This is a genomic window from Deinococcus aquatilis DSM 23025 (assembly GCF_000378445.1).
Classification (GTDB): Bacteria; Deinococcota; Deinococci; order Deinococcales; family Deinococcaceae; genus Deinococcus; species Deinococcus aquatilis.
Window position 1 is genome coordinate 1 of sequence record NZ_KB899733.1, and the last position, 47,409, is coordinate 47,409.

36 protein-coding genes and 2 pseudogenes are annotated in these 47,409 nt (G+C 58.2%); 13 read left to right on the top strand and 25 right to left on the bottom strand.

The window, feature by feature from the left end; all coding sequences use genetic code 11:
* Positions 1-331, top strand: a pseudogene (locus F561_RS0117855) (IS4 family transposase); the annotation flags it as partial.
* 285 nt (positions 332-616) lie between these two features.
* Here the strand turns inward: F561_RS0117855 and F561_RS25900 are convergent.
* Together F561_RS25900 and F561_RS0117865 are read right to left on the bottom strand one after the other, a co-directional pair.
* Positions 617-2,242, bottom strand: coding sequence for a polysaccharide biosynthesis tyrosine autokinase (locus F561_RS25900; protein WP_019011329.1), 1,626 nt, complete (start codon positions 2,240-2,242; stop codon positions 617-619).
* A gap of 81 nt (positions 2,243-2,323) precedes the next feature.
* Positions 2,324-3,802, bottom strand: coding sequence for an exopolysaccharide biosynthesis polyprenyl glycosylphosphotransferase (locus F561_RS0117865; RefSeq protein ID WP_019011330.1), 1,479 nt, complete (start codon positions 3,800-3,802; stop codon positions 2,324-2,326).
* A gap of 66 nt (positions 3,803-3,868) precedes the next feature.
* Between F561_RS0117865 and F561_RS25905 the strand changes: the two genes are divergently transcribed.
* Positions 3,869-5,389: an O-antigen ligase family protein gene (locus tag F561_RS25905; protein WP_019011331.1), complete on the top strand. Its 1,521-nt coding sequence runs from the start codon at positions 3,869-3,871 to the stop codon at positions 5,387-5,389.
* Positions 5,390-5,531: 142 nt separating this feature from the next.
* Positions 5,532-5,861: a hypothetical protein gene (locus tag F561_RS0117875; protein ID WP_019011332.1), complete on the top strand. Its 330-nt coding sequence runs from the start codon at positions 5,532-5,534 to the stop codon at positions 5,859-5,861.
* Between the two features lie 60 nt (positions 5,862-5,921).
* On the opposite strand, the gene F561_RS0117880 is transcribed toward F561_RS0117875, so the two are convergent.
* From F561_RS0117880 to F561_RS27335, 14 genes are all read right to left on the bottom strand, one after another.
* A complete protein-coding gene (locus F561_RS0117880) occupies positions 5,922-6,881 on the bottom strand; it encodes a GDP-L-fucose synthase family protein (protein WP_019011333.1) in 960 nt (319 codons plus the stop codon).
* Positions 6,881-7,927, bottom strand: a complete 1,047-nt coding sequence (gmd, locus tag F561_RS0117885) for a GDP-mannose 4,6-dehydratase (RefSeq protein WP_019011334.1) — start codon at positions 7,925-7,927, stop codon at positions 6,881-6,883. Before gmd ends, F561_RS0117880 begins: the two co-directional genes overlap by 1 nt.
* Positions 7,924-8,610: a WecB/TagA/CpsF family glycosyltransferase gene (locus F561_RS0117890; protein WP_019011335.1), complete on the bottom strand. Its 687-nt coding sequence runs from the start codon at positions 8,608-8,610 to the stop codon at positions 7,924-7,926. The genes gmd and F561_RS0117890 overlap by 4 nt, the downstream gene beginning before the upstream one ends.
* Before the next feature lie 79 nt (positions 8,611-8,689).
* The gene (locus F561_RS27995; protein WP_040381143.1) at positions 8,690-9,877 is read right to left on the bottom strand and encodes a glycosyltransferase; all 1,188 of its coding nucleotides are present in this window, start codon (positions 9,875-9,877) and stop codon (positions 8,690-8,692) included.
* A gap of 106 nt (positions 9,878-9,983) precedes the next feature.
* Entirely contained in the window at positions 9,984-11,030 is a 1,047-nt protein-coding gene (locus F561_RS28000; protein WP_083922528.1) for a glycosyltransferase, read from the bottom strand.
* Between the two features lies 1 nt (position 11,031).
* Positions 11,032-12,324, bottom strand: a complete 1,293-nt coding sequence (locus F561_RS28005; RefSeq protein WP_083922529.1) for an O-antigen ligase family protein — start codon at positions 12,322-12,324, stop codon at positions 11,032-11,034.
* 210 nt (positions 12,325-12,534) lie between these two features.
* Positions 12,535-13,485: a glycosyltransferase family 2 protein gene (locus tag F561_RS28010; protein WP_083922530.1), complete on the bottom strand. Its 951-nt coding sequence runs from the start codon at positions 13,483-13,485 to the stop codon at positions 12,535-12,537.
* Positions 13,478-14,860 (bottom strand): oligosaccharide flippase family protein, encoded by a 1,383-nt coding sequence (locus F561_RS0117910; protein WP_026299033.1) that lies wholly within the window; start codon positions 14,858-14,860, stop codon positions 13,478-13,480. The genes F561_RS28010 and F561_RS0117910 overlap by 8 nt, the downstream gene beginning before the upstream one ends.
* The gene (locus F561_RS0117915) at positions 14,844-15,812 is read right to left on the bottom strand and encodes a UDP-glucuronic acid decarboxylase family protein (RefSeq protein WP_019011340.1); all 969 of its coding nucleotides are present in this window, start codon (positions 15,810-15,812) and stop codon (positions 14,844-14,846) included. Before F561_RS0117915 ends, F561_RS0117910 begins: the two co-directional genes overlap by 17 nt.
* On the bottom strand, positions 15,809-17,197 hold the full coding sequence (locus tag F561_RS0117920; RefSeq protein ID WP_019011341.1) for a UDP-glucose dehydrogenase family protein: 1,389 nt from the start codon (positions 17,195-17,197) through the stop codon (positions 15,809-15,811). The genes F561_RS0117915 and F561_RS0117920 overlap by 4 nt, the downstream gene beginning before the upstream one ends.
* Entirely contained in the window at positions 17,194-18,258 is a 1,065-nt protein-coding gene (locus tag F561_RS0117925; RefSeq protein ID WP_019011342.1) for a mannose-1-phosphate guanylyltransferase, read from the bottom strand. The genes F561_RS0117920 and F561_RS0117925 overlap by 4 nt, the downstream gene beginning before the upstream one ends.
* Positions 18,259-18,507: 249 nt before the next feature.
* The gene (locus F561_RS0117930; RefSeq protein WP_019011343.1) at positions 18,508-19,914 is read right to left on the bottom strand and encodes a phosphoglucomutase/phosphomannomutase family protein; all 1,407 of its coding nucleotides are present in this window, start codon (positions 19,912-19,914) and stop codon (positions 18,508-18,510) included.
* A 230-nt stretch (positions 19,915-20,144) separates the two neighbouring features.
* Positions 20,145-20,489 (bottom strand): type II toxin-antitoxin system RelE/ParE family toxin, encoded by a 345-nt coding sequence (locus F561_RS28015; protein WP_083922531.1) that lies wholly within the window; start codon positions 20,487-20,489, stop codon positions 20,145-20,147.
* Between the two features lie 57 nt (positions 20,490-20,546).
* Positions 20,547-20,903: a helix-turn-helix domain-containing protein gene (locus F561_RS27335; RefSeq protein ID WP_019011345.1), complete on the bottom strand. Its 357-nt coding sequence runs from the start codon at positions 20,901-20,903 to the stop codon at positions 20,547-20,549.
* Between the two features lie 363 nt (positions 20,904-21,266).
* On the opposite strand from F561_RS27335, the gene F561_RS0117945 reads away from it, so the two are divergent.
* Entirely contained in the window at positions 21,267-21,779 is a 513-nt protein-coding gene (locus F561_RS0117945) for a hypothetical protein (RefSeq protein WP_019011346.1), read from the top strand.
* Positions 21,780-22,456: 677 nt separating this feature from the next.
* On the opposite strand, the pseudogene F561_RS28020 reads toward F561_RS0117945, so the two are convergent.
* Positions 22,457-23,072: pseudogene (locus tag F561_RS28020) on the bottom strand (DDE-type integrase/transposase/recombinase).
* 525 nt (positions 23,073-23,597) lie between these two features.
* Here F561_RS28020 and F561_RS0117955 point away from each other — a divergent pair.
* The 3 genes from F561_RS0117955 to F561_RS0117965 all read left to right on the top strand — a co-directional run bounded on the left by F561_RS0117955 (position 23,598) and on the right by F561_RS0117965 (position 26,369).
* Positions 23,598-25,004, top strand: a complete 1,407-nt coding sequence (locus F561_RS0117955) for a replication initiator protein A (RefSeq protein WP_019011348.1) — start codon at positions 23,598-23,600, stop codon at positions 25,002-25,004.
* A gap of 782 nt (positions 25,005-25,786) precedes the next feature.
* Complete coding sequence (locus F561_RS0117960; RefSeq protein WP_019011349.1) at positions 25,787-26,053, top strand: MarR family transcriptional regulator; 267 nt, start codon at positions 25,787-25,789, stop codon at positions 26,051-26,053.
* A 16-nt stretch (positions 26,054-26,069) separates the two neighbouring features.
* On the top strand, positions 26,070-26,369 hold the full coding sequence (locus tag F561_RS0117965; protein ID WP_083922532.1) for an IS66 family transposase: 300 nt from the start codon (positions 26,070-26,072) through the stop codon (positions 26,367-26,369).
* Between the two features lie 96 nt (positions 26,370-26,465).
* On the opposite strand, the gene F561_RS0117970 is transcribed toward F561_RS0117965, so the two are convergent.
* Positions 26,466-26,996, bottom strand: a complete 531-nt coding sequence (locus F561_RS0117970; RefSeq protein WP_245556566.1) for a hypothetical protein — start codon at positions 26,994-26,996, stop codon at positions 26,466-26,468.
* A gap of 78 nt (positions 26,997-27,074) precedes the next feature.
* Between F561_RS0117970 and F561_RS0117975 the strand changes: the two genes are divergently transcribed.
* The gene (locus F561_RS0117975) at positions 27,075-27,305 is read left to right on the top strand and encodes a helix-turn-helix domain-containing protein (protein WP_157451986.1); all 231 of its coding nucleotides are present in this window, start codon (positions 27,075-27,077) and stop codon (positions 27,303-27,305) included.
* A 104-nt stretch (positions 27,306-27,409) separates the two neighbouring features.
* Here the strand turns inward: F561_RS0117975 and F561_RS0117980 are convergent, their stop codons facing one another.
* Entirely contained in the window at positions 27,410-27,775 is a 366-nt protein-coding gene (locus F561_RS0117980) for an aminoglycoside phosphotransferase family protein (protein ID WP_019011353.1), read from the bottom strand.
* Positions 27,776-28,458: 683 nt separating this feature from the next.
* Positions 28,459-30,627: an ATP-binding protein gene (locus F561_RS0117985; RefSeq protein WP_019011354.1), complete on the bottom strand. Its 2,169-nt coding sequence runs from the start codon at positions 30,625-30,627 to the stop codon at positions 28,459-28,461.
* A gap of 721 nt (positions 30,628-31,348) precedes the next feature.
* Between F561_RS0117985 and F561_RS0117995 the strand changes: the two genes are divergently transcribed.
* The 3 genes from F561_RS0117995 to F561_RS0118005 all read left to right on the top strand — a co-directional run bounded on the left by F561_RS0117995 (position 31,349) and on the right by F561_RS0118005 (position 38,616).
* A complete protein-coding gene (locus tag F561_RS0117995; protein ID WP_157451987.1) occupies positions 31,349-33,451 on the top strand; it encodes a hypothetical protein in 2,103 nt (700 codons plus the stop codon).
* Between the two features lie 132 nt (positions 33,452-33,583).
* Positions 33,584-37,909 carry a beta strand repeat-containing protein gene (locus tag F561_RS27340; RefSeq protein ID WP_019011357.1) on the top strand — a complete coding sequence of 1,442 codons (4,326 nt, stop codon included), beginning with the start codon at positions 33,584-33,586 and terminating at the stop codon, positions 37,907-37,909.
* Between the two features lie 134 nt (positions 37,910-38,043).
* Positions 38,044-38,616, top strand: coding sequence for a hypothetical protein (locus F561_RS0118005; RefSeq protein WP_019011358.1), 573 nt, complete (start codon positions 38,044-38,046; stop codon positions 38,614-38,616).
* On the opposite strand, the gene F561_RS0118010 is transcribed toward F561_RS0118005, so the two are convergent.
* The 5 genes from F561_RS0118010 to F561_RS0118030 form a co-directional block, all read right to left on the bottom strand.
* Entirely contained in the window at positions 38,610-39,062 is a 453-nt protein-coding gene (locus tag F561_RS0118010; protein ID WP_157451988.1) for a hypothetical protein, read from the bottom strand. The two genes, F561_RS0118005 and F561_RS0118010, sit on opposite strands and share 7 nt — an antisense overlap.
* 515 nt (positions 39,063-39,577) lie before the next feature.
* Positions 39,578-40,051, bottom strand: coding sequence for a hypothetical protein (locus tag F561_RS29025; protein ID WP_157451989.1), 474 nt, complete (start codon positions 40,049-40,051; stop codon positions 39,578-39,580).
* Positions 40,052-40,298: 247 nt separating this feature from the next.
* Complete coding sequence (locus F561_RS0118020) at positions 40,299-41,399, bottom strand: alginate O-acetyltransferase AlgX-related protein (protein ID WP_019011361.1); 1,101 nt, start codon at positions 41,397-41,399, stop codon at positions 40,299-40,301.
* Positions 41,400-41,406: 7 nt separating this feature from the next.
* Positions 41,407-42,828: an MBOAT family O-acyltransferase gene (locus F561_RS0118025; protein ID WP_019011362.1), complete on the bottom strand. Its 1,422-nt coding sequence runs from the start codon at positions 42,826-42,828 to the stop codon at positions 41,407-41,409.
* 4 nt (positions 42,829-42,832) lie between these two features.
* The gene (locus tag F561_RS0118030) at positions 42,833-43,423 is read right to left on the bottom strand and encodes an alginate O-acetyltransferase AlgF (protein WP_083922534.1); all 591 of its coding nucleotides are present in this window, start codon (positions 43,421-43,423) and stop codon (positions 42,833-42,835) included.
* A 366-nt stretch (positions 43,424-43,789) separates the two neighbouring features.
* Here F561_RS0118030 and F561_RS0118035 point away from each other — a divergent pair, with 366 nt between their 5' ends.
* Positions 43,790-45,094, top strand: a complete 1,305-nt coding sequence (locus tag F561_RS0118035) for an alginate O-acetyltransferase AlgX-related protein (RefSeq protein WP_211214834.1) — start codon at positions 43,790-43,792, stop codon at positions 45,092-45,094.
* A 766-nt stretch (positions 45,095-45,860) separates the two neighbouring features.
* Complete coding sequence (locus F561_RS27345) at positions 45,861-47,177, top strand: NPCBM/NEW2 domain-containing protein (protein WP_019011365.1); 1,317 nt, start codon at positions 45,861-45,863, stop codon at positions 47,175-47,177.
* Positions 47,178-47,409 lie beyond the last annotated feature (232 nt).

A 47,409-nucleotide genomic window follows, 5' to 3' on the forward strand; every position in this document is an offset into this window, starting at 1 on the left:
GGCGATTGAATCGGCATTTTCCGCTTTGAAATCTCGCGGACTGAATCTGGAGGCCACGCACATGACGGCCCCAGAGCGAATCTCTCGGCTCTTTGGGCTGCTGTGTATCGCGCTGGCCTGGATGACCCGGATCGGCGCGCAGCGGACAGAGACCCACGCCCCTCGGCGGGACAAGCGCGGGCGAGCGGTCGTGAGTCAGGCGCGGATCGGGTGGCAGATCCTGAGTCAGGCGGCGCGGTGGGGCGGCGACGTGTTCTGGGACTACCTGCGGCTCCTTGGGATGCCGTTCCCGACCGCCAGCACGTCAGTTTCCCGAAGTGTCAGGTGCTGAGGGGTTGAGGGCAAGCAGCCTGTAGGTTGTTCAGCTGTTGGTGAGAGAGCCCATAACCCAGTAGGCTGGTTGTTCAGGTTTCTCTGCGGATGAGCTACGCCTGGTCAGGGAACAAGTGAGTAGGATCGCTGAGAAGTTCTCGATAGATCACCCTACGTACTTTCTGCCGCTGAAAACCCGAGTGGCGTGCTCGGCCGATGGAGTCCGTCTCCTTGATAACGAGTTGAGATGGGTTCGGGAACGGGACTTGGCTCGTGAGCGCTCCTCCCGCCACGCCTTGATCTCTCAGTTTCCCTGCGCGTAGCTGTACGAGTACCCGTAGCCCTGCTGCCCGCGGCGCACCTTGTTGACCACGACGCCCAGCAGCTTGACCTGTGAAGTGCGTGCGCCCTGCAGGACGCGCTGCACTTCGGGCACCGAGGTTTCGTTGCTCTCCACGACCAGCACCAGGCCGTCGGTATGGGGAGCGATCACGAAGGCGTCGGCCACCGACAACAGGGGAGGGGTATCGATGAGCACCACATCGTAGCCGGTGGCCCACTGCCGCAGCAGTTCCGGCAGGCCAGGAGTGTTCAACAGGCTGGCGGCGCGGCGGCCCACCTCTCCGGCGAGCAGCAGATGAATGCCGCGTCCCACATCGATGGCGCTGGCCAGCGTCGGGTGCTCGATGGCCTGCACTACGGTAGTCTGATGGCCCTCTTCTGCACCGGGCAGCGGCACCCAGGGCCTGCCGCCTACGCTCCAGAATTCCTGTTGGGTGGGTCGGTGAACATCCAGATCAATGACCAGCACCCGTTTGCCAGCCAGCGCATAGGACTCGGCCACCGCCGCGACCACGGTGCTTTTGCCTTCGCCGGGGCGGGCGCTGGAAACGGTAAGCAGAGCCGGGCTGTGCGGCACCGCCGTGCTGAGGTTGACCCGGATAAACCCGGTGGGTTCGTACAGCACGCCTGCAGTGGCCGCGCCAGCGGTGTCGGCGCGGCGAGCACGGGACATCCGGGGCAACTCACCGATGGCAGGCACGTCCAACGCGATGATGTCCGCTGTCGAGCGGACGCGGCGGCGCAGCGAATCGAGCAATAGGGCCAGGCCCGCTCCTGCGAACAGCGTCAGCAGAGCCGCCAGGACGGCGTTGCGGGCGGGCTTGGGGGCCACGGGCGAGCGCGGCGCATTGGCTTCAGCCAGCAGGGTCAGGTTCCCCACCGCGCCTTCCTCAAACACCGTGGCCTGCGACAGATTCAGAATCAACTGGCCCCGCGCCGCGATCAGGCTCTGGGCCTCCACGCTTCCGGCTGGCACCGCTGCCAGCCGGGTCGAGATGTTCTTCAGCTGTTCCTGCAAGTTTTTGCGGGCGCGGCCTACGCCGGTACGGGCGCGGCTCATGTCCCAGTCCAGCAGGGCCTGCGTGGCGGCGCTGGCCAGCACGCGGGCAGCTTCAGGCGATTCCGCGCTGGCCCGCAGCTCATACACGCCGCGCTGTTGGGTATCCAGGCGGGCCTTGACGGTCACGCGGCTGAACTTGTCGCTGGCCAGCTCGTTGTTCAGCTGCTGACTGATGGCCGTCTTGATGTTGTCTGGCAGGTTGGCGGTTCTCAGCAGCTCGATCATCCGTTCTACGCTCTGACGGCTGTGCACCACCTCTTCGACGGCGCCCTGCGGCAGTTGCGGCGCCGTGACCGAGGCGCTGCTCAGCACGCTGTTGCTGTTATCGTTCTGAGCAGCCATGACACTGGTGACCGCTTCGTAGGTGGGAGCCTGACGCTTAAACAGGGCGTAGGTGGCCCCGCCCACCAGCACTGGAGCCAGCAGCAGTGGAAGGGCCTGACGGCGCAGCACCGCGAACACCTGAGCCAGATCGATATCGTCGGTGGACTTGGAGCGGGACTCGGACTGTGAGGGGAGCTGGGTCAAAGCGAATTATCCTTTGTGGGTCAACGATGTATTGGAAAGCAGACAGGGGAGAGGGGAGGGTGAAAGCGCGGGGAAAAAGAGTCAGTAGGCTCCGGCGCTTCTCAACACGGCCTTGACTGTTCTCAGCAAGATTACGATATCAAGCCAAACTGACCAATTTCTCACATAGTAGGGGTCGAGCCGCACCATGCCTTCGTTGCCCGCGTCCGAGCGGCCCGACACCTGCCACAGCCCGGTCATGCCCGGACGGACTTCCCGGCGCAGTTGCTGAACAGACAGGGGCAGTTCTTCAAGGTGATACAGCGGCAGCGGCCGTGGCCCTACCAGCGCCATCTCGCCCCGCAAAACGTTGACCAGCTGCGGCAATTCGTCAAGGCTGGTTTTGCGAAGTAGGCCGCCGATGCGGGTGATCCGGGGATCGTTTTTCAGTTTGAAATGGGCCTGCCATTCGGCGTTCAGAGCTGGGTCTTCGGCCAGGCGACGGGCCAAAACTTCTTCAGCGTCGGGCAGCATGGTTCTGAATTTCCAGGTGTCGAATGTTTCGCCGCCCAGCCCGGTACGGCGCTGCAAAAACAGCGGCTTGGCACGGTCTTCCAGCCAGATCAGCAGGGCGATGAGGCCGCACAGGGGAAGCCACAGCGGAAGCGTCAGGGTCACGGCCAGCAGATCAATGCCCCGCTTCAGGCGGCGGGCCAATGGATCGGCCAGATTGTGCGTGATTTCAAGGCCCAGCAGTCCGCCGAGGTCGCGGGCCTGTACCCACAGCGACTGCATTTCAAACAGGTCGGGAATCAGGATGACGCTGCGGTACACGCTGAGTGGGCCGTCCAGCAGGTCCACCAGGCGCGTGCGGGCCACCCCCGGCATGGCCACGATGGCAATTGGTGCGGCCTGAGTCCACAGATTGGTGTGACCCAGCACTGGTACGCCGCTCACCTCTGTTCCGTGTAGCGCGGCATTGTCATCGAACACGGCCACGGGGTGGTAGCCCAGCCCTGCTTCGGCTTGCAGCGCTGTCACCACCTGTTGTCCCGTTAGGGCCGCGCCGTAGACCACCACGGGCACGCCCCACAGCCCACTCCTGACCAGCACCCGTTTGGCCAGGTTGCGGGCCAACAACACAGCAGGAAGGCCCAGCCCCAGCAGCAGCGCTCCTGACCGGACAGCCGCCCACCCCTGCTCCGTCAGCGCCAGGCCCAGGGTCAGCATCAGCACCAGCAGCGCGGCCAGCGTGACCATCCGCTCCAGCTCGGTCACGGCTCCCAGCCCCCAGCCGGGCTGCACCCGCAGCGACGCGACAACGGCATAGATCAGCAGCAAGACTTCCAGCCAGGCCCAGGGAAGAGGGGTGAACCCCCAGCGGGCCAGCAGCGTATTGGTCAGAGCCGCCGCCGCCGCCCACCCCAGCAGTTCGCTGCTCAGCAGGGCCGCGCCGTTGCCCAGTCGCCGCCTGAGGTATGCATTTGCCCTCTGCGCCCGCAGTTGGTTGCGTAGGCTTCCCTCCGTCGGTGGACCCTCCGCGACGATAACAGGGGTCGGGGGAGAGACACGGGCATCCATATAGCGCAATATAAACGTCTAGTGAACTCCCGTCTGTCTAAAACTCTCGCCCTCTGGTTAGGTTTCTTGCCTCTGATTCCCGGTGCGGGCCTGCTCAGCCTGTTGGCGTTGCCCCGCTTTCGTACTCTTCCACCTGCCTGGAAAGTCTTGCTGGGCGTGTTTCTGGGCCTGCAACTGCTGGCGGCGCTGCTGTCGCCGCAGCCCCTGGTGTCGTTGCCCTTAGCCCTGATCAGGGGGGGTCTGGTGGTGGCATTGATCGTGACGGGCTATACCCTGGGCCACACCCGCGCCGTGCGTCCGGTGCTGCTCGGGTACAGCGTGGTGGCCCTGACTGCTTTTGCCACCACGCTGGCCCTGCATCCAGCCGCCGCATTCACCACGCGCCTGCTGCATCCCTACTACACCAGTGTCAGCCTGGGGCTGGCCGGTACGCTGGGGCTGTTGCTGGCCGTCACCTGGCGCAGTGGGCCGTGGGTGTGGCGGGTAATGGGCGGCAGCCTGAGCCTCGGTATGTTTCTCTGGAGCGGCAGCCGGGGGCCTCTCATCGCGCTGGTCGCCGGATTGGCAGCAGCATTGGTGGTGGGCCTGCGGAGCCAGTGGAAGGCGTCGCTCCTGGCTCTGGCCGGAGCCGCCGTGCTGGTCTTGGGCCTTCAAAGTGCGGTGCCGGGCGGCGTGACCAGCCGTTTCCTGGAAAATACCCTGAACGGACGCGGCACCTTCTGGGCCGATGCCCTGACTGCCGCCCGCCTGCACCCCTGGGGCGGCACCGGGCCGTATCAACTCGGTCCCGCCTTCAGCACCCAGTACAGCGACACCAGTTGCCAGCTGTGGCTGCCTGCCAACTCCTATGGCCTTGAGCAGGGTTGTCCACCTGCACTGGACGCCCTGCGCGGCGCGTGGCTGATCGCTCACAACACCGCTTTTCATCTTCTGGGTGAAACGGGTCTGGTGGGCCTGACTGGATGGCTGGCCCTGATGGGGGCGCTGGCTCTCGCTGCATGGAGGTCGCGCGATCCACTGGTCAACGGCGTGACCTGGGCGATTGTGGCGATGGGCCTGGTGGACACACCCACCTTTCTGCCCAACCTGGGCCACGCCGAACTGTACTGGCTGCTGGGCGGAGTGGGAGTGGCGCTGGCCCAGCAGAAGGCCCCAACAGACGCGCCCCAGCCTGCTCCCCACCTGTCTCCTGCTGCGCCGCTGCTGGCTCTGGCGCTGCTGGCCTATTTCACGTTGCCGCTGTGGTTGGAGCGGGTGCGGCCCAGCGTGGGTGCGGGCGTGCCGATCCTGCGAGCGCTGACCCTACCGACCCGGCTGACAGCAGGCGAAAACGTGACCCTGTTTCTGAAGGCCGAGGTGCCGCAGGGCCAGTTTGTGGTGCGTGGGTCGGCCTGCCCGGTCAGTGGTCCCTGCCAGAAGGCCTTCCAGACCCCATTGGACGCCTCTCAGTCGGGCTGGAAACGTGTGACCATGAAAGGGTTACCCGCAGGCCGTTACCGCCTGAGCATCCAACTCTCTGACCAGCGGGCGCGATTAAGTGTGGAGCAACCTGTAGCTCAATTGGTCCGGGTGATCGACGTTGAGTAGACTCAGGCTGCTGTTGACGGTCCTGCTGTGGTTGGTGCTGCCTGCCTCGCTGTGGGGTGTCCTCGCATTTTCGACGCCTCATGTACCGGGTTGGGCTGCTGTCCCGTTGCCTTCATGTGTTCCCCAGCCGCCTTCCCAGTGGATGAATGACCAGGCTGAGCCACTGGTGGAGGGCCGGGCCGTGCTGGCAACCAACGGCATGGTGGTCTTACAGGTCTGTCGGCCCGGCGTATTGACCTTTACGGCACGCGGCACAGCGGCTAAAAGTCTCCTGCCCCTGATGAGTGTCAGTGCCAGCGATCAGCCACTCCTGACGGCCCGTGTAGGTCAAGAGCAGCTCTACCGCGTACAGGTGCCGAAAGCAGGGCTGCTGACCATCACCTTTCACGACGACGCTTACCTGCCTGACACCACCCCGCCCGAAGACCGCAACCTGTTCGTGAGTGCCGTACGGTTTGTGGCAGTGCCCTGACCACACTGGACCGGGGGCACAGAAATAACTTCTGCGCCCCCGGTTCCTGGTTAGCCTCTATCAGCCGCGAACGAGTCCAGCTTCGCGCTGTGCCAGATACCATGTCAGCGTGCGCTCTACTCCTTCGCGGAGGCCAGTCTGGGCCTGCCAGCCCAGGTCGCGTAGTTTGGAGACATCCATCAGCTTGCGCGGTGTACCGTCGGGCTTGGACGGGTCAAAGATCAGTTCACCGTCAAAGCCCACCACCTCTGCAATCAGCTCGGCCAGAGCACGGATGCTGAGGTCTACGCCCGTGCCGATGTTGATGGGGCCGGGTGCAGACACCTGCTTCATCAGAAACAGGCACGCGTCGGCCAGATCGTCGGAATACAGGAACTCCCGAAGTGGGGTTCCCGATCCCCAGATTTCCACCTGCGCCGCACCGCTTTCTTTGGCCTCCACCATTTTCCGCATCAGCGCAGGCAGCACATGAGAGCCTTGCAGGTCAAAGTTGTCGCCGGGGCCGTACAGGTTGGTGGGCATGCCACTGATAAAGTCCGCGCCGTACTGGGTGCGGTAGTGGTCGCACAGTTCGATGGCCGCAATTTTAGCCACCGCATAGGCTCGGTTGGTATCTTCCAGTGGCCCGGTCAGCAGCGCCTCTTCCTGAAGGGGTTGGGGAGCAAGGCGCGGGTAGATGCAACTTGATCCCAGATTCAGCAACTTCCTGACGCCTGTTTCGTGGGCCGTGTGAATCACGTTGGCCGCAATCATCAGGTTGTCGTACAAAAACTGGGCCGGATAGGTGCTGTTCGCCAGAATGCCGCCCACTTTCGCTGCGGCCAGGAACACATATTCAGGCTGCTCCTGTGCAAAAAAGGCCCGGACTGCTGCCTGATCGCGCAGATCCAGCTCAGCACTCGTGCGGGTGATCAGGTTGCTGAAGCCTTCTGCCCTGAGGCGGCGCATGATGGCGCTTCCTACCAGTCCCCGGTGTCCAGCCACGTAGATTCGGGCGTCGTGCTGCATCGTGCTGGTCATCAGGTATTGCCCACACCCTTCAGGGCCACCTGATGCCCCGCCGCGATCAGGGTTTTTTCCTGTCTGGCAAGTTCCAGGTCAGCTTCCACCATCTCGCGCACCAGTTCTTCAAAGCTGGTCTTGGGCACCCAGCCGAGGGCGCGGCGGGTTTCAGTGGCGTCGCCCAGCAGGTAATCCACTTCTGCGGGACGGAAGTAGCGGGGGTCGATCTCCACGTAGTCCTCATGGTTCAGACCCACCTGTGCAAAGGCGCGTTCCGCAAACTCGCGCACGCTGTACGCCTCACCCGTGGCAATGCAGTAATCACGCGGCGCGTCCTGCTGAAGCATCAGCCACATGGCTTCCACGTAGTCGCGGGCATGGCCCCAGTCGCGTTTGGCCTCCAGGTTGCCCAGATACAACTTGGATTGCAGGCCCATCTTGATCCGGCCCACAGCCCGCGTAATTTTACGGGTCACGAAGGTTTCTCCGCGCCGGGGCGACTCGTGGTTAAACAGAATGCCGTTGCAGGCGTACAGGTCGTAGGCTTCGCGGTGGTTGACCGTCTGCCAGTACGAGTACACCTTGGCGACCGCGTAGGGGCTGCGGGGGTGGAATGGCGTGTGCAACCCCTGTGGGGGCGCGGCTGCCCCGAACATCTCAGAGCTGCTGGCCTGATAAAACTTCACCTGCAGGCCAGTGCGGTCTTGATAGTCGCGGATGGCTTCCAGCAGACGCAGGGTGCCCAGTCCGGTCACGTCGGCGGTGTACTCGGCCTGATCGTAACTGACCTTGACGTGACTCTGTGCGCCAAGGTTGTAGACCTCCTGCGGCTGCACTTTCTCGATCAGCATCCGCAAACCCGATGCATCCGACAGGTCCCCGTAATGCAGGAACATCTTTGCGCCTGATTCGTGGGGATCGTGATACAGATGGTCGATCCGGTCGGTGTTAAAGGTACTAGCACGGCGAATCATGCCGTGTACCTCATAGCCCTTAGAGAGGAGAAGTTCCGTCAGGTAAGATCCATCCTGACCTGTAATGCCCGTTACCAGTGCTTTTTTCATTGTTCAGCTCCTCCGCTGCGCCTGTTCAGCATTCGCTCCCGCAGAAGTTGCCGCCCGAACATCCAGACAAACCGTGGATTTTGCCGGGCGTACCGCTTCCAGAGCCGCCTGGGTTCCATGATCAACCGGAACAACCACTCCAGCCCCATCCCCTGCATGGCTGCTGGAGCTTGTTTCACGCGTCCAGAATGAAAGTCGAAGGCCGCACCGACCCCCAACATCACCAGGGGTAAGCGGTCACGGTGATGGTACATCCACCACTCCTGCTTGGGACAGCCGATCCCCACGAACAAAATTCGCGCCCCGGAGTCCAGAATCTGCTGCGTATCAGCGGCGTCTTCTTCCGCTGTCGGTGGGCGAAAAGGCGGTGCGATGGCGCAGACAATCCGAATACCGGGAAACTCGTGATACAAAAACGCCTTGAATTCTTCCAAGCTTTCAGGAGTGCCTCCGTAAAGCCCGATTGGAATGCCCTCCAAGGCGGCGGCAGCGCAAACCTTCAGCGTCAGCGTCGGCCCATACACACGCTCGGCATCGGGGACGCCCAACAATTTGAGTGCCCAGACCAGAGGCATCCCGTCGGGCGTCACCAGATCGGCAGTATTGACCACCTCGCGGAATGCCGGGTCATCTACAGCTTCCATCACCATATGAACATTGGCGGCGTGGACGCGGTGGGTCACTCTTGGGCCACTCCATTCAATGATTCTTTCTGCGGCCAAAGTATAGGAGGTTGCGTGTATGTTGCTGCCGACAATATTTTTAGCCTCGAACATTTTTAGCCTTTGATTTTTTAGCTACCGCGCTCTGGTAGATGCTCACGAGCATTTCGTGATTCCTCTCCGAAGCATATTTTTCAAGGTAGATTTGACGGCACGCATTGCGAATCCCGGTTGACAATTCCTCATCTCCTTTGAGAAGACGAATTTTATCAATGAGGGCATCTTTATTACCAGCCTCAAATAAGTAACCTGTCAGGCCATCCTCTATCAGCTCTGTCAGGCCGCCCATTGCCGCTGCAATGACTGGTGTTCCTTTGGCAAACGCTTCAATAACGACCCGGCCAAATGGTTCGTGCCACTCGGAAGGCACGATTAGCATTTCAGCTTCTCCCATCAGACTATAAGTTTCTTGAAGGGAACGTTGTCCTAAATATTCGATATTGGTCGCTTCTGCCGCTTTTTCAACTTCTGACTGTAGAATGCCTTCTCCTATAATCCTAAGCGGAATTGATGGCGAGCCTTTTTGCCAAGCCTCAAGAAGAGTTCTGAGCCCTTTTTCTTCAGAGAGTCGTCCTACATAGAGGGCGTAGCCACCTTGACCAGTTCCCGGCCCAGGGTCAGGAGCAACTACATTCGGTTTTACTACAATTTGGTCTGCGTCAAAACCGATCTCGATATACTTGTTTTTGACAAATTCGGAAATGGCAATAAATAAATCGACTTCTTTTTTATATGTTCCTAAAATCTTATGAACTCCTACCATTCCTGCAACAACGGCAGAACCTAGCGTACTGCCTCTGTAACATTTGTGCACAATTCCGCTCAAGGGTGCGAACTGACCCACGCAAGATTCACAGATCTTGCCATCCCGGTACAGCATCCCATTAGAACAGGCGATGCGGTAATTCCTGAGCGACTGCACAACGGCCGCACCACTGTTATGGGCAGCATAGTAAGCCGAAGGCGATATCAGAGGGAAAGTGTTCTGAAAGTGAGCCACTTCAATCTGACGCTCATGTACCAGCCCGGCAATCTGCCTTGCCACTGGCGCACTCCATACCGTCTGCAATGCTGTTTGTACGACGCCTTGAGCATTTACGGCGTCGTTGTGAAGGGTATATCTACTCACGTCATGGCCGTACGATTCAAGAAGTCCAGCTTCTGCAAGAAAGCTCTGATCCTCTCCACCTGGGCTTTTGTAGTGATTGTGTGCCATCAAAACTTTCATTTTATAGGATAGCCTTATCGTTAGGGTTTTTGCTCTACTTGTTATTCTTCCAAGTTTTAGAAATATTGCCTGAAATCGGAAACATACAGCTCTATTTAAGCGGTGCTCAATTTTTACCTCGCATGATTTCAATCATTTCATCAACTACCTTCTTCTTTTCAAAACGATTTATAGTCGCTTTAAATTGTTTCGCCTTATTTTTTAATTCCTGAGGATTAGTTAGATGGTCATCAATCGCTTCTACTAGTGCGTTCACATCTTCTGACTTTACCAACCGTGCATATTTTCCATTTTCAGCAATCTCTGCAGGTCCGCTGGGGCAATCAGATAATATCGATGAGGTTCCGCAATAAAGGGCCTCGACAGCTACTCTGCCAAACCCCTCATACCGCGAAGGCATGACAAAAAGATCTGCCCTTGTATAGTACTTATATGGATTGTCAGTAAAATCAATAAACCCGATTCTATTTTCCATTCCAAGTTGACTCACGAGTAGTTTGAGACTCCTTTCCTGACTACCTGAGCCAATAATGAGCAGTTTAGCAGTCTTGTTGCTCAGTTTTGGTATTGCATTGATCAATATGTCAAACCCTTTGACATATTCTAGCCGTCCCAGAGTCATGATTTCATAATCGGATTTATCTATTTCTGCAATGCCTGCAGAGATCAATCGATTTGCATGATCAAAATCAAAAGGATTGAAAATACTTGTTACTATGTCTTCTGGGAGGTCAAATTCACTCATTAAATCCTGTTTAACACCTTCTGAAACCGCTATAAATTTTCCAACAAATCTGTAAAATAGAGGGGCAAGCAATATATGAATCTTCGACAAATCTTTTTTTCTGCGACTCCAAGTGTTATGTATCCAGCCTACAGATCTTACCGAATTTATTTTGCCCGATAAAACGGCTAAGTATATGGGAGTGGTATCTTGCATTCCAAAAATTATATCTTTTTTCTTACCTTTTTTAATAATATCTACAACTGCCAAGATTTTACTCATTTTCGATAACAGTGATTTACTTCTACCGTAGTCATCTAAATAAATTACCTCTACTTGATGAACGTCGGCGATACCAGACAGGAAAACTTGCTGGACTATTTCTGCACCCCCACCACTTCTTCTTCTAGCAATACATAGCATATTCATACTAGACCACCCCAGTTTTCTCGATCTTAGAATTGGTATGGTTATCTTGAACTGAAGAGATTAAGACACCCAAAAAAATAATTTGATACATGTAGTTCTCAGAGAAAAGATTTATCATCCAAGACGATTCTGTCACGGAGCGCACAAAAAATACCCAAGCTATAACGAAAATTACTTTTCCGCCTTTCACATACACGATCCTTGATGCTAAAATAATAGACAAGGCGTAGATAATCATACCGAACATTCCTAACCAACCACTACGCCCTAGAGTCTGTACCCATTGATTATGTGACTGACCAGGTGCCCATCCGTACTGGGTGAAAAAGTTTGTTCTAGTATCATCTAGCCATAACTCAGTCCCATAACCAAAGAACTTGTTTTCATTATATAAGCTTATCACATAATCCCATACTTGTGTGCGACCAGTTAACGTTGCGGTTTCGTTATTTATTTCTAGCACTGTATTTGATGATTGTAGGAATAAGACCATAAATGCTACCGCCAATGTTGCCACGAAAAACTTTACAAACCAGGGAGTTCTAAATTTTAGTACAGAGTATATAGCCAATCCAGAAATAAAAGCAAAAAAGGTAGTTTTTGATTGAGTCATGCCTAGAATGCCCACAGCGATTGCCCAAGAGAAAATATTCCAGAGTGAGGTTTTGTGTGAGTGTAGCTCTATCCTAAGAATGTCCAACAAAATGAATAGGCACGCTAAAGCAGCTAAATGATTTCCCAAAGACGCCACTCCATGAAATCTAATCGGGAGAGGAACTAATAAATCGCCAGAATAATTTTGTTCAATGCTTATTCCTGGTACAGCAAGTGAAAGAATGCAAACAAATAAGAATAATCCTACCGAGTTTCTCGATAATTTTAAAAACCAACCTGAGTCATTACCATCCAATCTCATTAGGACGAGAATCAGCATTGTACCATAAAAACTGTGATAATCGAAGCCATGTGTAATCGAAAATAATGGAGAGAATATCAGTGGTGGAATAATAAATATTATAGCGGGAAATCCAATACTCCAGCTTTGTTTATTAAAACCCTTTCTTTGATTTATGGTTGAGATTATATATAGTGTTGCGATAAATATTAGTGAAGCTACGGATAAAAGACGAAATAGCGAGATAAACGGAGCATCTGTATTTATGGCAGTAGAGAATGTTCCGTTGTTGAATTGTCTTGTTGAAAAACTGTTACTAATAATGAGAGATACAGTTATACAATAGATAATATATGTAATTATGTTCCGACGATTAATATTTAGGCCGTTTTTGTTCATTTTAGGTCTTTTGGGTTATTTAGACAAGTAATGTCTACAGCTAATACGGTAACCATAGCAAAACTTCTAAATGAGGTCGGTTGTGATATAAGAGTGTCACCCAGCAAAATTATATCTTTCTGAGATTTATCTCTCGCAATCAGCGTCTTCAGAATCGCATTTATCAAAGAAATGGCCGTCCCTATAAAGGCAAAATTCTGACCTAGTAGCCTAGTTAAACTTAGCATGTATTGCCCTAAGAAATTTTATCTTAATGCTCTTGATAGGAAGTAGAAATATAATAATTATCGACAGCCGAATAAGTTTCTGTTTAAGTGTAAGGGTTGATTTTAAGGCTATCCCTATCAGACCAAGCGTCTTTGATGAATTATAATAACAGTAAAGCGATAAGTAGTATATAGTTGAAACAGTCCAATGATCCACATCATTTTTACATGGAGCCTTTTCTAAAAGATATTGACACCTTTTTAAATAAAGATCTAAAGATTTTTTTGCCTTGGCCTCATTAAAGGGCGCTTTATAGTTATTGTTCCCATGAATTCTATAGAAGGATAGAATTAAATCAGACTGCTTAATGGTAGCTGAAAGAGGAATGCTCGAAAACAAATACGAATCTGCCGATATTCTAAAATCATCTTGTGGGATGGGCATTACCTCTTCCAGCGCTGTTCTCGACCAAGCGTTTCCAGAAGTCGGAGGAAATTTTATATTTCCGGGGCCTTTTGATAACAAATCCCCTCGCAGATTTCCGCTTCTATGATGCCTTCTGTCGATTACTTCATAGATCTTAGAATCTTTATCCATCCTTCGCATCAGGAATTGTATACATTCTTTTGTGCCGGACTCAAAAAGCCCAGCTACCTGTCCTATAATATGAGGAGTTAAAACATCGTCACTATCTAAGAAAATGATGACCTCTCCACAAGACATTTGATATCCTGCATTCATAGCACTAGCCTGACCGCCGTTTGATTTTGCTACATATTTAATTTTTGCGCCATATTCTAAAATTACTTTCTCTGAATTATCTGTACTGCCATCATCTACGACGATAATCTCAATATTCTCGTAATCCTGCTTTACTGCGCTTTCTATGCATTCAGATATGTAATTTTGGTAGTTATAGTTGTTAATAATGATGCTGACTAGAGGTTTATCCATGGCGCAACCTCATTTGTCCTGCATACTTTTTAAGAGTCCGACGGGTATAAGGCATGATAACCACCACAGTAAGCGGTACTAGAGCGAGAGGTCCGATAAAGTGTGTGAAGAGTGCCAGCGCACACGGCAGACCCCAGAAGGCAGCCAGCTTGTAATTTGGTGAGCCAACCTGTCGGACAATTAGAGTATGAATAACAATATAGGCAAGAATTCCAACCACTTCGGCCCATCCATACCCTATGACGCCGTAGCGTGGTACAAGCAGGTAAGCAGATAGGGCAAACAGCATGATATGTACGACATGAAACAGAGCAACATCCAGATTGCGCTTGAAGACATACAAGACAGAAGAGTGGAGATTAAATACGGCGTTGACCAAGACACCAAGGGCTATAAAGGGGAAAATAGTCATGCTGGCAGCCCAACTGGCACCAAAAAATTTGGGCAAGACCAGTGGGGCAACAAGGGCAAACATGACCAAAAAGGGGCCAACGGCTAGCACCTGCAATCCAGCACCTTCTGTCACGGCTTTGCGGATGCGCTGTTTATCATCCTGCATTTTTGACAAAGCAGACAGAGCGATGCGGTAGGTGGCAGACTTCGCAAAAGAGAGGAGGTCAACAAAGCGGATGGCAAGCGCAATGATGCCGACAGCTTCCGCTCCCAAGAACCGGGCTACGATTAGGGGATTGACCAGTTGGCGTAGTTGCCAGACCCAGTTTGCGGCTGCATAAGCCAGTCCATAGCTCAACATCTGCCTTACAAGCGTACTATCCCAGCCCGGTTTCAGGCGTCGGCCACTGAACCACAGCAAAAGGGGCAAACCGACCAATTGACTGGTCAGAACACCAAGTGCAGGTGCCACCGCGCCGAAACCCTGCCAAGCCATAGCAACGGCAACAAGCATATTGACCACCTGAATGATCAGTTCAGCCAAGGCCACCCGCTCATAGTTCAGGTCGCGTTCCAGCTGGGCAATGGCCGTGATCCCCAACAACTGAACAGGCAGTGCCAGCAGCATCAGGGGCAGGACTGCACCAAAATGTGGAAGCTTGAAAGTCGTCTCCAGCAGAGGGAGTGAGAAGAAGGTAAGCAAGGCCAATCCGGTGCCCACCGCAAACATTAGCGTAGCGGCCACATTGTATTCATAGGCGGAAGGAACAGTTTCATTGCGAATCAGGTACACGTTGAGTCCCAGCAAGCTTAGGCTGAACAGATAGCTCTGAAGACTTGCTGCGACAACGTAAACGCCGTAGTTGCTGGGGCCGATGACACGGGTTACCAGCAACAACGAAAGGAGCGACAGCACCATGCCGACGCCCTGCCTGCCTGCCAGTACGGCACCCCCCCGGAGGGCTTTAGTCCGTAGCGTCACACAGTACCGTCTGCTGGATGGTCTGGGTCATCCGTTGAAGCCCCTGGGCCAGAGCCACCTGGGGCGTCCAGCCGAGCAGTTCCTGGGCGCGGGAGATGTCGGGTTTGCGCTGCTGGGGATCATCGCTCGGCGCAGCCTGATACACCACCGCCAGCTCCGGATCAATAATCTCCCGCACCACATCCGCCAGTTCCAGCATGGTGAATTCCGTCGGATTGCCCAGGTTCACCGGCTCGTGATAACTCACGCCCATCAACCGCACGATCCCTTCGACCAGATCGTCCACATACTGAAAGCTGCGCGTCTGCAACCCGTCGCCGTAGATCGTCAGTGCCTCGCCCCGCAACGCCTGATGCACGAAGTTGGTGATCACCCGCCCATCGTCGGCCCGCATGCGCGGGCCGTAGGTGTTGAAGATCCGGATAATCCGGGTATCTACCCCCTTGGCCCGGTGATACGCCATCGTCATCGCCTCGGCATAGCGTTTGGCCTCGTCGTAACAGCTTCTCAAGCCGTTGGGATTGACATGCCCCCAGTAACTCTCCGGCTGGGGGTGAACATGCGGATCACCGTACACCTCACTGGTGCTGGCCAGAAAGAACTTCGCGCCGTGCTTGAGAGCCAACTCCAGACCGTGTTGGGTGCCCTGGGCACCCACCATCAGGGTTTCGACCGGGAATTCCTGGTAGTGAGGGGGGCTGGCTGGAGAAGCGAAATGCAGCACCCAGTCCAGCGCCTCACCGGTGTAGGGGATGCCGAGGCTGACATCGGCCTGAATGAAGCGGAAGCGTGGATGAGTCAGAAACAATTCAGTGTTCTGGCGCTGACCGCTGATGTAGTTGTCCACGCCGATCACGGTGTGGCCTTCGTTCAGGAAGCGTTCCACCAGATGCGAACCCACGAACCCCGCACTCCCCGTGATCAGGATGGTCTGCGGCGCCGACTCGGTCACCCTGGTACCTGTTCAGCCAGGTACTGAGGCGCTTCACGGCCAATCTGTTCCACCTGTGCGGGCAGCGCGTCGCGCAGAATATTGCGAGCATCGATGATCAGCGGGCGGCGCATGGTCCCCACCAGCTCGGCCCAGTTCAGCTGCACATACTCATCCCACTCGGTGGCGATGATCACGGCGTCGGCACGGGCAATGGCGCTGACCGGGTCGCTGGCGGGGGTATAGCTGAGGTGCGTCCACTCGCGGGCGGCGCGGGGCATAGCGACTGGGTCGTGGGCCGTGACCACTGCGCCCAGCTGGGTCAGGCGAGCGATCAGGTCATGGGCGGGAGCGTCGCGCAGATCGTCGGTGTTGGGCTTGAACGCCATCCCCAGTACAGTAATGCGTTTGCCCTTCAAGCTTTTCAGATGACGCATCAATTTGTCTATGACGGTCTGACGCTGACGGTAGTTGACGTCGATGGCGGCCTGCAGGATCGGCATGGCGTAATTGTGTTCACGCCCGGCACTGATCAAGCCCTGCGTGTCCTTGCCGAAGCAGCTGCCACCCCAGCCCAATCCTGCCTGCAGGAAGCGGTGACCGATGCGTCCGTCGAAGCCGATGCCCGTACTGACTTCCTGAACGTCTGCGCCGACCCGCTCACACAGGCCCGCGATTTCGTTGGCAAAGCTGATCTTGAGGGCCAGAAACGCATTGGCCGCGTACTTAATCATCTCGGCACTCTGTAGTGTGGTCTTGACCAGCGCCGGGCGGGTGTAACTGTCGGGGCGCGGTGTGCCTACAGGGGGCACGAAGGTCTGCTCGATCAGCGGCGCGTACAGCCGGGCCAGATAATCCACGGCGTCAGGATGGCCACCCATCACCAATCGGTCGGGGTAGAGGCTGTCAGACAGCGCCGTGCCTTCGCGCAAAAATTCCGGGTTGCTGACCACGCGGTGACGCGCCTCGTCGAAGTTGGGCGAGTGGTCTTCCAGCAGGCGCTGCACGTAATCACCGGTGCCGATGGGCACGGTGCTCTTGTTCACGATGATCTGTGCGTGCCCGTTCAAATACGGCGCGAGGCTGGCCGCGGCGCTGGTCACATAGGTGAGATTGGGGGTTCCATCAGGCCCGGGGGGCGTGCCCACGCAGATGAAGATCACATCGGCCTCAGCCACTGCACCGTAGCTGGTGGTCCAAGTCAGACGTCCTTCCTGTCCAGCCAGCAGGCCTTCCAGTCCCGGTTCGTGAATCGGCACCTCACCACGCTGTAACTGGGCAATTTTTACAGGATCGATATCGATGCCCGTGACCTGATAGCCGATGTGGGCCAGCAGTCCGGCGGTGCCGAGACCAACGTAACCGGTGCCAATGACGGCAACGCGTTGGGGAAAAGTATTCTTCATGCGAAATGCTCCAATTCAGGTGTACGTTTGAGTTGCTGCACCACCTGTTTGATGTCTTGGGTGCGGTCTTTGCGAACCACCAGAGTGACGTCTCCAGCCCGCACCACGACCACATCCTCGAGGCCTATCGTGGCGATCAGGTCATCGCCGTTGGTGGTGTAGAGGATCGCGCCGCCTGTGTCGAGGCTGATGTGCCGCCCGACAGTCACGTTGACTCCGTCCCCTTTCAGCAGTCGCTCCAACGCATTCCAGTCGCCCAGGTCGTCCCAACCGAAGCTGGCCGGAATGACCACCACGTTGGCCGCCCGTTCCATCACGGCGTAATCCACGCTGATTTTCGGAAGGCTGGGATAGACCTGCCGGAGGCCACCCCGAACCTGTGACGCCGCGCTCATAGGACCGTACAGCTCTGGCACATGCTGCTCAAAAGCCTGCAAAATCGCCTGGACACGCCAGACGAACATGCCGCTGTTCCATAAGAAGCGCCCGGTGGACAGGAAGTGGGCGGCAGTCTGGGCGTCGGGTTTCTCGGTAAAGCGCCTGACCTGATAGGCCTCACCCACGGTACCGGTCAGCAACTCTCCCTGCTCGATATAGCCGTAACCGGTGGAGGGATACTCCGGTGTGATGCCGAGCGTGACCAGCGCTTCACCCGCTGAGGCAATTGTGATGGCCTGAGCCAACGTGCGGGCGAAGGCCACCTGATCCTGAACCAGGTGATCGGCAGGAAATACGCCCATGATGGCGTCGGGATCGTCACGGGCAATCGTCAGGGCGGCATACAGAATGGCGGCGGCCGTGTCGCGGGGCAGCGGCTCAACCAGCAGGTTTTCCATCGGCAGGTCGGGCAGATGCTCCAGCACCTGCGAGCGGTGATTGTGGGCAGTGACCACCATCAGGCGGTCAGGCTCGCCACTCGTTTGATTCAGTCGGTCGGCGGTGGCCTGAAGGAGGCTCCGCCCCGTGGGTTCGAGAATCAGGAACTGCTTGGGTTTATGCTGACGCGACAGGGGCCAAAACCGTTCCCCGCTGCCACCGGCCAAAATCACTGGATAGAACATAACTCGGTTTCCCCCTGTGCGGTGACCGGGTGACTACTCCGCCCCGGAATAACAGGGACTCTACCGGATGCTTTATTACACATTTGTCATTCTCATTATGACTCTCATGAATTTTCCCACAAGGCGGTTGTTCAAGCCTGAGAATTGTTGGATCAAAAATAACCTGCGGGGCTCATTCTCTTAACCAGTGTCAAGGAGTTGATTGGCTCATGAATAGGGGTGAGCGCACCGTTCAATTGATGCCGCCAACTAGCCGCCAACACGCTGCACGACCTCTTCTAAAATGATTCTCAGACTGGTTGGCGAATCCGCTTCGACGTACACCCGCAGCAGAGGCTCTGTCCCACTGGCCCGCACGAGTACCCAGGCCTCGCGGTCTAACAACAGTTTGACGCCGTCCCGTTCGTTGATGCTCTGTACGTTCCACCCCGCGATCTCTGTCCAGCCTCTCACCTCATTTAAGGTGACGTTTTTGTTGAAGCTGGCGGGCATCTTCAGATCTACCCGGTCATAGGCATGTGAAAAGCCGGTTAAAAGTTCAATGTCGCGAAACAGATCCGGCAGGCTCCGTCCACTCTGGGCCACGGCTTCTAGCAGCAAAAGGCTGTTGAACAGGCCGTCACGCTCCGGGAGATGTCCCTGCACACCCAGCCCGCCGGATTCCTCGCCGCCGATCAGCACGGCCTGCGCCGCATCCTGCTCGCCTTCCAAAAAAGCGTCAGTGACATATTTGAAGCCGATTGGTGTTTCGGTGACGGACAGCCCCAAGTGCTCGGCCAACAATTCGACGATGCGGCTGGTCGAGACCGTCTTGATGACCCTGCCGCGCAGGCCTTTGCCGTGCAGATGCTTCAGGAGCACGGCAAAGATCTGATGGCTGTTGAAAAAGGCCCCGCCTGCCACGACGATGCCCAGACGGTCTGCGTCTCCATCGGTCGCCGTGCCGAAGGTCAACGCTTTTTCATGGGTCATCACGGACATCAGCTCTGCCAAGTTGGGCGCGATGGGTTCAGGATTCACGCCGTAGAACTGAGGATCGGGTTGACCATGCAGGGGCCGGATCTCCACGCCCAACCCGGCGTGCTGGGCATAGGCTTCCAGCCAGCCGCAACCTGCGCCGCCCATCGCATCGTGATACAGCACCCCTTGGTAACTGCGCAGCGTGTCCAGATCAAGCAACCTGTCCAGAGACTCGAAATAGCTGCGGCGGCCATCGAAGAGCGTCACCTCACCGGGGGTCCTGCCGGGCGCCTCAACCCCAGACAGCTCGGCCTCAACCTGTCCCACGATCTCGGGTGTGGCGCTTCCTCCGTACGGCCCCTTGAACTTGTATCCGTTGTATTCCGGTGGATTGTGGGAGGCCGTGATCATCGCCCCACCCGCCGCGCCGAGGTGCCGGGTGGCAAACGACACGACAGGCGTGGGCAGGAAGCTCTGAGAAAGCCAGACGTTCAGGCCGTGCTGCGCCATCACAGTTGCGCTGAGGTGTGCAAACCGTTCTCCGAGAAAGCGGGTGTCGTACCCGACCACTACGCTCTTGCCGCCCTGCGCGGTCAGGTAGCGTGCGTGAGCTGCGGCCACATGCGTCACATTTGCAAAGGTGAAGCCTTCTGCAAGCACGTCGCGCCAGCCATCGGTGCCGAATTTGATAGACATTCACATCCTCCCGGAACACTGCTCCAAAACTGCTCAGTAGAACGGCGCCCGGAGACGCAAACAAGCGTGACTGTAGCATGAGGAGAGTCGTGATCTGACCTTAATGTTTTACTGGTTCGAAGGTTGACAGCTGAGAAGGCATTCACCGTCCACGGGCATTCGAAACGAAACGACGCACGAGATTGGCGGGTGCATAAACTGCAGAGGTGCGGGTACCCATGACAAAAAATCTATTCATGAGGGGAAACTCTATTGACGTGAGCATCTCTATCTCTGTTGACATGTACGCTCATCACCGCAATGACCAAGTTTTCCGCCTGTTTGATGACACGGTACACAATCTGATAGTGGTGTCGCGTGACCTGCACACATCTGTACCCTTTAAGGGCTTTTTTGAGCGGTTTGCCCTGTTTGAGCGGTTCGGTTCTGAGCCCCATTGCCTGCTGGAGAATGGCAGTTATCGTGGCATGATCATCAATACGCTCTAGATCCGCTGCGGCATGAGCATCAAATTTGACAAGGAACTCAAAAGTAGGAGCAGTGGCAGGCTCTGTAGGTTTCTTGTGGCGAGCCATGATTCTAGACTGTCGGCGGCTGTGAGTCCAAAACCGGCGTATGGATGCAGAAGAGGGTCATAAGGTAATGCCGTGTTTCGCGGCCACGTCTTCAATGGGAATCAGAATTGACTCGCCCAGCTCAAGCTGCGAGACCCGTTCCAAGATATTGGGTTGATGAGCCAAGACCCCTGAGGTTGTCACATCTTCAGAAGGGGTGTATTCCAAAAGATCAGCTACGCTGTAGATCTGACCAGTCAGAGCGTGAAGTCCGTCAAGGATATCGGTGAGTGTGTCCAAGTCTACCCGTTCCGTTTTACCGTTGTACAAGGCATTAACCGTAGCGTAGCGTAGTCCTGCAGCGGCCGCCAAAGCCGTCTGTTTTATCCTCTGCCGTTCCATGATCTCGGGCAGTGTGTTGCGGATACTTCCCATTTGCTCAGCTTACACTTTAGGTTGGATAGGCTATACCTTTTCCCGCTTGAAATTATACGGGAAAAGGTATAGCTTTACGAAGCAGAGAGGGCGCTTACCGTCGAAAAGTCGCGCCCTCACTGACTCCCCCTAAACAGAAGGAATCGTTATGAACGATACCACTACATCTCGTTTCATCACCCATTCTCGGCGAGTCAATGGGGCTAACTCGGTGTGCTCCACGCCTATAGCTACGCTGATTTATCGTGTTGTCCGCACTAGGCCTGCATATTGGACTGGTTGTTTAGGTCTCTCCGGTCACAGTTAATGGCCCAGTCTCCAGTGCCCCCCCCATCCCAGATTTCCCGTGCTCGGCAGCGCTTCTTGGGGCTGACCAACAATCACCCCCCCCCAGAAACCCAGGCACAGCCTCCAGAGATCATCGAGTTAACCATGGAGGTGCACCGACGTTTACTGGCCCAGCTCTATGCTCCCGGCGAATTCCGCAGTGGGCCGCTTTTCGGCTCACGCAACTCTGGCGTCAGGCGCATCACCCAGGCATCGCGTGGGGTGCCGCCAGGGCTAATTTCCAATGACTCGGGAGCGTTCCATTTGGATGCCCGGTATGTGTTGGGCTTGAGTGACATCCTCACGGACAGCGACAGCGAGATTGATTGGGTGGGTCACTGGCTGATCGCCCCTCATGGCCACCTGGGCAGCGTTCAAGAGCATTTGGACTGGATGCGCCAAGCCCAAACACAGGCGCTCGCTGACGAGGACATCTTCCTCCTGACCTTGGGCCGAGAAGAGGAGAGCGTGGAATACCGAGCATTCATCCTCCAGGGGCAGCGGGTCACCAACGTGCCCGTCGTGTTTCTGCCTGCCCAGGAGAAATAAGACGGAGGGCTTGGCGCTTTAGGGCAGGGAGTCATCAGAACTCCCTGTTCGGTAGGTTGCCTTGCGCTTCGCGGCATCCTTATTGCATTCGGGGACCCTGCACACCCCAGTTTGCCCGGAGCAGAGCTGAGAAGGGACTACCCCAAGACGCCCAGCGAGTCTGGTCTGGATGGTAAACGGCTGTGTGGTTGACCTCGGCGCACCGTTCAGGGGCAGGGTTTCTCACGGGTACCGTCCCCTTCGGATATAGGCGTGTCCAGCCCGCGGGAGCGATAGCTTTGCGGGAAAAGCAGGTAAAAACATCGGGTTGACCTCTCAAAGTGGCTTTGGTGGCCAGCGACACCTTTGCGTGAGATTGAGTGGAGTTTGCGAGGAGGTCACTTGGCACAGCATTCTCTGTTTCTAAAGATCAGCGATACCTTTACGGGAAAAGACTCGAAAGTAGCGATACTTTCGCGGGATTTCAGATCAGATCAGCGACATCATTGCGGAAAAAAACGTAAGAATGCCGTCTATAACGTTGTTTTATGTATTGCTCGTGGTTCTTTTATTGCTTTACCTGATTATGGCAAGTTCAAGCTGTTATCGCATAGGGGCACCAAGAGCAGCTGGCCTGAACTTCAGGTCACCTGCTCCACGACCGCCCTTCAATTTCGCAGGGCGATGGTCAACGGATGTCAGCGGTCGTTGGCGGGCAAGGTAAAGCGTGCGGCACGGTGGAGATTGGCGATTCTGGCGTGGAGATCGAGAACTTCCTGCGCCCGCTCGACTTGCTGAAAACCCATTTGGCTCCGTTCCTGACGTTGTGCGGATCGGTGAGATTGTTCAATCAGGTTGTCACACTGGGCGCCTGAGATGATCTGCTGGTGATCGACATCATCCAGTACCGGAGCTCACGGATCGCCGCCCCGTAGCTTGCCAATTTATCGGTGCAGCCTGTTTCTGGGACATTGCATTCACCCAGCAGGCATCAGAAAAATGACATCGCCGCCGAGGTGCCGTGGTGCCTTGGAAAGAACATCAAGCACCGCACCGTATTCGTCGACGGCCCCCCATAACCAAGGAGTTGCCCTGCCCACGACCACATGCCACCGGGAACCCGCTGCACCCGCTGCTGAAGTTGATGCACCAAGTGCGGATGGATTCGCGAGACACCTTGATTTGATGCCCCGCTCGAACAGCACCTCCTCAACGTCTCGGTTGCTCAGGGCAGAGCGGTCGTAAAGCAGGGGCGGCATGGCCGATGACCGACCTCGGGAACCGGTAACTGGGCGGCTGCCGGTCGGTCAGCACGGCCTCACCTTACGCCAACCACTTTCCAGAACCGCTAGAACTAGCGATACCTTTGCGGGAAAATATAGGGCGAAGGAGGTAAATCTGTCCCATTTGTCTCGGTCTCACTAGCGATACCTTTGCGGGATATTTGTAGGATATTTGAAAAAGGTCGTTCCAATGCAGCCATATCCGTATCTGTCCACTAGCGATAACTTTGCGGGGTTGAGGGCCGAACTAGCGATACCTTTGCGGGATTCAGATTTTCGACCACTAGCGATACCTTTGCGGAATTTAGGAGTTAAGATCGTGCCAGACAACGATTTAGGGATTTCTTCCCAGAAATTGCCAAATAACTCCCACTAGCGATACCTTTGTGGGGTTTCCCCTCGAAATTAGCGATACCTTTGCGGGATTTAGGGCCAAACTAGCGATACCTTTGCGGGAAAAAACTGAAATGTACTGTGTAGGACGCAGAACGATGACGCCTTTGTTGTTGTTCTTTTATATCTTTACCTCAGTTAAAAACAACAACAGGAGCAGACAGTGGCGAAGAAGTCCAAACCCCAAAATATTCACGACGAACTCAATTTCGCCCGGTTCGGCGTGATCAGCATGCATTCCCGGATCGACCAGAACATCACCAGTTGGAATACCGAGTTCACAGTGAATACCCGTACCTTCCGAATCGAGGCCATTACCCCTCAGGGCCGCCCGCACGGGATTGATACGGACACGCTGGTGGCACTTGAAACCTTGTTCGTGGCGCACGGGTGTCCGGAAGACAACTGGGTTCATACCACTGCCTACGCAGTGCGGGAATTGATGGGCCTGTCCAACAACGGCGAGAATTATCACCGACTTCGCCAGAGCATCCGGCGACTGTATTTCACCAGTGTCATCGTAGGCCGCAAAACGGCCCTGACGGGCAGCCAACGGATAGGGTGGGACAATGTGGGGGTTCGCTTCTTCGAAGGCCTGCGTTACCGCGACAGTGAGGATAACGGGGAACTGAGTACCCTTGACAGTGAGGCCACCTTCAGCATCCGCTTGGGAGAACAACTGGCTTCAAGCATTCGGGCCGGCATTTCTCAGGTGCTTGACGGTCACCTGCTTCACCAGTTGGAACAGCCGCCTGCACGGGCGCTCTACCGCACGTTGCAGGCCCACCGCCGACAAGATGACGGCACCCTGCTGACTGAACTCCGGGTGCCCCTGTCACAGTGGAGACAGGCCACTGGCTTGACCACCGACCGCAGCGACCTCGTTCGGCGGGCTTTGGAGGCGGCACATGACGAGTTGCGGGCCAACAACTACCTGGAGCACGCGTCAATTGAGGGTCGGGGCAAAACTGCGGTGGCCTGTTACGTCTTTGCTGACGTGGCTGCGGCCGATCCAGCGTTGGTGGTGATGCTGCGCCAGGCAGGCGTGACCGTGGCGCGTGCGGCTTCGCTTGCAGGAAGGCATCCCGACCGGGTGGAGGAAGCGCTGCGGTTCTTGGAACACCGCCGCCAAGCAACCAGCGGATCCGTTCGTAATCCTGGGGGATTGGTGGCCGATTTCTTAGAGAATCCTTCCAAGTACGATCTTCCCCCAGATTTCATCGCTCCAGAAGTCCGGCAAGGACAGCGGAAAGTGCAGGCCCAACGACAGCGGGCTCAGGCAGAACAAGAAGCCCAGCTCAAAACAGAGGCTGAATTTGTAGAGTTGAACGCCGCTCCGCCAGAAGTTCAGTGGGCGGCCCAGCGCGCCACGCTGCAGCTGATCCTCAAGCGGCATCTCAACGCTGATCAGTGGGCACAGCTGGAAGCGTTGGCGCTTCGGGGCGAGATTCAGGCGGCGGAACTGACGCGCGCGCTGGTGAGTGCCGCCGCCACGTCTTCTTTGGGCCAACAGGTCGACCAGCTCAAGGAACAGTTGCACTCACTTGGCAGCACTCTACGCCACAGGTGAGTGCGGCAGGCCGGAACACTGAGACGCAGTCGGACCCGGTCAGTGTTCCAGGTCGTTGACAGAGGCAGTGAGAGGGACGCTTCAAGGCAACCGGGTTTATCTCTGTTTTCCAGAGGAACCTGCACCGAACAACAGAATCCAGCACGGCAAAATCACCCTGGGCGCCATCCGACTGGGATGGCCGTGACAGTGGGCCGCGCCGCGACCCGCGCACATTGCCCGCTCTTCTGAAGGTCACCAGCCAGACGGGCAGGTAGGGCGGCGGCGGGCTGGGAATGCTGACACGCCTGACCTTTCTCCAAGGAGTGTTCAGCATTTTGCTGGTTTGCAGCCCGGTGGATCCACTCCTGACGCGTGAAAGGGCGGACAGCTGCCTGGCCTGCAGGCGCGGCCGCGCCGACTTCTGTATTGGCATGTCCTGATGGTTTCTCCGCCGCTTCTGGCCTGCGTGCTGGGCAGCGCTATGACGTCTTCCAGGCAGCCTGTTACTGACGAAGGTGATTCCTGGCCACCACTGGCCGTCCAAATTGCCAGAGGACAGGTTTACGGCCTCTTTCTCCAGCGCGGTGGCCGGGTACGGTTCAAACAGGTGAGCGAAGAGCCTCAGCGCTGGCCGGCCCCCAGTTGGAGGTAACGGCCTACCCTCCAACAACCGCAAACCGCGGCCCCGACAGAAAGGAATGGGGTCTTGTTCCTTTGGGGGGAGTGAGCCGTATGCTGGCGCAGCGCATGGACGACCTCCTCCGCTTCAGTTCGGTGCCCTGTCGGTTCAGGCTGTTCAAGTGGCCCGCCTGTCTTACCTTCAGGGGCTGACCACCGACGCCATTGCCAAAGAATTGGGCCTGTCCCGCCCCAGAGTGTCGCGGCTGCTGTCACATGCCCGGCGCAGCGGCCTGGTCGAGATCCGCATTCACGATCCGGAAGGCAAGGCCCAGGGACTGCAAGCAGAACTGCAGCTGCGTTCCCCCTTTTTTCAGGCCCAGGTGGTGGGCATGCTGCTGAGCAGCGCTGGGTGGATGCACGCGAGAGGAGTACACGCAGCAGGGTGAGGAACTCACCCTGCGCCTGGACGCCCTGCTGAACCGGGCACCACTGAAGTCGAAAGCGAACGAGCGACTCCGACTGGGCATCCTGGAGCAAGACGTGTTGGATCGGTTGTGGCGATTTCTGAAGGACCTGGATATTCCACCGACGAACAACGCGGCGGAACGGAGTCTGCGAACCGTCGTGATGGCGAGGAAGGTCTCGCAGTGCAGCAAGAACGTGGTGGGCGGGCAGACGTACATGCGGATTAAGTCCACCGTGGAGACCGCGCGCTTGCGCGGTCAAGACCCCGTCGCGGTTCTGATCAGCCTGACCCGGTAACGCTTGGGTACCCGGCTGGAAGCCGAACACCCCTGGGCTCGCTAATCACAGACGTCATTCTTCACACAACAACCCTTGGGAGGCTGGAGAACTGGTTTACCTGAAAAAGGTGCATTCCAGTGTGACGGCTTCGCCCGCGTCGACGCTGTAGGCCCGCCCAGCCAACCTGCCCTCCTCCCAGCCCACCACCAACAGGACGTGGCAGTCATCGAAAAGACCCAGAGAAGCTCCCAGCTGCAGCCACGTCAGGTCCTCCCGAACATCTGGCAGCGAGCTGTCGGGATAGGCGATCCAGTTGCCTCGCCAATCCACCTGCTCGCCGTGCACCGCGGCCACACAGTCGCTCCAGCCAAACACGTAACGCTCATCCACAGTCAACACAGCGTCATCCACATCGGCATACCACCACGGAAACCCCATGGGACTGGCCAGAAGGACCTCCAGAAGGCCTGCCCTGAGGGAGCCGAACAGCAGTCCACCGCGCAGCCGCCCGGGGGCGCACAGCTGCTGACGCAATTGGCAGCGCGCGCCTGAAGCAAACTGAACCTGCTCCGGCAGCATCACGTCTTCATCGCTTCGCGGGCGGTGGTCTGGCGACAGACCTAAAAACCGTTGTCGGGCACGCATAAGTGATCCTACCATAGATAGTGTTCAACACGATGTGTGGTAGACTTCTGATCTCGGTCTCCGCTCATAGTTGTGGCAGTGTCCCTTGTCCCCCACCGCGCCCGAGAACGTTTTGCAGCCGCCCTCCTGCGTCTCCGTCAGGAGCGGGGCTGGTCACAAGAAGAACTGGCCGCACAGGCCAAGCTGCACCGCAACTACGTGGGTTCGATTGAACGCGCAGAGCGCAATATCGGCGTCGACAACATGGAAAAGATTGCCGAGGCCCTGGGCGTTTCGCTGAGTGACATGCTGCGTGTCGGGGACGGCTAGGAGCTGCCGGCCAAGGGTCAAAGACAGTGTCGAAATAAGGTGATGCCAATGTCTTTTGTCGGGTTTGTCCGTCCTTGCGCTGCACGCCATTCCTGCAGCGTGATTCAGAAGAGCAGCGCGACCTGAGCGAAGTACGCGGCCTCTTGGACCCTCAGCCGCACTGCCGATCCATAGCCCTCAGTGAAGGCGTCCCGCCTGAACCGCGTGAGTTCGTGCGTCGCCATAGCCACGTCGTAACATGGGTCGCCAACATCCGCAAACGCGCAGTCGATCAGGCCCGTCACGCGCTCGCCTGCCGTGATGACATTGTCCAGAAACCGGTCGCCACGGACGAGAGCCGGTGCCAATGATGTGGGCCGCTGATCCTGGGGCCGCCCCTGCCGGGCCGCGCGTGCCGTTGGATTCAGGCTGTTCGTAACGGCCAGGACGTTCTCGAGCCAATCGTGGCTGCCGAAGCTGGGCGTGGTCAAGCCCAGTGCGGAGCGCCGCTTTGAGCGTCGTTCCCTTCAAGCGCCGGGTCACGGGCCAGTCTTCCTCTCCAGACGAGATGGGGCGCTCTAGGAACAGCAGCGGCTCAGGCGCGGGCATGCCGGGCGGGTGGACGGGGCAAAGTGCGCGGCGCCCACGTGGGTTCAGCTCCAAGTGTGGTTTGATAGAGCGTTTAAGCACGACGGGGTCGCCGTGGGAGTCGAGCGCAAAGGTAACGCGGGAGGTACAACCCTGGTGGGGGGTTTCTGGAGCGGTGTGTCACCAAGGAGCGCCCTGACCTGATCGGGAAGGTCAGCGAGCACCAAGGGCAGGGCGCCCAGCTGCGACTGCGTGCAGGCAGTGGCCACGCCCTTGAACCGGTGGTCGAGCGCTTGCCCGACCACTCAGTGGGTACCAGTGGCTGGCGACCGTTCGTGCTCCAATCAAAACCCGCCGATCTACTGCCGGTCGACGAGTCTCAGGTCCATCTGGAGGACCAGCGGCGCGAAGAACTGTGAGCCGAGATGAGGGAGTTATTGCGCGGCGCACTGGTTATCTACAGCACCGAATCCTTCGAGCTCTGGAACTGGACCGGTCGCTGCGTTCAGGCATGGCCGCTTGCAGCAGCGCAGTGCCCTCAAGGTCTACCACCTCCCATCCCGAGACGGGAGGTCCACAGCTGCCCTCACGCTGCTGGTAACGTGAAGAAGAAGGTGCTGCCCTCTCCAACTACGCTCTCCAGCCACAGCTGACCGCCGTGCCGCTCCACGATTTTTTTGCACACCGCCAGCCCGATGCCGGTTCCCTCAAAGGCCTCGCGCCCGTGCAGCCGCTGAAAAATCTCGAAGATGCGGCCAAAGTACTGGGGCTCAATGCCGATGCCGTTGTCCGACACCGCAAAACGCCAGAAGTCGCCGTTGCGCACGGCGGAAACCTGCACCCGTGGCCTCACGCCCTCCCGGCGGTACTTCAGCCCATTGGAAATCAGGTTCTGCAGCAGTTGATCCAGTTGCTGTGGATTGACCTTGACCCCCGGTAAGCCTTCTGCACTCAGGTCAAAGGTGCCTGCCGCATCCTCCGACTCAAGGCGGCGGGCGACCTCATCAAAAACCGCCTGACTGTCCACCAGAACTTGTTCGTGCTGATGGGTATGGATGCGCGAAAAGGTCAGCAGATCGTCCACGAGGCGCTTCATATGTTCGCCGCTGCTCACGATCTGCTGCAGATACAGCTGACCCCGGTCATCGAGTTGGCCGCTGTATCGGTGGGCGATGATTCCTGCAAAACTCGTCACCGCCCGGATGGGCGCCTGAAGGTCATGGGAAGCGATGTAGGCGAACTGCTCGAGTTCTGCGTTGCTGCGCTCCAGCTCATGCGTCCGCAGCTCCAGTTCTTGCGTGCGGGTCTCCACCCGGCGTTCCAGGGTGTCGTGGCTGCCCTGAAGCTGCTGGTAGAGGCGGGCGTGGTCGAGGGCCAGTCCAGCGCGCCGACCCAGCTCGAGGGCCAGATGCAGGTCTTCCGCGCCAAAGCTCCGGTCTGTTTCTGCCAGTGCGTAGGCCATGACTCCAATCGTGCGGCCATGCGCCACCATCGGCACCGCCATATAAGAGTGCAGTCCCAGAGCATGTACCCGCTCTTTTTGTTCCTGACTGATCTCCTGGGCCTCGATCAGGGCCGGACTGAGATGAGGTACATGCATAAAACGACCCGTGCGGTAGATCTCTGCGGCTCCGCTGGAGGAATCCACCCTGACAGGCGTCTGGTGAACATAATCGCGCAGCAGGTCAACTTTGGCTGGATCACGGTGTGCCAGCCCATAGGGATAGAGCACCTCACCTTCGGGCAGGTAAGCGGCGTACCAGTCGGCCAGCCGGGGCACCACCAGTCGCCCCAGATGTTCAAGCGTGACCCCGAAATCCAGGGACGAGGCCAGAGCTTCTCCAGCCTCTGCCAGAAAGGCCAGATGTTCGCGGGCCTGCCGCTCGGCTTCCATGAGTTGTGCCCGGTTGAGGGCCACCGCGCAGTGCTCAGCCATGGCCGTCAGGAACAGCTGTTCGGCCTCCTCAAAGGCGTGGACCTGATCGTAGACGAGGGCCAGATAGCCGAAGACCCGGCCCTGCGCCTGAAGCGGCAGAGCGGCGGCGGCCATCAGCTCTGGGGGGCCTTTCTGGGCCAGGTCGCTGAACTGCTGGGTGAGGGCATCCCGGTGGCCGAAGACCGCCTTTCCAGTGCGAACCACGTGACTGCCGGGAAGATCGAGTGTCAGCGGAAAGGACGCCAGAGCTGCCTTGGTCCGGGCGTCGTAATTGAGTTCTCCTAACAGCTGCAGATGTTGACCGTCCGGCGTCAGGACACCCACCGAACCCCGCGCGGCCCGCGCAGCAGGCATCACTTCCCGTAGGATCAGGTCAACGGCTTCAGCGGGTGTGGTGGCCTGCGCCAACTGGCCAGCCACGGCATAGAGCGCCGCCTGACGGACATGCGCCTGCACCTGATCGCTCACGTCGCGCAAATAGGCGGTAAAAGAGGGCCCATCTTCCAGTTGCAGGGCATGCACCGAGAGTTCACACGGAAAAGTCTGTCCGTCCCGGCGCTGGGCCTCCAGCCGGATCCGCTGATTCAGAATGCGGGCGTGCCCCGTCTTCAGGTAGCGCTGCATGCCTTGGTAGTGGGCTTCCCGGTAGGCAGGGGGCACAATCAAGTTGCCGAGCAGCTGCCCCAGCGCTTCGGCGCGGCTGTAGCCGAAAGTTTGCTCAGCCGCCCGGTTCCACTCTGTGATGTGTCCCTGTGAGTTGATCGAGATGATGCAGTCGAGGGCCGCATTGAAAAGGGAAGAGGGAAGAACGGAATTCATAGCAGTGCAGCGCATTCTAGAGTCTTCGCGAGGGGGCTGCCTGCATAAAATCGACTTTCCGACGTCAGGTGCTGAACAGCAGTGGTGAACTGCCGGAAAATCAGGACGGGCAGTCCACCTCACAGGCCTTTATTCCTGAGCGGAAGGAAGACGGCCCGAGTGACAGTTCTGTCAGATTTCTCCTCTGAGAATACCGTGAGGCCGTTAATTTTCCCCTCATCTTGAGATTGGCTGGTCTTTCCAGTGGATTTCTGCACTATTTCCGCAAGATCATTGGAAGAGCCCATTTTTTATTCTTTCTTCATCCAACGAGCCCATTCAGATCTCGGGGTTGTCTGCTTCAGCGTCCGGTCGTCCTCTTCTCGCCCCTGATGTCGGTTCTACGTCAAGAGACTTCGTCTACGCCGTTCTCTTGTCCACCATCAGCCGGCGGTCTCCCCACAAGGGGACCTCACCGCACTGCTGGTTCAAGGTCACCGCCGCGAACCAGTCACCTCGCTGGAACATGGGTCCCGCTCTTGCCGGTTTTCCGCCGCGCTGCTCTCAGAGCAAAGCCACCCCAATCCAGGTCACCCATGGGGCCCGCACCTCAGCTCAGCAGGCTGGCAAACCTTTGGCCCAGCGCCACACCCCAGGTGCTCCGAGGTCACGCCGCACCGAAAGTACAGCCTGCCCTTCCGCGTTCAAGTCAACTGAGACTCCTTTCCCCCTGAGGTCGCCTGTGAAAAAATCCCTGTCTTTGCTCCCCCTGATGCTCGCCCTTGCCGCAGGTTCTGCCGCTGCTGCCAGTGCTCCTGCTGGAAGCACCATCTCCAACACCGCCACCGCGTCGTATGCGGATGACAACGGCACGGCGCAGCCCAACGTGCTGTCCAACAACGGCGTTCCCGTCACCACCACCGTGCAGGCGGTGCCCAGCTTCACCATTTTGCCCAACTCGGTGGGCACGCCGCTGACCGCGGGCTTTACACCGAGTGAGCAGAAGAACGTGAAGCCCGGGCAAACCAACGTGGCCTTCACCTACGTCCTGACCAACACGGGCAACGTGCCCAATGAGAGTTATAGCCTGGGCCGCGCTACCTTCAACAGCGGCTCAGCTGGCTTGGCCAATGTCCGCTACTACCTGGAGACAGGCACCAGCGCGGGTTTCGATGTGGCCACCGACCTCCTGATCAGCAACAACAAAATCAGCGGCTTGGCTCCCGATGCTCAAAGCACCTTCTATGTGGTGTATGACATCCCCAGCACCGCGGTCGATGGTCAGAAACTGGGCCTGACTCCAGTGGGCACCCGCGATGCCAACTCCACCTACGACGCTGGTCAGACCTTCACCCTGTCTGACAGCGACAACTACAACCAGTCCCTGGTCACCCGCGTTGACGCCGGCAACCTTGGTCCCCGGGGTGACGCGGATGCCAACGGCACCCTGGACGGCACCGCCACGCCGGCCGCACCCTACAACGTGGCGCTGGGAACCACCACCTACAACCAGGTGATCCCCAGCGCGGATACCCAGACCACTCTGGCTCCGGCCAGTCCTGCGGCACAGGCGGTGTACTTCAGCAACACGGTACGCAACTCCGGTAACCGCGACGACCGCTTCACCCTGACGGTGCCCACGACGGCCGCCCTGGACGCGGCGGGCTTCCCGGTGGGCAGCGTGGCCGAACTGTTCACAGCCGACGTGAACGGTGTTCTCACGCCTGTCACGACTACCCCCCTGCTGGCCGCCGACCCCGACGGCGCCGGCACGGGGTTGGGCGGCAGCTTCTCGTTCACCGTGCGCGTGAGTCTTCCTGCCAACGCCATGCCTGACCTGCCCGGCACCGTGCCCAGTGTGACGGTCACGGCCACCTCCACCAACGATCCCGCGCAGTCGGACACCACGCTCGACCGGGTGCAAATCGAGCGCGGTCTGTTCGGCAATGCCACCGCAGGCAGCCCCGGCACCCCCGCGGCCGACCCCACGCTCAACCCCACCAAACCCGGTACCCCGGGCCAGACCGTCCCGATTCCAATGGATCTCTACAACGCGGGCAACGTCAGCGGGACCTACACCCTAGTGGGCAGCGTCACCTTCACCGATGCCAACGGACAGCCGGTGCTCGCGCCCATCACCTACTACACCGACACCGATGGAAACGGTGTGGCCGACAATGCCACCCCCATCGTGACCCAGACCGTGGCTGCCGGCGCAGAACTCAAACTTGTGGGCGTGGTGACGGTGCCAGCAGGCGCGGTGACCGGAACCGCCACGGCGGCGCAGTCCGCTACCCTGAAGAACGGCGCCACCACCGTGATCGTCTACAGCGACAACAACGACACGGTGCAGGTTGGGCTCGTGGGCGGCATTGTGGTCAAAAAGTTCGTAGACAACACAGGGTTAAATGACGCTGCCAACCCTTACCCGGCTGAACCGACGCTCACCACTGATCCGGCCAACTACAACGCGGGCAGTCAGGCCAAGCCGACCGATGTGCTGCGCTACGTGATTTACGGCCGCAACACCCGCAACGCTGTGATCAAGAATTTTGTTCTGAGCGACACGCTGCCTGTGAACAGTGCGCTGCGCAGCCTCACAGCCACCTACAACGACAACGGCAGCACCTACACCAACTCGGACAAGAGCGCCGGTTCGAAAGTGATGTACCGGGTGGATCCCACGGGTGTCTGGTCTGCCACTGCTCCCACTAACGTTACCCTGCCCAGTGGCACCGTGTTCCAAGTGGCTTACGACTGGAACAATGACAACCTGATCAACAACACCGATATCTTGCCCAGCGGCGCCGAGCTGAAGCTGGTATTTAAAGTGACAGTCAACTAACTTCTGCCGGGCCTGCCCCGCGTTTGCGCGGCAGGCCCCCCCTTCCCTTAACAGCAGACTTCTTTTGAGCACTTCCCTTTCGCTGATTCAGACTGTTGTCGCTCTTTCCTCACTTTCCTTACGGAGATTCCTATGTCTGTCGCGCCTGCCTCTCTTCCCGGACGTGTTCTGCGTCCGTTTTCTGCCGTGGTGCGGTTTACTTGCCTGGTGCTGAGCGCCGCCCTGCTGACCACAGCCCAAGCCCAGACCACGTTCTGTGCCACGCCTGGGAAAGACGGTCCCCTGACCGTGCCGAGCGGCGGCGTGGTCAACACCTATTACCCCGGAATCACCGTGAGCGCCGGCAGCCTCACCCTCAGCCTGGGAACGCCGCTGGGAGACACCAGTAAGGCCATTGCCGTGGGCGACCTGCTCCTGGTCATGCAGATGCAAGACGCTGATCTCAACGCGGCCAACAGCAGCGCCTACGCAATCAGTGCCGTGAATAAATCGGGTCAGTACGAATATGTGGTGGCCAAAAGCGCCTTGGCCGCCAATGCAGCGGGGAGCGTGACCATCGGCAGCACCGGTGCGGGGGGCGGCCTGCTGCGCGACTACATCTCATCTGTTGCCGGTGCACAGGGACAGAAGCGTTTTCAAGTGATCCGGGTACCGCAGTACTCCAGCGCTGCCTTCACCTCGGCGCTGACTGCCCTGCCCTGGAACGGCAGCGTTGGAGGCGTCTTGGCCATGGACGTGGCTGGACAGGCCAACATGAGCGGGGCCACGGTCAGCGTCACTGGCCTGGGCTTCCGGGGCGGTGGTGGGCGGGCCCTGCTGGGCGGCAGCGTGAGCGGGGTGGCCCCCACCAATGACGACTACCGTTTTCCGACCTCCTCGCCCGTCTCCAGCACGGCCGGCCGGCACGGTTCCAAAGGAGAAGGCATCGCCGGCACGCCGCGGGCAGTCAACAGTTCACTGAACTTGACGCCCCTGGTGGTCGACACGGCTGCCGAAGGCTACCCTTCTGGCTCCGCAGGCCGGGGCGCCCCAGGGAACGCTGGCGGCGGCGGCACCGATGACGATACGGCCAACGCCAATAACTCGGGCGGCGGCGGCGGGTCGAACGGAGGCGTGGGCGGCCGGGGCGGGGACGGGTACAACGGCACAGACACGGCGCGGGCCACTCCTTTGGGAGGAATTGGAGGCGCAGACTTCACTGCTGCCAATTCGGCCCGCATCGTGCTGGGCGGCGGCGGCGGCGCAGGGTCAAGCAACAACAATTCCAGCGGCGGGCAAGACCCCAGCTACGCCAGTGGGGCCCGGGGCGGCGGACTCATCTTGCTGCGGGCAGGCTCGCTCAGCGGCACAGGCACGTTGAGTGCCGACGGAAACGACGCACCAGACTATCTTGGCAACGATGCAGCGGGGGGCGGGGGGGCCGGCGGAAGCGTGCTGGTGTACGCCGCAAGCAGCGCTGCGTCGCTGAGCATCAATGTCCGGGGCGGGGCGGGCGGCGACGCCGATACTTCGACGTTCACGACCCCTCACGGTCCGGGCGGCGGCGGCGGTGGCGGCGTGGTGTACACCAATGTGAGCGCCGTGACCAACGTTTTGGGCGGTCCCAATGGTCTGACGCCCCTCTCGGCTACCACCGTCGGTCCTCTCACCGCAGCGAATTCCACGGCGTTCACTTCTGCGCCGGGCGCACCTGGCGAGAGCGGCTCCCTGGTGGCCAGTCCCACCGATACGGGCGTTGGTCCCGCAGCAGCCTGCTTGCCTCTCCTGACGGTGACCAAAAGTACCTCGACGCCCAGCCGCACGTTAGGAACAGACACCACGGCCACTTACACCATCACGGTCAGCAACGCCGCCAACCGGGCCGCAGCCACAGAAGTGGTGCTGTCTGACGCTTTGCCTGCGCCGTTTACCTATGCCAGCACCGGGGCGGTGACCCTCGCAGGCGGCGCCACCCGGACCACGACCACCAGTCCGGCGGTCGGAGTGGCGGTGGCCAGTTGGGGCACCTTCACCTTACCGGGCGGCAGCAGCGTGACTTTGCCGTTGACCGTCACTCTGAATGCAGCGAGCGGTACCTATCAAAACCCGGCCACCGCGACTTACCTTGATCCCCAGCGCACGGTAGCCACGGGCACCACCAACGCTTCGTATGTGGCCGCCTCCAGCACTGGGGAAGACGTGACGGTCACGGCAGCGTTGCAGCTCTCAGGCCGGGTGTACAGCGACGCCAACGTGAACGGCACGCTGGACGCCACTGAGTCCGGATTGGCGGGCGTCACCGTGCAGCTGTACAACGCGGCGGGTACCACCCTGATCAGCACGGCCAGCACCGACGGCAGCGGGAACTATACCTTCCCGGTGACGGCCTCTACCAGCTACACGGCCGTAGTGCCCACTGCGCCGACAGGCCAGGGGCCGATCAATCCGAGTCCTGCCCGCCGCAGCGTCACGGTAGGTGCGGTGAGCGTCACCGGGCAGAACTTTGGTTTCAACGCGGTTCCGACTTGTGCCAGCGGCTCGCTCCTGGCCGTCGGCCGAGACAGCACCAACGATCTCGGGTACCTCTACGGGGTCAACGCCACGTCCGGCGTGGTGGGGCCGCTGCTCAAGACCTTGGCGGCACAGACTTCCGCAGTTGCCCGTGACCCCAACACTGGACGGGTCTACTACGCGACCCGCTCGACCGTGACCCCCACGGTCTCGGATCTGCGGGCGGTGGATCTCACCACCGGCCAAGACGTGGTGGTAGGCACCGTCTCCGGCATCACGGGGGGGCAGGTAGTTACCCGCATGGCCATCAACGCGGCAGGGCTGGGTTACTTGATGATCGCTGACGGCAGCGCCCTGTATTCATTTACGACTGGAGCAGGCAACACCTCGACCATCACGAACCTCGGCAGCGTGACTACCACCAGTGGGGTGGCCATTTCCAGTTACGGCAGCGGCGACATGGCCATTGACGGCAACGGCGTCTTGTGGGCGGTGTTCACCAACAACACGACCAACGAGGCAATTCTCTTCACGATTGACCCAGCCACCCGCTCAGCTGTGCCCGTCGACCGCGTCACGGTTGGTGGTGTCACGGCAACGCTGCTCTTCAACGGGCTGGCCTTCACGACCTCGGGGGTTTTGTACGGCACAACGGGCAATGAGGTCTATACCATCAGTCCGGCCAACGCAGTCGCGACTGCCGTGACCACTGGCACGAATACCAACCCCACCACCGACCTCGCTTCGTGCGTTTATCCCGTGATCAGCCCCAGTCTCAGTCTCACCAAAACCGTCAGTGTCTCAGTGGCCAAGCCCGGCGATACCTTGACCTATACCATTGTTGCCACCAATTCCGGCACCGCGGCGGCCACCGGCGTGCGCTTGACCGATGCAATCCCTGCCAATACCACCTATCTTGCAGGCAGCACCACCACCAATGGCGTCGCCACTTCCGACGTCTCGGGAGGCGTCATGCCTTACGCCGCTGGTGGACAGATCGGCAGTGCGGGCAGCTTTCCCAGCGTCATCACCGTGGGTGCCGGCAAGGCCGTCACCGTGACTTTCAAGGTCACCGTGAACACCCCTTATCCGGACGGCGCTGCGGGCGTGAGCAACGCCGCCAACGTGACCTACAGCGGCGGCCCACCGGGCGGCCTGACCACCCCTCCAGCCTCGACAGGCATTGGCACTGATCTGGTGGTCACCAAGACGGGGCCGCAGTTCGCCTCGGCGGGCGTGACGATTACCTATACCCTGACTGCTTCCAACGCAGGTCTGCGGGGAGCGAATGGAGCCGTGCTGCGCGATGCTGGCGTCGCCAACTTTACGCCCACGAGTCTCACCTGCACCCCCAGCAACGGTGCAGTATGCCCGGTAGGCCTGAATATAGCCACTCTGGCTGCGGGCCAGGCGATCGCTACCTTTCCTGCTGGGGGATCACTTCTGCTGACGGTGAGCGGCACGGTGGGAACAGGTCCCATTGTCAACGGCGTGACCATCAGTGTGCCCGCCGCCCTGTCCGAACTGACTCCAGCCAACAACTCGGCGTCCGCCACCACCCAAGTGATCAACCTGATTCTCACCAAGGAGGTACGCAACTGTGGGCCGATCTCGCCTGGAGCAGCCTGCCCGGGAAGCGCAGTCTGGGGGATCAGCGGCATAGGCAAACCCGGAGACGTCCTCGAGTACCGCGTGACGTACCTCAATTCCGGCAGCGCCAACGCGGCCAGTCTGGTAATTGACGACCCAGTGCCCAGCAACACCATCGCTCAGCTGAACGGTTACGGCATAGATAGCAGCGGCAAATCTTTGGGGTTAAGTTGGGTGTTGGGTACGGCTGCCCCCCTTAAGCTGACTTCAGTCTCCCTGGACGACGCGGGCAGTTTGAACACAGCCCTGAAACTCACTGTTGGTGTGGTGACGCCAGGGATGGGAGGGAACGTGTCCTTCCGCGCTATGATCCGTTAAACAGGACGGGCCTGCGACGTGGACGGAGCAGCAGGTAAGAGGTGGTGACCAGATGCCAGTAATTTTGCCTGGCTATTCTCTGTCTGGAGCTGGTAGGTAGCCCACCCGGCTGGCTGAGGTGGCCAGGAGAGAGCATGATCACCAGACCATTCGATGGAACTGCTGACCTGCTGACCGTCCAGCAGCTCAAAGAGCGGGGCTGGACACCAGGCTTTATCAGGAAACTGCTAATCCAGCCGGATGATGTCGTCACGGAGGTAGTGGGGACTGGCCGGAATGGCCGAGCGGTGATCCGGCAGGTTGAACGGTACCTTAGGCAGAGGGTGATGGAAGCCGAGGCGTCGTTGCCCTTCATGCAGCAACGTGGCCGTCTATCTGCCCGGCAAACTGCCGCTGCTAAGTCCGTCCGTACCCGCCAGCGGAACCAGGAGCGGCAACTTGCTCAGTTTGAGTCTGTGCCGCTGCCTGCCCTGAGGCCTAATCCGCGGCATGAAGTTCTTAGTTCAACAGACCTCCGGCAACGTCACTCAGGTGACTACTTCTACTGGCGCAGCCAGTATGATCACCTCTTGAAGGGCGTGCCTGAGGTAGCACGGTTACGTGCCGATCGGCAGGCCTATGAGCGTTATTGGGAGGCAGTCAGGGCACTCTATGGTTGGCCCCGGACGGAAGTCGCCACGGGGCCACTTCAACGCAAACGTCACTGATGGCGCTTCTTTCCGGCCAATTGCTGCCCTGGGTGAGGCGCCTTGCTCTCCAGAAACGGATGTTCTTCACAGATATCCAGATGAGGCATTTGCATAAAGTGACCCGTGGGGTAAATTTCTGCGGCGCCGCTGGAGGAATCCACCCTGACAGGCGTCTGGTGAACATAATCGCGCAGCAGGTCAACTTTGGCTGGATCACGGTGTGCCAGCCCATATGGATAGAGCAGCTCACCTTCGGGCAGGGAAGCGGCGTACCAGTCGGCCAGTCGGGGCACCACCAGCCGCCCCAGCTGTTCAAGCGAGACCCCGAAATCCAGGGAGGAGGCCAGAGCTTCTCCAGCCTCCGCCAGGAAGGCTAGGTGCTCGCGGACCTGCTGCTCGACTTCCATGAGTTGTGCCCGGCTGAGGGCCACCGCACAATGCTCGTCTATCACACTCAGCAACAAGTGTCTGGCCTCCTTAAAGGCGTGCATCTGATCGTAGACGAGGGCCAGACCGGATCCCCTGATTCAGAATACGGTTCTTCCCTGTCGTCAGGTCGCGTTGCATGCCCTGCTGGTGAGTTTCCCGGTGGCCTGGCGGCCTGATCAATTCATCAAATGCTGTCCCGGCGTCTCGACACGGGTATAGCCGAAAGTCTGCTCGGCAGCCCAGTTTCACTCCGTGATGTGTCCCTCTGAATTGATAGGGATGATGTAGTCGAGAGCCGCATTGAAAAGGGCAGAAGGGAAAACGGAACTCATAGCAGTGCAGCGTATTCTAGAGGCCATGAGGCTGCACTACCTGAAAAAGTCTCTTTTCTGTGACCAAATCCCCAAGAAACTTTGACTGAGAAAACAAGCGTCACGGTACGGGAGGTCTATTCTCACAGTCGCTTGAGCAGCGGATCAGTCGGCCAGATCATTCTGTGAACCCTTGCTCTATGCACCATCTGACTCGGCTCTGAACAGGGAAACCCTATTCAGTTTCCGTAAACCACGAAGACGTCCATGGTATTCGCAGTGCTCGTTCCTTCTCGGTATGAAGCCATGGCAATATATTTCCCCGCCTTGGTCGCATATACCAAAAATTCACCACCGCTCATCTTGCTTTTAGGAACCACATTGTACTTAGAAAAGCTGGCCTGGTTATAGCCGTAGGCGCGAGTTTTATAGATCAGATCGTGGAAGGTAGATCCCCAGTTACGGGTTCCGTAAATTTCCACCCATTTCACGGGAATGCCCTGAGATTTGGCACTGGCTAAAATATCAGCGCTGAGTTGCCTTGAACCCAGGTCACAGGCACGTTGTAACAGGGCTGAGCCGCCATTCGATCTGGGATACACCAGAGGGACCAGGCCATTAAAACCATGGGATGGACTCTTGATGCATTGAGCACCGGCCATACTGAAAGAGCCTAGAACTACAGCAGTAAGATAGAAAGAACCGAAACGCATAGGCACCTCCATAGAGATTGAGTTCTGACCTGAGACTAGGCGGTTTGCGTGTGGGCCATATTAGAGATAGAGATCTCAATCTTTTCCAGACGGGGGATGCAGTTGCTGGTCTTCGGATCACACTGTTCATCTTTGAAGCACACTGCCAGGTCATGAAATTAGGTTTAACCGCCAGAAACGTTAAGTAGGACGGATTGTCTGGCTGGCATCAACAAAGGCACTGGCAGCAATGGAAGGATAGAGAGCTTCATTTTATTTCCCTGTAGTTCACCCGCAAGAACCGTTCTGGAATTTCCCAGATCACGACCTGCGGTGGATTGTTTTCGCGGGTTTCGCTCTTCAGGTACTCGCGCATCGGGACGATGGGGCCTTTGCCCTCCTGGGCAACGTTGAGTACTTCAGTGTTCAGAGCCTGCGATAGGGCGCCCGCAAAGTGCCAGACATTGTCCTTGGTCTCGGCGCTGTAGCTGGTACCGACCAGGGTCACGGCCAGCGCCTCATCGTCCAAAAGGCCGCCCCCACCCTCGTCGGTGCGGATGTACTCCAGTTCTCTGACCCGGTCTGGCGCGGGGCCGGGCACATAGCGCAGCAGGTCGCCCCTGCGTTCGGTAGTCGGCTTGATCTGCACCGTGTATTCAGCAGGCGGCAGGTCGGGGGCCAATTCTTGTACGGCAAGGGCCACTGTCTGGGCTGCGATTCGCGCTCCTTCTGGCGTCCAATGGGTATCGGTGTGGAAGAACAGGTCTCGTGCGGCCTTCTGCTTTGCGGGCTGAAAGCTGGCGAAGAGATCCGGAGAGGCGATGCCTGCGGTCGTCAATGCAGCCCGAAACGAGGCATAAGTCTTGGCGTTCTGACGGGGTACTGGCACAGATAGGAACTCGGCATACACACGGGTCTTGGCTGGGATCAGGGCCACGACCAGCCTTACCCCATCCTTTGCCAGCTCAGCGCGAACCTGTTGCACGTACTTCACTTTGGCGGCCATCTCAGCAGCGTCTTCAGCCGCCGTCTGATATTCCTCACTGGTAAACAGCCAGCCATCCTTACCGACCAGAGCGCCGTCGCGGGCTTCCCCGAACAGGCGGTAATTCAGACTGCCCCACAAACTCACGCTGGGATCCCGCCAGGGCACCTTGGTGTCCAGTCCTTTCTCCCAACTCAACTGCCACGTGCCCGTGATGAGGTCTTTTCCCATGATCCGTTCCCGAAAGCCAGGACTGGTCAACGTGGCGACGGCCCCAAGACCCACCACACCTAACAGGAAGGCGGCGGGCAACCAATGCAACAAGCGAGGAGCAGTGGGATTATCGGCTTTGGGTTTGAGAGTGTCCTGGGCAAATTCCGTCATGCAAACCTCAGAACTGGAAGTAGAGGAAGGGGGTGTAGCTCTGGGCCGACAGTTTCAGGATGGCCACCACGAACAGTGGCAACAGCACCACCGTCGCAGCCACCGCCAGACGGGGACGCAAGAGCTTGCTCCCCACATCCCCCACCCGGTGGCCCCACACAGGCGCGGCGTACACCAGCACGCCCGCGATCAGCATCGTGACCAGCACACTGGGTTTGACCTGCCACGCCAAGGTATCGCTCAGGCTCACACCGTTCAGCCCCAGCATGCCCCGGTACATCCGGAACGCGTCGGGCACGTTGTCCGCCCGGAACATCACCCAGCCCACCATCACCAGCAAGAGCGTTCCGGGAATGGTGAGCCACGCTGGACTGGGTTTCCACAGATTGGCCTCTTTCATCAGGCGCTCGATGGCGAGGATGCTGCCGTGCCAGACGCCCCACAGCACGAATGTCCAGTTGGCCCCGTGCCACAATCCGCCCAAGACCATCGTCAGCCACAGGTTCAGGTAAGTGCGTCCCCGCCCTTTGCGGTTGCCGCCCAGACTGATGTACAGGTATTCGCGCAGCCAACTGCTCAGGCTCATGTGCCAACGCCGCCAGAAGTCGGTAATCGAACGGCTGATGTACGGATGGTTGAAGTTCTCGGGGAACTTGAAGCCCATCATGGCCGCCAGCCCAATCGCCATATCGCTGTAACCCGAAAAGTCGAAATACAACTGGAGGGTATAGGCTAGGGCACCCAACCACGCATCGCCCATAGTGGGGCTGGGCTGGTTAAAGCTGGCGGTGACCAGCGGGGCGATGGTGTCGGCAATCAAGACCTTTTTGGCAAAGCCGGTCATGAAGCGGGTGGCTCCGTAACTGAATTTCTCCAGCGTATGGGTGCGGGTGCGGAACTGGTCGGCCAGCAGGTTGTACTTCAGCACCGGGCCAGCGATCAGGTGTGGGAATAGGGCAATGAAGGCGGCGAAGTCGAGCAGCTTGTGGGTGGGGGGTTCTTCGCGGCGGTAGACGTCCACGATGTAACTGATGGCGTGGAAGATGAAGAAGCTCAGGCCGATGGGCAACAGGATGGGGGTCCAACTGAAGGCCTGCAGGCCGAAACTGGTCGTCAGCGCATTGAAGCTGTCGATGCCGAAATTGGCGTATTTGAAATAGCCCAGGGCAGCGAGATTGAGGACGATGGCCCCAGTCAGCAGGTGTTGACGTTTGCGTTCATCGGGTTGCCGATCTAGGGCCAACCCCACGGCGTAAGCCAACAGGGTGATACCAATGAGGAGCCACAGGAAATCGACGCGCCACCACGAATACAGCGCGTAGCTGCCAGCCAGGATCCACGCGCTCCGCCCTTTGAACGGCAGGAGGTAGTAGATGATCAGGAAGGCCGGGAGGAACAGGAATAAAAAGACGTTCGAGCTAAAGACCACGGCCTTATTTGGTCGTGGTGCTGCTCTGGGTCAGGGTCAAACCGGTGTCGGTCAAGACGAGGGCGTAGGCATTGCCGCGTTCCAGCTTGACGCCTTTGAGGGTGCCCAGCGCCTTGGTGCCTGCGAATGCGGCCAGATCGACGGTGATGCCGTTGACGGCGCGGCTGCCACTCTCGCCCGTTTTGACACCCGCCACCACAGCGGTTTTACCGTCTGCGGTCTTCAGGTCAATAGAAGCGCTTTTGCTGAGGTTGTAGATGGTGAGCAGGGCTTTGGCGCGGTTCTCGGCGGCCTGATCGGTGAGCAGTGTGACCTTGCTGCCGATATTCACGACACTGTAGAACTTCCCCGCTTCGACCTTGAGCTTGCTGGTGGTCATGCCAAGTTTGGCCGCAAACTCACCCTGCGGGATGACGACATAAGGGCTGGCGGCGCCCTTGAGGGCAGTTACCGCTTTGCCTCCCAGCGTGGCCGCCGGCATGTTGATCACCCGCACGAAAGCGGAGTCAGCGGGAGGCGCGGGGTCATAAAGACTTGTGTCCTGAGCGAGAGCAAGCCCAAGAAGGAGGCAAGCAAGCGCAAAAGGTTTTGGCATGTCTTCAATTTAATCGAGACCAATACAACATGCAGGCAAAGTTGTGGAATTTTTCCGAAGTAAAGCTCTTCATTGTGTATTCATCATTGAAGTTTCGATCCAGCTAAGTTTGAGGGCAGGCACATTTCATCGCGTGGACGAGATGCTATAAGAGCAAACTTTAGCGTGTTATTAGCGCTGCAGTCGCCAACATAAATCATGCAGAGTAGGCGCATATGGTGGATGAAGGCCTTCAGGTGGGCTCCTCCTTCCCTTGAATCGCGAATACACAGCAGCAGAGAGGTGCCGCGTTCTCTTCCTGACAGGTTCTGGAAGCGAATGGCGACGCTTTTTCTCAACCTCGTTCCCCTGTGTGGTGGACTGTCAATGACGGCAGCCCAACCGGTCTCTGAGCCTCTCTATGCTCCTTGCGCCAAATCAGGCGATATAGACGGCAAAGGCACTGCTGAACTGTTCGGTTCAGAAGGTTGGATTTTTGAAAGTCATGAATTTAAGTCTCAGGAAGTGCTGACCAGCAAAACACTGGCAGCTCTGACGTCACTGGCCGAAGCGTTTGAGGCGCGTGGGGCCAAGCTGATTTTGGTGCCGGTGCCCACGCGGGCCATCCGGGCTGCAGAAACAGTTGACCTGACCCGCTACCCACAGGTTCGTTTTTCGGCGCAGGCCTACACAGCGTCATGGAATTCCATGGTGGCGCAGGCGCGGGCCACAGGCATCACAGTGATTGATCTGTTGCCCACTATCGTCAGTTTCAAGATAAATACGCGTGGAGAAGGTTTCTTCTATCCCCGTGATCATCATTGGACTTTGTCTGGAATGGAGATCGCCGCCGAGCAAATTGCTGCAGAGATCGACAGGCTTGCCAAAGCTCAGAACCTGAGTCTGGAGCAGCAGGAAGGAAGCTTGAAGGTCAGCCGGAGCGGAGAATTCGTGGGTTCGATAGGTGAGCATTACGCCGCAGCCTGCGGCACGAAGATCAAGTCTATGCCGCTCTATGACGCCACCTATACCGTCGAATCACTTTCTTTGCTTGATGATGTCGAGCCTTTGATCGGCATTTTTGGCGATAGTTTTGGGCTCAGCTTTCCTTACAATGCCTACAACCGCCCCAACAAAAACTTCAGCGTCATGCTTGAAGCCAAAACTGGGCTGCCCACCGTCAACAACTCAGTCTCCGGAAACGGAAAAACGGCGACTCTGGCAGGCTATTTGGCCGATCCCAAGCTGGTGGCCAAGCTCCCTCCATACGTGGTGGTGCCGTTTATGGGTGGTCTCTCCAACAACGTTTTCGATTACGGGCAGATGAGGGCGGCCCTGCTCGGCTGTTCGGCCGCCACTCGCCTGATCAAGACTGAGTTTGCAGCACCCAATCCCAAAATGACGTTTACGCCTCAACTGGCCGCGCCCAGCACAGGCGAAAGCCTGATTCATATTCATACCGACGCGCCCGCGAATTACCTTGAGGTGCGGCAAGGCACCTACACTGACGGCTCCCCTCTGAGCTTTGAAATCTACCGAACCTCTGCGCCGTATTACACGGGCAGCCGCACCGATTTCTACAGTATGTTGGCTGACGACAAAACCGTTCGTTCTCTCACAGTTCAACTGGACAAACTCGCGCCTGTGTCAGGGTATGTCGAAATCTGCCAGGCTCCGGAGGCTGGCAGGTGAGGTGTAGGTTCCACAAGGGATTCAAGCGGGAATCGCCCCACCATCTGCAGGAGAATCCATTCCCAGTCTGGACAGTCTCTCCGCCAGGGCCGTCACACGCCTGGTCAGTTCCCTGCTGGAACTGGCAATCAGCCTGCCGACGGGGGCTGTCCTGAATAGCGTGCTCAAGCAGTTGCCCAGGCGCTTTTGCACCGAAGTTCTGCGTTTCTGACCGGAACTGCTGGATCTGAAACGGGGACAGCATCACCGACTGCTGATGTTGATCTGTACCGGGCTGTCGGCCCCTGTATTCCGGTGACCCAGCGCTTGCAACCTGCCGGGCGCGGCACGCTGACCCGCGAAGGGACAAGTCCGGTGTTCGCCGATTCCAGCCCGAATGAAGTGACGGGCGACCCCACCAAGCCGAGCGACGGCATTGGGCTGCCCCTCGGCACTTCTGACAAGTTACGCAAGTCTGGTGTACGGCCGAGAAAATCGCTCTGGGCTTGCGCTGGTCGTGTGCGGTGCAGGCTGAGCGCCCGAGCATCGGCGTGCACCCCGTGTCGATCTGGTTGAAGTCGCTCTCCAGTCATTCAAGCGAAGGCCCTTACTCCAGCTTCGGCTGTGAATGGGAGCACTTTTTTTGGCGAGGCCAGACATTGTGAGTCAATGAAAACCCTATGTGTATCTGTTCATGATCCTAAAATATATGGGGGGTCTCCCACCTGAGACTGAGCAGGTTCCACTGCAACTCAGGTCTTCCTCTCTCAGCATGACTGGAGCACTCATGCCATCCACCCTGCCCCGCCTGTTGCTCGGTCTCAGCGTTCCCCTGATCTTGTGGAGCTGCAGTCAGCCCACCAGTTTCGCCGAAGCTGACCCGTATGCCAACGGCCAGAGCTATCCCTGGTCGCAGACCACAGCGCTGACTCCGCAGTCGCTCACTTCAGGGGTCAATACCCTGCAGTACGAGACCGCCACCTTCGCCCGCAACAGTTGGGGGCCAGTGGAGCGCAACCGCAGCAACGGGGAACAACAGGCTGGCGACGGAAAACCACTGACGTTGAACGGCAAAGTGTATTCACAGGGTTACGGAGTACACGCGGGCAGTGAACTGCGCTTCAGCCTCAAGGGCACGAACGGCGCACAGTGCACGCGTTTTACGGCCAGTGTCGGCGTAGATGACGAAGTGGGTGCCAGGGGCAGCGTCTCTTTCAGCGTCCTGATCGACAAGCAACTCAAGTATTCTTCGCCGCTCCTCATCGGCAGCAGTCCAACTCAACAGATCGACATCGATCTCACGGCCGCTCAGGAATTGGTTTTGCTGGTGGACGCTGCCGGTGACGGCATCAGTTATGACCACGCCGATTGGGCTGATCCCAAGATCTATTGCAACGATCAAACCCCTGCGGTGCAGATGGGCCTGGACCGCAGCGAGCTCACACTCTTCCACAAGCTGAGTGCCACCCTGAACGCGACCTTCTCCTCGACCACCAAGGTCACTGGGCCGTTGGCCTTGCGTCTGGAAGGCGGGGGGTTGCCACTGGAGTTACTCACCACTTCGGTGCCCTTCACGGGGTCAGGGAGCGCCACGTACCCGGTGACGATCAGCGCCCCGAATGAGCTGTCTTATGATCCGGCACGTAATCTGTCGTCCTACCGCTTGATCGCCAGTTCAGGGGGACAGGACGTGGCCAGTGCCCTGGTGACCATCAACGTCAAGCCTCTGGAGGTGCAGGCCTCTCTTGAACCCAGCTCGATCAGCGGCCGGGATGGTGAAACCAAGTCGGTGACGGTGGTATTGACGACCATGCCGCCGCTTCCGGCCCCGGTCGCACTCGGCTTGTCCTTTGAAGTCGGTGGCCGCACTTCAGACTTTGTGGAGATCCTGGGTGTGGGGCCGACCCGGATGGAGGGCGGCAGCCTGCGGGCGGAGGCGCAACTGCGGTTCTTCAACACGCCTGACCTGCCGGATGACCGCACCCGGCAACAGGCCCGGATGCAGGTGTCGTTCGGGGGCACGGGATACGAGACCTCCGGCTACCGCAGCCCAGGTTACGGCGGGAAGATGCAACCGATCCTGAATCTTCAACTCCTGCGTTAATCGCCGGAGGAGTACAGGTCAACTCCCGGGCTGGCTCCGGCTGGCAGGAGGAGAGGCTGATCCATCTGATGCGGTCGTAGACCGGCCACAGCTCTAGTACAGCGTCAATCGGTCAGGGTGGGATATAACCGACTCAGTTTGCGTCGTGCGTCCCCAGTGGTGAACTGCCAACAGATGCAAACGGCACGCTCCCGACGTCGGGTCAGCCAATGATCGACCACCTTGATCAGTG

Excerpts from the sequence above, each read along its gene's own strand:
- F561_RS0117865 (WP_019011330.1), bottom strand. The coding sequence starts at position 3,802 with ATGGATGCCCGTGTCTCTCCCCCGACCCCTGTTATCGTCGCGGAGGGT.
- F561_RS0117875 (WP_019011332.1), top strand. The coding sequence starts at position 5,532 with ATGAATGACCAGGCTGAGCCACTGGTGGAGGGCCGGGCCGTGCTGGCA.
- F561_RS0117880 (WP_019011333.1), bottom strand. The coding sequence starts at position 6,881 with ATGACCAGCACGATGCAGCACGACGCCCGAATCTACGTGGCTGGACAC.
- gmd (WP_019011334.1), bottom strand. The coding sequence starts at position 7,927 with ATGAAAAAAGCACTGGTAACGGGCATTACAGGTCAGGATGGATCTTAC.
- F561_RS27995 (WP_040381143.1), bottom strand. The coding sequence starts at position 9,877 with ATGAAAGTTTTGATGGCACACAATCACTACAAAAGCCCAGGTGGAGAG.
- F561_RS28000 (WP_083922528.1), bottom strand. The coding sequence starts at position 11,030 with ATGAATATGCTATGTATTGCTAGAAGAAGAAGTGGTGGGGGTGCAGAA.
- F561_RS28005 (WP_083922529.1), bottom strand. The coding sequence starts at position 12,324 with ATGAACAAAAACGGCCTAAATATTAATCGTCGGAACATAATTACATAT.
- F561_RS28010 (WP_083922530.1), bottom strand. The coding sequence starts at position 13,485 with ATGGATAAACCTCTAGTCAGCATCATTATTAACAACTATAACTACCAA.
- F561_RS0117920 (WP_019011341.1), bottom strand. The coding sequence starts at position 17,197 with ATGAAGAATACTTTTCCCCAACGCGTTGCCGTCATTGGCACCGGTTAC.
- F561_RS0117925 (WP_019011342.1), bottom strand. The coding sequence starts at position 18,258 with ATGTTCTATCCAGTGATTTTGGCCGGTGGCAGCGGGGAACGGTTTTGG.
- F561_RS0117930 (WP_019011343.1), bottom strand. The coding sequence starts at position 19,914 with ATGTCTATCAAATTCGGCACCGATGGCTGGCGCGACGTGCTTGCAGAA.
- F561_RS28015 (WP_083922531.1), bottom strand. The coding sequence starts at position 20,489 with ATGGCTCGCCACAAGAAACCTACAGAGCCTGCCACTGCTCCTACTTTT.
- F561_RS27335 (WP_019011345.1), bottom strand. The coding sequence starts at position 20,903 with ATGGGAAGTATCCGCAACACACTGCCCGAGATCATGGAACGGCAGAGG.
- F561_RS0117970 (WP_245556566.1), bottom strand. The coding sequence starts at position 26,996 with ATGCGTGCCCGACAACGGTTTTTAGGTCTGTCGCCAGACCACCGCCCG.
- F561_RS0117985 (WP_019011354.1), bottom strand. The coding sequence starts at position 30,627 with ATGAATTCCGTTCTTCCCTCTTCCCTTTTCAATGCGGCCCTCGACTGC.
- F561_RS27340 (WP_019011357.1), top strand. The coding sequence starts at position 33,584 with ATGTCTGTCGCGCCTGCCTCTCTTCCCGGACGTGTTCTGCGTCCGTTT.
- F561_RS0118005 (WP_019011358.1), top strand. The coding sequence starts at position 38,044 with ATGATCACCAGACCATTCGATGGAACTGCTGACCTGCTGACCGTCCAG.
- F561_RS29025 (WP_157451989.1), bottom strand. The coding sequence starts at position 40,051 with ATGCGTTTCGGTTCTTTCTATCTTACTGCTGTAGTTCTAGGCTCTTTC.
- F561_RS0118020 (WP_019011361.1), bottom strand. The coding sequence starts at position 41,399 with ATGACGGAATTTGCCCAGGACACTCTCAAACCCAAAGCCGATAATCCC.
- F561_RS0118030 (WP_083922534.1), bottom strand. The coding sequence starts at position 43,423 with ATGCCAAAACCTTTTGCGCTTGCTTGCCTCCTTCTTGGGCTTGCTCTC.
- F561_RS0118035 (WP_211214834.1), top strand. The coding sequence starts at position 43,790 with ATGACGGCAGCCCAACCGGTCTCTGAGCCTCTCTATGCTCCTTGCGCC.
- F561_RS27345 (WP_019011365.1), top strand. The coding sequence starts at position 45,861 with ATGCCATCCACCCTGCCCCGCCTGTTGCTCGGTCTCAGCGTTCCCCTG.